The sequence below is a fragment of the Pseudomonas sp. 1912-s genome (assembly GCF_029269205.1).
Lineage (GTDB): Bacteria > Pseudomonadota > Gammaproteobacteria > Pseudomonadales > Pseudomonadaceae > Aquipseudomonas.
Genome location: NZ_JARIXR010000006.1, coordinates 57,672 through 114,960, shown reverse-complemented (window position 1 = coordinate 114,960; position 57,289 = coordinate 57,672). Strand labels below are relative to the sequence as shown.

Below are 57,289 nucleotides of genomic sequence, written 5' to 3'. Positions count from 1 at the left end.
GGGCGTTACATCTGCGGTGAAGAAACCGCACTGATCAACTCCCTCGAAGGCCGCCGCGCCAACCCGCGTTCCAAGCCGCCCTTCCCTGCCGCCGTGGGCGTGTGGGGCAAGCCGACGTGCGTGAACAACGTTGAAACCCTGTGCAACGTGCCGGCGATCATCGGCGACGGCGTGGAGTGGTACAAATCGTTGGCCCGCGAAGGCAGCGAGGATATGGGCACCAAGCTCATGGGCTTCTCCGGCAAGGTCAAGAACCCGGGCCTGTGGGAACTGCCATTCGGCGTGACCGCGCGCGAGCTGTTCGAGGACTACGCCGGCGGCATGCGCGACGGCTACACCCTCAAGGCCTGGCAGCCAGGCGGTGCCGGTACCGGCTTCCTGTTGCCCGAGCATCTGGACGCACAAATGTACGCCGGCGGCATCGGCAAGGTGGGCACCCGTATGGGTACCGGCCTGGCCATGGCCGTGGACAACACCGTGAACATGGTGTCGTTGCTGCGCAACATGGAGCAGTTCTTCTCCCGCGAATCCTGTGGTTTCTGCACCCCGTGCCGCGATGGTTTGCCATGGAGCGTGAAGCTCTTGATGGCCCTCGAGAAAGGCGAAGGTCAGCCAGGCGATATCGAGACCCTGCTGGGTCTGGTGGGTTTCCTCGGCCCTGGCAAGACTTTCTGTGCTCACGCACCGGGCGCCGTGGAGCCATTGGGCAGCGCGATCAAATACTTCCGCTCGGAGTTCGAAGCCGGCATTGCGCCCAAAAGCGCCGCCGTCCCGCCTCTGGCAAGGCCGATTGTAGTCGGCGCGTAACGCTTAAAAAGGCGAAGGGTCCGTGCCCTTCGCTTTCTCATGTGCTGACGCCTTCAAGGCTGTGTTGATGCACATGAATAACAAGATTCCATTAGCCACGCCCGCTGACACCGGGCCAACGAAGAACTTTGAACCATGGCCACTATCCACGTAGACGGCAAAGAGCTCGAAGTCGATGGGGCAGACAACCTGTTACAGGCGTGTCTGTCGCTAGGCCTCGACATTCCATATTTCTGCTGGCACCCCGCCCTTGGCAGCGTTGGCGCTTGCCGCCAGTGCGCGGTCAAGCAGTACACCGACGAGAACGACACCCGTGGTCGTATCGTCATGTCCTGCATGACGCCCGCCACCGACGGCAGCTGGATCTCCATCGAAGACGAAGAAGCGAAAGTGTTTCGCGCCAGCGTCGTCGAATGGCTGATGACCAACCACCCGCACGACTGCCCTGTGTGTGAGGAAGGCGGTCACTGCCACCTGCAAGACATGACCGTGATGACCGGCCACAACGAGCGCCGGTATCGCTTCACCAAGCGTACCCACCAGAACCAGCAACTGGGCCCGTTCATTTCCCACGAGATGAACCGCTGCATCGCCTGCTACCGCTGCGTGCGCTTCTATAAGGACTACGCCGGCGGCACCGACCTCGGTGTGTTCGGCGCCCACGACAACGTGTACTTCGGTCGCGTTGAAGATGGCACCCTCGAAAGCGAATTCTCCGGCAACCTCACCGAGGTCTGCCCGACCGGTGTGTTCACCGACAAGACTCACTCCGAGCGCTACAACCGCAAGTGGGACATGCAGTTCTCGCCGAGCATCTGCCATGGCTGCTCCAGCGGTTGCAACATCTCGCCGGGCGAGCGTTACGGCGAACTGCGTCGGATCGAAAACCGCTTCAACGGTTCGGTCAACCAGTACTTCCTGTGCGACCGTGGCCGTTTCGGCTACGGCTACGTCAACCGCGAAGACCGCCCGCGTCAGCCATTGCTGGCCGACGGCGCCAAGCTGAGCCTGGACGAAGCGCTGGATAAAGCCGCCGACCTGCTGCGCGGTCGCAACATCGTCGGTATCGGTTCGCCCCGCGCCAGCCTCGAAAGCAACTACGCGTTGCGCGAGCTGGTGGGTGCCGAGCACTTCTACTCGGGTATCGAAGCCGGTGAACTGGAGCGTATCCGCCTGGTACTGCAAGTTCTGAACGACAGCCCGCTGCCGGTTCCGAACATGCGCGACATCGAAGACCACGACGCGATCTTCGTCCTCGGTGAAGACCTGACCCAGACCGCCGCCCGTGTCGCCCTGTCCCTGCGCCAGTCGGTGAAAGGCAAGGCCGAAGACATGGCCGACGCCATGCGCGTCCAGCCCTGGCTCGACGCTGCGGTGAAAAACATCGGCCAGCACGCGCTGAACCCGCTGTTCATCGCATCGCTGGCTGAAACCAAGCTCGACGACATCGCTGAAGAATGCGTGCACGCAGCACCGGACGACCTGGCCCGCATCGGTTTCGCCGTGGCCCACGCCCTCGACGCCAGCGCACCTGCCGTTGAAGGCCTGGACGCTGAAGCCGTTGAGCTGGCCAAGCGCATCGCCGACGCACTGCTGGCCGCCAAGCGTCCATTGATCATTGCCGGTACCTCGCTGGGTTCCAAGGCACTGATCGAAGCCGCCGCCAACATCGCCAAAGCCTTGAAGCTGCGCGAGAAGAACGGCTCCATCAGCCTGATCGTGCCGGAAGCCAACAGCCTCGGCCTGGCCATGCTCGGTGGCGAGTCCCTGGACGCGGCCCTGCAGGCCGTGACCGACGGTAGCGCCGATGCGATCGTGGTGCTGGAAAACGACCTGTACACCCGCACGGATTCGGCCAAGGTCGACGCAGCGCTGAACGCGGCCAAAGTGGTGATCGTTGCCGACCACCAGAAAACCGCCACCAGCGACCGCGCCCACCTGGTACTGCCCGCCGCCACCTTTGCTGAAGGCGACGGCACCCTGGTCAGCCAGGAAGGCCGCGCCCAGCGTTTCTTCCAGGTGTTCGATCCGAAGTACATGGACGCCAGCATCCTGGTTCACGAAGGCTGGCGCTGGCTGCATGCCCTGCGCGCCACCCTGCTGAACCAGCCGATCGACTGGACCCAGCTCGACCACGTGACAGCCGCCGCAGCCGCAGCCGCACCGCAACTGGCCCGTATCGTCGACGCCGCGCCGTCCGCCGCGTTCCGCATCAAGGGCATGAAACTCGCCCGCGAACCGCTGCGCTACTCCGGCCGTACCGCCATGCGTGCGGACATCAGCGTGCACGAGCCACGTACGCCGCAAGACAACGACACCGCGTTCGCCTTCTCCATGGAAGGTTACTCGGGTTCGGCCGAGCCACGTCAGCAGGTGCCTTTCGCCTGGTCGCCGGGCTGGAACTCGCCACAGGCCTGGAACAAGTTCCAGGACGAAGTCGGTGGTCACATCCGCGCTGGCGACCCGGGCACCCGCCTGATCGAAAGCACCGGTGACTCGCTGAACTGGTTCGCCAGCGTGCCGCGTCCGTTCAACCCGGCCCAGGGTACCTGGCAGGTTGTGCCGTTCTTCCACCTGTTCGGCAGCGAAGAGACCTCTTCCAAAGCCGCGCCGGTACAAGAGCGCATTCCGGCCGCCTACGTGTCCGTAGCCAAGTCCGAAGCCGACCGCCTGGGCGTCAACGACGGTGCCCTGCTCAGCTTGAACGTTGCCGGCAAGACCCTGCGTCTGCCGCTGCGCATCAACGAAGAGTTGGGTGCTGGCCTGGTTGCATTGCCAAAAGGCCTCGCGGGGATTCCTCCAGCGATCTTCGGCCTTACCGTTGACGGTCTGCAGGAGGCAGCTCAATGACCTGGTTCACCCCTGAAGTGATCGACGTGATCATCGCGGTGGTCAAGGCCATCGTGATCCTGTTGGCCGTGGTCGTGGCGGGCGCCTTGCTCAGCTTCGTCGAACGTCGCCTGCTGGGCTGGTGGCAGGACCGTTATGGTCCGAACCGCGTTGGCCCGTTTGGTATGTTCCAGATCGCCGCCGACATGCTGAAAATGTTCTTCAAGGAAGACTGGACCCCGCCGTTTGCCGACAAGGTGATCTTCACCCTGGCACCGGTCGTGGCCATGAGCGCCTTGCTGATTGCCTTCGCAATCATCCCGATCACCCCGACCTGGGGCGTGGCGGACCTGAACATCGGCTTGCTGTTCTTCTTCGCCATGGCCGGTTTGTCGGTCTACGCGGTGCTGTTCGCCGGTTGGTCGAGCAACAACAAGTTCGCCCTGCTGGGCAGCTTGCGGGCTTCGGCCCAGACCGTCTCCTACGAAGTGTTCATGGGCCTCGCGCTGATGGGCATCGTGGTGCAGGTGGGCTCGTTCAACATGCGCGACATCGTCGAGTACCAGGCGCAGAACCTGTGGTTCATCATTCCGCAGTTCTTCGGCTTCTGTACCTTCTTCATCGCTGGCGTCGCCGTGACTCACCGTCACCCGTTCGACCAGCCGGAAGCGGAACAGGAACTGGCCGACGGTTACCACATTGAATACGCCGGCATGAAGTGGGGCATGTTCTTCGTAGGTGAGTACATCGGCATCATCTTGATCTCGGCCCTGCTGGTCACGCTGTTCTTCGGCGGCTGGCACGGTCCATTCGGCATCCTGCCGCAGCTGGCGTTCTTCTGGTTCTTCCTGAAGACCGCGTTCTTCATCATGCTGTTCATCCTGCTGCGCGCTTCCATCCCGCGTCCACGGTATGACCAGGTGATGGATTTCAGCTGGCGATTCTGCCTGCCGCTGACCCTGATCAATTTGCTGGTGACTGCTGCCGTTGTGTTGTTGAACACGCCAGCGGGCGCGGTTCAGTGAGGATTTGACCCATGTTCAAATATATTGGCGACATCGTTAAGGGTACCGGTACCCAGTTGCGAAGCCTGGTGATGGTGTTCGGTCACGGCTTTCGCAAACGCGACACCCTGCAATACCCGGAAGAAGCGGTGTACCTGCCGCCGCGTTATCGCGGCCGCATTGTCCTGACCCGCGACCCCGACGGCGAAGAGCGCTGCGTGGCCTGTAACCTGTGCGCCGTGGCGTGCCCGGTGGGTTGCATCTCGCTGCAGAAAGCTGAAACCGAAGACGGTCGCTGGTACCCGGACTTCTTCCGCATCAACTTCTCGCGCTGCATTTTCTGCGGCCTCTGCGAGGAAGCTTGCCCGACCACCGCGATCCAGCTGACACCGGATTTCGAAATGGCCGAGTTCAAACGTCAGGACCTGGTGTACGAGAAAGAAGATCTGCTGATCTCTGGTCCCGGTAAAAACCCTGATTACAACTTCTATCGTGTTGCAGGTATGGCCGTTGCCGGTAAGCCGAAAGGCGCCGCACAAAACGAAGCCGAGCCGATCAACGTGAAGAGCTTGCTGCCTTAAGGAAGAAAGATGGAATTCGCTTTCTATTTCGCATCGGGTATTGCAGTGGTGTCCACGCTTCGCGTGATCACCAACACTAACCCCGTGCACGCCCTGCTCTACCTGATCATTTCGCTGATCGCCGTGGCCATGACCTTCTTCAGCCTCGGCGCACCGTTCGCCGGTGTGCTGGAAGTGATCGCCTACGCCGGCGCCATCATGGTGCTGTTCGTGTTTGTGGTGATGATGCTCAACCTGGGACCGGCTTCGGTCGCCCAGGAACGCGTCTGGCTCAAGCCCGGCATCTGGCTCGGCCCGGTGATCCTCGCAGCCCTGCTGCTGGGTGAGCTGCTGTATGTGCTGTTCGCTCACCAGAGCGGCCAGGCCATCGGCCACACCACCGTAGACGCGAAAGCCGTGGGCATCAGCCTGTTCGGCCCGTACCTGCTGGTGGTCGAACTGGCTTCGATGCTGCTGCTCGCTGCAGCCATCACCGCCTTCCACTTGGGCCGCAACGAAGCCAAGGAGCAATGACGATGCCTGCTATCCCTTTGGAGCATGGTCTGGCGGTTGCCGGCATCCTGTTCTGCCTAGGCCTGGTCGGCCTGATGGTTCGCCGCAACATTCTGTTCGTGTTGATGAGCCTGGAAATCATGATGAACGCCGCGGCACTCGCGTTCATCGTGGCCGGTAGCCGTTGGGGCCAGCCGGATGGACAAGTGATGTTCATCCTGGTGATCAGCCTGGCAGCCGCCGAGGCCAGTATTGGCCTGGCGATCCTGCTGCAACTGTATCGTCGCTTCCACACGCTTGATATCGACGCTGCCAGTGAGATGCGCGGATGAACATGATCTTTCTGACTTTCGTATTTCCCCTGATCGGTTTCCTGCTGCTGTCGTTCTCCCGTGGACGCTGGTCGGAAAACCTCTCGGCCCTGGTCGGTGTGGGGTCCATTGGCCTGTCGGCGATTGTCGCCGCCTACGTCATCTGGCAATTCAACGTCGCGCCGCCGGAAGGCGGCCACTACACCCTGGTGTTGTGGCAGTGGATGTCGGTGGAGGGCTTCAAGCCCAACTTCGCCCTCTACGTCGACGGCCTGTCGATCACCATGCTTGGCGTGGTCGTCGGTGTAGGCTTCCTGATCCACCTGTTCGCGTCCTGGTACATGCGCGGTGAAGCGGGTTACTCGCGCTTCTTCGCCTACACCAACCTGTTTATCGCCAGCATGCTGTTCCTGGTGCTGGGCGATAACCTGTTGTTCCTGTACTTCGGCTGGGAAGGCGTGGGCCTGTGCTCGTACCTGTTGATCGGTTTCTACTACAGCAACCGCAACAACGGTAACGCCGCACTCAAGGCCTTTATCGTGACCCGGATCGGCGACGTGTTCATGGCCATCGGCCTGTTCATCCTGTTCCAGCAAGTGGGCACGCTGAACATCCAGGAACTGCTGGTGCTGGCACCGCAGAAATTCCAGGTCGGCGACTTCTGGATCACCCTGGCGACCCTGATGCTGCTGGGTGGTGCTGTGGGTAAATCCGCACAACTGCCGCTGCAAACCTGGCTGGCGGATGCGATGGCCGGCCCTACCCCGGTTTCGGCACTGATCCACGCCGCAACCATGGTGACCGCCGGTGTCTACCTGATTGCCCGTACCCACGGCCTGTTCACCCTGGCGCCAGAGATTCTGCATCTGGTGGGCCTGGTGGGTGGCGTGACCCTGGTACTGGCCGGTTTTGCTGCACTGGTTCAGACCGACATCAAGCGTATCCTCGCCTACTCGACCATGAGCCAGATCGGCTACATGTTCCTGGCCCTGGGCGTGGGTGCCTGGGACGGCGCGATCTTCCACCTGATGACCCACGCCTTCTTCAAGGCCCTGCTGTTCCTTGCTTCCGGTGCGGTGATCGTTGCCTGCCACCACGAGCAGAACATCTTCAAGATGGGCGGCCTGTGGAAGAAACTGCCGTTGGCCTACGCCAGCTTCATCGTCGGCGGCGCGGCCTTGTCGGCCTTGCCACTGGTGACCGCAGGTTTCTACTCGAAAGACGAAATCCTCTGGGAAGCCTTTGCCAGCGGTAACCACGGCCTGCTGTACGCCGGCCTGGTGGGTGCGTTCATGACCTCGCTGTACACCTTCCGCCTGATCTTCATCACGTTCCACGGTGAAGCCAAGACTGAAGCCCACGCAGGCCACGGCATTTCCCACTGGCTGCCACTGTCGGTGCTGATCATCCTGTCGACCTTCGTCGGCGCCATGATCACCCCGCCTCTGGCCGGTGTACTGCCGGAGAGCGCTGGCCATGCCGGCGGCGCCGCCAAGCACAGCCTGGAAATCGCCTCGGGTGCCATCGCCATCGCCGGTATCCTGCTGGCGGCCCTGCTGTTCCTCGGCAAGCGCCGCTTCGTCACCGCCATCGCCAACAGTGGCATTGGCCGCTTCCTTTCGGCCTGGTGGTTCGCTGCCTGGGGCTTCGACTGGATCTACGACAAACTGTTCGTCAAGCCTTACCTTGCGATCAGCCACGTACTGCGCAAAGACCCGCTCGACCAGACCATCGGTTTGATCCCGCGTGCCGCCAAGGCCGGTCACACCGCCCTGAGCCGCAGCGAGACCGGCCAATTGCGTTGGTATGCAGCTTCCATGGCGGCCGGTGCCGTCCTGGTAATCGGCGCCATCATCGTGGTCGCGGTCTGACTATGCACATTGCGAACTTTGCGAACTTGCGAAAGGAAACGAGCCCGTCATGATTCTGCCCTGGCTAATCCTGATCCCCTTTATCGGCGGCCTGCTCTGCTGGATGGGTGAACGCTTCGGCGCCACCCTCCCCCGCTGGATTGCGTTGCTGACCATGTCCCTGGAACTCGCGCTCGGCCTCTGGCTGTGGGCCCATGGCGACTATTCATTTGCTCCGGCACCGGGTGTCGATCCCACCTTCGCGCTTGAATTCAAGCACGTGTGGATCCAGCGCTTCGGCATCAACGTGCACCTGGCCCTCGACGGCCTGTCGCTGTTGATGATCCTGCTGACCGGCCTGCTGGGTATCCTCTCGGTACTCTGCTCCTGGAAAGAAATTCAGCGTCACGTGGGCTTCTTCCACCTGAACCTGATGTGGATCCTGGGCGGCGTTGTCGGCGTGTTCCTCGCCCTCGACCTGTTCATGTTCTTCTTCTTCTGGGAAATGATGCTGGTGCCGATGTACTTCCTCATCGCGCTCTGGGGTCACAGTTCTTCGGACGGCAAGAAAACCCGGATCTACGCCGCGACCAAGTTCTTCATCTTCACCCAGGCTTCCGGCCTGATCATGTTGGTGGCGATCCTGGGCCTGGTACTGGTCAACTTCAACAGCACGGGCGTGATCACGTTCAACTACGCCGACCTGTTGAAAACCAAGATGTCCCTGACCACCGAGTACATCCTGATGCTGGGCTTCTTCATCGCGTTCGCGGTGAAGCTGCCGGTGGTGCCGTTCCACTCCTGGTTGCCTGACGCTCACGCCCAGGCGCCGACCGCAGGTTCCGTAGACCTCGCCGGCATCCTGTTGAAGACGGCGGCCTACGGCCTGCTGCGTTTCGCCCTGCCGCTGTTCCCGAATGCCTCGGCCGAGTTTGCGCCGATCGCCATGACCCTCGGTCTGATCGGGATCTTCTACGGTGCATTCCTGGCCTTCGCCCAAACCGACATCAAGCGTCTGATTGCCTTCTCGTCCGTTTCCCACATGGGTTTCGTACTGATCGGCATCTACTCCGGCAGCCAACTGGCGCTGCAAGGCGCCGTGATCCAGATGCTGGCTCACGGTGTGTCGGCCGCGGCACTGTTTATCCTCAGTGGCCAACTGTACGAGCGCCTGCACACCCGTGACATGCGCGAGATGGGTGGCGTGTGGTCGCGTATCGCCTACCTGCCGGCCATCAGCCTGTTCTTCGCCGCTGCCTCCCTGGGCTTGCCGGGTACCGGTAACTTCATCGGTGAGTTCCTGATCCTGATGGGTGCCTTCGTGCAAACCCCGTGGATCAGTGCAATCGCTACCTCCGGCCTGGTGTTCGGTTCGGTCTACTCGCTGATCATGATCCACCGCGCCTACTTCGGCCCGGCCAAGTCCGACACCGTCCTGCAAGGGATGGATGCTCGCGAACTGATCATGGTGCTCGGCCTTGCGGTACTGCTGGTGTTCATCGGCGTGTACCCGCAACCGTTCCTGGATACTTCTGCCGCAACGATGCATGGCGTGCAGCAGTGGTTCGGCACCGCCTTCTCTCAACTCGCTTCGGCCCGGTAAGAGCGCTATGGAATTCACGATCCAACACTTTATCGCGCTTGCGCCGCTGCTGATCACCAGCCTCACCATCGTGGTGGTGATGCTGGCGATCGCCTGGCGCCGCAATCACTCACAAACGTTCCTGCTGTCCTGTGCTGGTTTGAACCTGGCCCTGCTGTCGATTATCCCGGCACTCAAGGTCGCGCCACTGGCCGTGACCCCGCTGATGATGGTCGATGACTTCGCGCTGCTGTATATCGCGTTGATCCTGGTTGCCACCCTGGCCTGCGTCACCCTCGCCCACGCCTACCTCGGCGAAGGCGGCACCGGCTACCCGGGCAACCGCGAAGAGCTGTACCTGCTGATCCTGCTGGCTGCGGCCGGCGGTATCGTGCTGGTCAGCGCACAGCACCTGGCCGGCTTGTTCATCGGCCTGGAACTGCTGTCGATCCCGGTCTACGGCCTGGTGGCGTATGCCTTCTTCAACAAGCGCTCCCTGGAAGCCGGCATCAAGTACATGGTGCTGTCGGCCGCCGGTTCCGCGTTCCTGTTGTTCGGTATGGCCCTGCTCTACGCAGAAGCCGGCAGCCTGAGCTTCAGCGGTATCGGTCACGCCCTGGCGACCTCCGGCAGCCCTGCGCCCATCGCCCAGCTGGGCCTGGCCATGATGCTGATCGGCCTGGCGTTCAAGCTGTCGCTGGTGCCGTTCCACCTGTGGACCCCGGACGTGTACGAAGGCGCCCCGGCGCCGGTGGCTGCGTTCCTGGCTACCGCGTCGAAAGTCGCCGTGTTTGCGGTGATGGTGCGTCTGTTCCAGATCTCCCCTGCGGCCAACACCGGTGTACTCAGCAACGTGCTGACCATCATCGCGATCGCGTCGATCCTGTTCGGTAACCTGCTGGCGCTGACTCAGAACAACCTCAAGCGTCTGCTGGGTTATTCGTCCATCGCGCACTTCGGTTACCTGCTGATCGCCCTGGTGGCAAGCAAGGGCCTGGCGATGGAAGCCATCGGCGTGTACCTGGTCACCTACGTGATCACCAGCCTCGGTGCATTCGGTGTGATCACCCTGATGTCCTCGCCTTACAAAGGCCGTGACGCGGACGCTCTGTACGAGTATCGCGGCCTGTTCTGGCGCCGTCCGTACCTGACTGCCGTACTGACCGTGATGATGTTGTCCCTGGCCGGCATCCCGCTGACCGCCGGCTTCATCGGCAAGTTCTACATCGTGGCGACGGGTGTTGAAGCCCACGAATGGTGGTTGGTGGCCTCGCTGGTACTGGGCAGCGCCATCGGCGTGTTCTACTACCTGCGCGTGATGGTGACCCTGTATCTGATCGAGCCAAACCTGCGCCGTGTGGACGCCGAGTTGCACTGGGAACAGAAAGCGGGCGGCGTGATGCTGCTGGCAATCGCCCTGCTGGCGTTCTTCCTGGGTGTGTACCCACAACCGTTGCTCACCCTGGTGCAGCATGCGGTGATGGCGGGTTGATCACTTAGTTAAACGCAGCAAGCAAAACGGCGCCTTAGGGCGCCGTTTTGCTTTCCGCTTTAGGAGCAAGCTTGCTCGCGATGAAGGCTTCGACGCGCTGGCAGATGAACGACAAGGCCAGGTAACGCTGCGCAGCCACAAGGTGCAGTTGAGCAAGCTGGCACCGCTCACTGCCGACGAAGTAGTCGCTGTGCGTCAACAACTCAATCTGTCGCGCTCGGTATTTGCGATGTACCTGCGCACCAACACCCGGACCCTGGAAAATTGGGAGCAAGGCCGGGCCACACCCAATGCTCAGGCGGCAACCTTGATTCGGCTGGTGGCGCAGTTTCCGGAGACGGTAGAACGTTTGGCGCTGTTGACCTGATCGATCAATCCAGCCAAGCCCGTCGGCGACAGGACGTTGCCGACGGCTCAAGCCTGCAATCAAATCCTGAACTGCCCCACCAACTGCCCCAACCGCTGCCCCAGGTCCGCCAGGCTGCGGGAGGTCTGGGCGCCCTGTTGGGTTTCATCCGCCACGCTGTCCACCGCCACCGCAATCTGATGCACGCTGCGGTTGATCTCTTCGGCCACGGCGGTTTGTTCTTCGGCGGCGCTGGCGATCTGAGCGTTCATCGAGTTAATGGTGCCGATCAGTTGCGCCATGGTGTCCAGGGACGCACCCGCTTCGTTGGCCTGGGCCGAGGTGCCGTCTCCGGCGTCGCTGGAGCGGCGCATGGATTCCACGGCGGCTTCGGTGCCTTTTTGCAGGCGGTCGATCATGCCCTGGATTTCCTGGGTGCTTTGCTGGGTGCGGCTGGCCAGCGCCCGCACTTCGTCGGCGACCACGGCAAACCCACGACCGGCCTCCCCTGCCCGTGCGGCTTCAATGGCCGCGTTGAGGGCCAGCAAGTTGGTCTGCTCGGCAATCGAGCGGATCACCCCGAGCACGCTGACAATCGACGAAACGTCCTGCTGCAAGCTGTCCAGGGACACGCCGCTGCTGCGGATGTCGTTCACCAGCGCGTGAATCTGCGCGATGCTGCCGTCCACGACTTTTTTCGCAGCCTGGCCTTCGGCGTCGGTCTGTTGCGCCGCCACCGCCGCGCCTTGGGCACTGCGGGCCACTTCATGGGCGGCGGAGGACATTTCGTTGATGGCGGTGGCCACCTGGTCCGTCTCGTGACGCTGGCGCTCCATGGCTTTCTCCGAGCGGCTGGCTTGCTCGGCGACCTGGCTTACCAGGCCCGTAAGCTGGGAGGTCATCTCGGTGATCTGGCGCACCAGGCCGTGGATCTTGTCGACAAAGCGGTTGAACGAGCCGGCCAGTTCCCCCAGTTCGTCCTGACTGGTGATGGCCAGGCGGCGGGTCAGGTCGCCTTCACCGGCGGCGATGTCGTCGAGGTTGATCTTCATCAGGTGCAACGGCCGCAGGATGGTGTTGGCCACCAGCATGCCCACGGCGGCGATCACCAACAGCACTACCACGGCGATCCCGATGATGCTCAGCACCACGCCTTCCATGCGTTTCTCCACCTTGGCCTGAACCTCGGCGACCTGGGCGTCAATGCCGTCCAGGTTCACCGAGGTACCGATCACCATGTCCCACTTGGGCAGGTATTCGGTGTAGCCAAGCTTGGGCACCAACTCGGTCTGGCCAGGCTGCGTCGAGCTGTATTGCAGGTAGTGGGTGCCATCCTTGCCGACTTTCACCAGGTCGCGGTTGACGTAGACGCCATTCGGGTCGCGGTTGTCCTTGAAGCTTTTGCCGACGCCGTCGGGGCTGTTGCCCTTGAACAGGCGAATGGTCTCGGAGTCGTAGCCGAAGAAATAACCGTCCTTGCCATAGCTGGTGTTGGACAGCAGCTTGACCACCTGCGCCCGCGCCGTCGTATCGCCTTGGGCGGCCGCGTCATACAGTGGCTTGATGGTGGTCAGCGCCACCTCGACGTAGCCGCGCAAGGTGGTCTTGGCGTCGTTGAGCAGGTTCTGGCGGGTTTCTTCGACCTCCTTGCGGGCCTGCTCCTGAAGGATCCACACCGTGGTCAGGCTGATGATCACGGCAAACAACAACACGGGCAGGACAGCAAGGGACAGTACTTTGGCCTTTAGACTCAGACGCATGGCTCTTCTCTCTTAAGGGACACCTTAAGAGGTTAACGGCTAGTTACAATAAATCTGTAGGACAATCCCTCAGAGCGTCATCGCGGCAAACCAGCCAAACGCCAGCAGCGGAATGTTGTAGTGCAGGAACGTCGGGACCACGGTGTCCCAGATATGGTGATGCTGGCCGTCGATGTTCAAACCCGAGGTCGGCCCCAGGGTCGAGTCCGACGCGGGCGAGCCGGCATCGCCCAGTGCACCGGCCGTGCCGACGATGCACACGATGGCCAGCGGGCTGAAGCCCAACTGCACGCACAGCGGTACAAAGATCGCCGCCAGGATCGGCACCGTGGAAAACGACGAGCCGATGCCCATGGTCACCAGCAACCCCACCAGCAGCATCAGCAACGCCCCCACACCCCGGCTGTGGCCGATAAACGCCGCCGAGGCTTGCACGAGGGTCTGCACTTCGCCGGTGGCCTTGAGCACTTCGGCAAAGCCCGACGAGGCGATCATGATGAAGCCGATCATCGCCATCATCTTCATGCCTTCGGTGAACAGGTCATCGGTGTCGCGCCAGCGCACAATGCCCGACACCGAAAAGATCAGGAACCCGGCCAGGGCGCCGATGATCATCGAGTCCAGCCACAGCTGGATAATGAACGCCGCCGCAATCGCCAGGCCGGCCACCAGCAGGGTCAGCGGGTTGTATTGCACGGCCACCTGCTCGACCCGCTCAATCTTCTCCAGGTCGTACACGCGCTTCTTGCGGTAGCTGATAAACACCGCCACCAGCAAGCCGACCACCATGCCCAGCGCCGGAAGCCCCATGGCATGGGTGACATTGACCTGACTGATGTCGACGCCGCTCTTGGCCACGTTGGCCAGCAGGATCTGATTCAGGAAGATGTTGCCGAAACCCACCGGCAGAAACATATAGGGCGTGATCAGGCCGAAGGTCATGACGCAGGCGATCAGCCGACGGTCCAGTTGTAGCTTGGTCAGCACGTATAAAAGCGGCGGTACCAGCAGCGGGATAAACGCGATGTGGATTGGCAAGATGTTCTGCGAGGCGATGGCCACCACCCAGAGCAAGCCGATCAACAGCCATTTGACGTGGCTGCCGCCCGTGGCTTCCTGACGGTCGACCAGCAGCAAGGCTTTGTCTGCCAACGCGTGAGCCAGGCCGGACTTGGCAATCGCCACCGCGAAAGCGCCGAGCAGCGCGTAAGACAGCGCCACCGTCGCACCGCCACCCAGGCCACTGTTGAACGCCTTGAGCGTTGCATCGATGCCCAGGCCGCCGGTCAGGCCACCCACCAGTGCACCGACAATAATCGCGATCACCACATGCACGCGGGACAGGCTGAGCACCAGCATGGTGCCGACCGCGGCGATTACTGCATTAATCATCGTTACCTCAAGACAGAAAACATAAAAAAAGCACGCACCTGCCCGGGCTGCTGTCGGGGACAGCTGCCGCACATCAGGTTTTAAAGGAGTTTTATTAGAGGGCGCGCACTTTGCAGCAGGCAGGCAAGCATGTCAAAGCCCTCTCACCCCACAAACAGCTTTAAATTGAACGTTTGAATAAAGAAAAATCCTGACCGGCCGATACAGGCAGATCGTCTCTGTCGTATCAAAAGGTTAAGGAAGGCTCCATGTCGCTCAGACAGCTGTCCATTCAATGGAAAATTACCCTGCTGGCCGGTCTCTGCCTGTTGGGCATCGTGACCTTGCTGGTGGGTCTGTCGCTGTACCGCATGGCGCAGAGTTCCGATCTGGTGAAGGCCTCCAGCATGGAAATGCTCGACGAAGCCGCCCAGGCCCGTATCGAAGCCCAGGGTGAAGTCCAGGCCTTGGGGATTCGCCAGCAGTTCATGGACGCCTATCAATACGGCCACGGCTTTTCCCGGCAGGTGCTGTTCCTGCGCGAACAGGCCGAGAAACGCTTCCTGGATGCCTTCGACCTGCGCGAAGACCTGACTCGCCAGGTCAAAGCCGCGCTGCAAGCCAACCCGGACCTGCTGGGCCTGTCCCTGGTGTTCGAAGCCAACGCACTGGATGGCAAGGACGAGTTGTTCGCCAACCAGCCAGAGCTGGGCAGCAACGACAAGGGCCGCTTTGCGCTGTACTGGTCCCAGCCGACCGCAGGCAAACTGACCTCAATGTCACTGCCCGAAAGCGACATGTCCGACACCAGCATCGGACCCAGCGGCGAAAAAGCCAACGCTTGGTTCACGTGCCCGCGCACCACCCTCAGACCCTGCGTGATCGAGCCGTACTTCTATGTCATCGACGGGCAAAAGGTGCTGATGACCAGCATCGTGTTCCCGCTGATGGTCAACGGCAAAGTCATCGCGTCGCTGTCGGTGGACATCAACCTCAACAGCCTGCAGGCGGTCAGCCAGGGCGCCAGCCAGAAGCTCTACGACGGCCAGACCAGCGTCAGCATCATCAGCCCGGTGGGCCTGCTGGCCGGCTACAGCCCGGATGCCGGCAAACTCAGCCAGCGCCTGGACACCGTCGACACGGCCAACGGCCCACAGTTGATCAGCTCGCTGGCGAGCAGCACCCAGACCCGCAGTGTGCGCACCGACCATCAACTCAAGGTGCTGGCACCGTTCCAGCCAATCCCTGACGGCAAACCGTGGGGCGTTCTGCTGGATGTGCCGGAAAAAGTCCTGGTCGCGCCGGCCGAAGCCCTGAAGGTCAAACTGGACGCCGACAACGCCAAGGGCACCCTGCTGGAACTGAGCCTTGGCCTGTTGGCCGCGATCGTCGGCCTGTTGCTGGTGTGGCTGATGGCTCGCAGCGTGACGCGTCCGATCCTCGGCGTAGCGCGCATGCTGGAAGACATTGCCAGCGGCGAAGGCGACCTGACCCGCCGGCTGGCCTACGACAAGCACGACGAACTCGGTGAGCTGGCGGGCTGGTTCAACCGTTTCCTCGACAAGCTGCAACCGATCATTGCCCAGGTCAAACGCTCGGTGCAGGACGCCCGCGGCACCGCCGACCAGTCGGCCGCCATTGCCACCGAAACCAGCGCCGGCATGGAGCAGCAATACCGCCAGGTCGACCAGGTGGCCACCGCCTCCCACGAAATGAGCGCCACCGCCCAGGACGTCGCCCGCAGTGCAGCCCAAGCGGCCCAAGCCGCCCGCGATGCCGATCAGGCCACCCGCGAAGGCTTGACCGTGATCGACCGCACCACCACCAGCATCGGTCATCTGGCGGCCGATATGAGCACCGCGATGACCCAGGTTGAAGGGTTGGCGGCCAATAGCGAGAAGATCGGATCGGTGCTGGAAGTGATTCGTGCGATTGCCGAGCAGACCAACCTGCTGGCGTTGAACGCCGCCATCGAAGCCGCCCGCGCCGGTGAGGCCGGTCGCGGTTTTGCGGTGGTCGCCGACGAAGTGCGCAACCTGGCACGGCGTACCCAGGAGTCGGTGGAGGAAACCCGCCTGGTGATCGAGCAATTGCAAAGCGGCACCCAGGACGTGGTCGGTTCCATGAGCAACAGCCACCGACAGGCCCAGGGCAGCGTCGAACAGGTGGGCCAGGCGGTGACCGCTCTGCGCCAGATCGGCGATGCAGTGACGGTGATCAGCGACATGAACCTGCAGATCGCCAGCGCCGCCGAAGAGCAAAGCGCGGTGGCCGAGGAGATCAACAACAACGTGGCGACGATCCGGGATGTGACGGAGTCGTTGTCCGAGCAGGCGAATGAGTCGGCGCGGGTCAGTCAGGCGTTGAACAGCCTGGCGAACCAGCAGCAGGGCCTGATGGATCAGTTCAGGGTTTGATGATACGCCGGAGGTGAAGGAACCCGCTCCTTCACCTCCCGTTTAGTGGCGGCGTGGCAGATCGATTACTACCTTCAGCCCGCCCAGCTCGCTTTCCTGCAACAGCAGCACCCCGCCCCACACGTCGACAATGTCCCGCACGATCCCCAGCCCCAGGCCATGGCCGTCAGTCTGCTCATCCAGCCGAGTGCCTCGGCTGAACACCTGGTCACGCTGGCTTTCGGGAATCCCCGGCCCGTCATCCTCCACGGCCAACCGAAAGCCTTCCGGGGTTTCGCTGATGCTCAACACAATCTCGGCATCCGCCCATTTGCAGGCGTTGTCCAGCAGGTTGCCCAACAGTTCCAGCAAGTCCTCGCGGTCCCACGGCAACTGCAAGCCTGGGCGTGCGCGGTAACTCAAATCCAGATGCTCGCCATGGATCATGTTCAAGGTCGCCAGCAACCCCGGCAATTCCCCATCGCAGTCAAACAAGGCACCGGGCAGCGTCTCGCCGGCCAAACGGGCACGATTGAGTTCGCGGTTAAGTCGTTGCTGCACCTGCTCCAACTGTTCGCGCAGCAGCTTGCTGAGCTGTGGATGGTCCTTGAGCTGCTCGCTGGACGCCACGCTCAGCAATACCGCCAATGGGGTTTTCAAGGCATGGCCGAGGTTGCCCAGGGCGTTGCGTGAGCGTTTGAGGCTGTCTTCGGTGTGGGCCAGCAAATGGTTGATCTGCGCCACCAGCGGTTCCAGTTCCACCGGTACCTGGGTGTCCAGTTGCGAGCGCTGGCCTTGTTGCAGTTGGGCGATCTGGTTGCGCGCGGTCTCCAGCGGGCGTAACGCGCGGCGCACGGTGACGCGTTGCAGAATCAGGATCAGCAACAGCGCTGCCAGCCCGAGCACCAGGCCAATCTGGCGCATCAGGCGAAAGCTTTCCCTGACCGGGGTGTAGTCCTGGGCCACGCTGATGGAAATCGATTGGCCGAAGCGCTTGTAGTCCGAACGCAACACCAGCAGTTGCTGGCCTTCCGGGCCCAATTGCAGGTTGCCCTTGAGCCCGGCCTGGGGCAGTTGCGGCAGTTCCTGGTCCCATAACGAGCGCGAACGCCAGTGAGTGCCGCCAAAATCGATCCGGAAATAGTGCCCGGAAAACGGCCGCTGATAGGCCGGTGACAGCCGCTGCTCATCCAGTTGAACACCTGTGGGCCCGCGCACCAGCGCCACCAGCAGGTTCTCGCTGTCGTTGCGCAAGCCGGATTCCAGGTACCGTTGCAGGCCCACTTCAAACAGCCACAGGCTGGTCTGCGCCAACACCAGGCCGACGATCACCATCACGCTGATCAATCCCAGGCTCAGGCGCCGCTGGATCGACCTCATGCCGGGCTGGCGCCAAACCGGTAACCCTGGCCGCGCCGGGTCTCGATCACACTGCGGCCCAACTTGCGACGCAGGTGATTGACGTGGACTTCCAGCACATTGGAATCACGCTCGGTCTCGCCGTCGTACAAGTGTTCGGCCAAGTGGCTTTTTGAAAGGATTTGCTCGGGGTGCAGCATGAAGTAACGCAACAACCGAAACTCGGCGGCGGTCAGCTGGATCTCCTCGCCGTCACGCATCACGCACTGGCGCCCTTCATCCAGGTGCAAGCCGGCGGCCTGCAAGGTGGGCTGATTGGCCTGGCCATGGGAACGGCGCAGCAAGGCCTGGATACGCAGGTGCAGCTCTTCGGGATGAAACGGTTTGCTCAGGTAATCGTCGGCCCCGGCCTTGAGCCCTTCGATGCGCTCGGCCCAGGAGTCGCGGGCCGTGAGGATCAGCACTGGCGTGGCCAGGCCAGCGGCACGCCATTGCGTCAACACCTCAAGCCCGGGCAAACCCGGCAGGCCGAGGTCGAGAATGATCAGGTCGTAGGGTTCGCTGCGCCCCTGATACACCGCATCGCGCCCGTCCGCCAGCCAGTCCACGGCATAGCCCTGGCGATTGAGCCCGGCCATCAGCTCATCGGCCAGGGGTACGTGGTCTTCCACCAGGAGCAGGCGCATCAGTCGTCTTCCTTGTCTTTGAGCAACTGGCCGGTGTTGGCGTCGAGTTCGATCTCGCGCACCACGCCTTCCACCGTCAACAGTTCGATTTCATAGATATAGCGCACAGGACGATCCTTGTGCTCTTCAAGCTCGGCGTCGAGCAACTTGGCGCCCGGGTAACGCTCGAACGCGGGCCCCAGCAGGTGCTCGAGCGGCGCGATCACGCCCTTCTGGCGCAGGCGCAACGCTTCGTCCTGGCCCAGGTCCCGAGCGGCCAGGCTTGAGCAAAATGCCAGGAGCACCAGCGCCACTTGAACGCTGGTGCGTAGATTTACCTTCATTACGTATCCTGATGATCCTTGAGGACGGCCCCGGTGACAGCGTCCAATTCCAGGTCCCACTCAACGCCCTGGGCGTCGCGCAGTTCAACCTGATACAGGTACTTGCCGTATTCCTCTTCAAGCTCGGTTTCATGCACGGTAGCGCCGGGATGTTTGGCCAGTGCAATGGCATTGAGCTTCTCGAAAGACACAATGGTACCAGCGTCGCGCAACTTCAGTGCCTCGTCCGGCCCCAGGTCGCGAGCCTGGGCGACGCCTGCGGTGAGGGCGATGATACTGCTGGCGATCAAGGCTGTGAGGGTTTTCATGGTGAGTCTCCGTTTCAGGATATTTTGCCTACGGGGCTCACCGTACTGGATCCAACTTAACTGAAACTGAATTGCCACCATGGCAATTCTCTGCGAGACCGTTGCCTGCAACCGGGCAGGATTTTCTATACTGCCCTGCTCGCTGTCGATGAGACTGGTATGACTGCTATCCATATGAAGTTCCCCGCCTTGACCCTCAAGGCCGGTAAACGCGCTTTCGCACGCATTCGCGAACAGGGGCTTGCGCCTGCGGACGTGGGCATCCTGCCCGGCGCCGCCGGTGGTCCAAAAGCCCTGGGCATCCAGGGCCTGGACCTGGCGCTGTTCGGTGACTGGCTGCCCCGCGCGCCCCGGGAACGCGCACTGATCGGCGCCTCGATCGGCTCCTGGCGGTTTGCCAGTGCCTGCCTGCCCGACCCGGTGCAAGGCCTGCTCGACCTGGGCCGGCTGTACAACGAACAAACTTTCGCCAAAGGCGTGACCATGGCCGAAGTCAGCCAGAGCTGCGTGCGCATGCTCGATGACCTGCTGGCCGGCCGTGATGCCCGCGTGCTCGACAACCCGAACTATCGGCTGAACATCATGGTGGTCAAAAGCCACGGCCTGCTCGCCGACGATCATCGCGGCCGTCTTGGTTTGGGACTGTCCTCGGTGATCGCCGACAACCTGCGGGGCCGCGCGCGATTGTCCCGGCACTTCGAACGGCTGATCGTCCACGACCCACGCCAGGCGCCACCGCTGCATGCCCTCAAGGATTTCCCCTCGCGCTTCCTCAATCTGGAATTGGGCAACCTGCGCCAGGCGCTGCTGGCGTCCGGCTCGATCCCCATGGTGATGCAAGGCGTGCGTGACCTGCCGGGCGCCGGTGCAGGCACTTACCGCGATGGCGGCCTGCTGGACTACCACCTCGACCTGCCCTATCACGGCGATGACATTGTGCTGTACCCGCACTTCACCGACCGGGTCATCCCCGGCTGGTTCGACAAAGGCTTGCCGTGGCGCCGTGCCAATCAACAGGGCCTGCAGGATGTACTGCTGCTGGCGCCGTCGAAGGAATACCTGGCCCGCCTGCCCCACGGCAAACTGCCAGACCGCAGTGACTTCAAGCGCTTCATGGGCGATGACCCGGGCCGCAACAAGTACTGGCAAACCGCAATGAGCGAAAGCCAGCGGCTGGGGGATGAATTCCTGCAGTTGGCGGATAACGGGCAATTGGGCGAGCGCCTGCTGGCTCTCTGATCAAGCGGTATGCGCGGCAAGGGATCAAGCTGTTAAACTCGCCGCCTGCCAGACACCTGACCGAGCTGAAAAATACTGTGGAAATCTTCAAGGAATTTACATTCGAATCCGCCCACCGCCTGCCCCACGTTCCGGAAGGCCACAAATGCGGGCGCCTGCATGGCCATTCGTTCAAGGTGGCGATCCACCTCAGCGGCGACCTCGACCCGCATACCGGCTGGATCCGTGACTTCTCGGAGATCAAGGCGATTTTCAAGCCGCTCTACGAACGCCTCGACCACAACTACCTCAACGACATCCCGGGCCTTGAGAACCCGACCAGCGAAGTGCTGGCCAAGTGGATCTGGAATGAATTGAAACCGTTGTTGCCGGAACTCAGCGCGATTCGCATCCATGAGACCTGCACCAGTGGCTGCATTTATCGCGGCGAATGAGCCGGTGATGTAGAAAAACCACTGTGGTGAGGGGCTTGTCCCCTCGCCACAAGTGATTTCTGGAGGCCCACAGCGATGCCACCCCTTATCCGCCCCGCCACCGTTGACGATATCACCGCCATCGAGGCCATCGTCCGCGCCGCCTACTCCCCTTATATCGAACGCATCGGGCGCAAGCCTGGGCCGATGCTGGATGATTATCGCCAACAGGTCGCTGCTGCACGGGTGCACGTACTGGAAAATGCGGGCCAGGTGCACGGCTTTGTCGTACTGATCCATAACGACGAGTACCTGCTGCTGGATAACCTCGCCGTCGACCCCGGCGCCCAGGGTCTGGGTTACGGGCGCCTATTGCTGGAGTTCACGGAACGCCAGGCCAGGCAAGGTTCCATCCGCCTCTATACCAACGAAGCGATGACTGAAAACATCGTGCTGTACACCCGCAAAGGGTATGTGGAAACCCACCGCGCCGAGGAAAGCGGCCTGTGTCGGGTTTACATGCAAAAAGACCTCACTGCCTCTCGCTGAAGGAGTTCCCATGGAAAACACCTGGCTGGCCCAGGCCAAGCGCCTGCAAGCATTGGCCTCCACGGGGCTGCACTTCTGCACCGATGACTTCGAGCGCGAGCGCCTTGAGGAAATCGCCCAGATCGCCCACAGCATGCTGGCGCAGTTGGGCGACGTGCCGCTGGAGCGCATCACCGGGCTGGTGCCGGACTTTGCCAAGCGCTATTCGACACCGATGATTGATGTACGGGGTGCGGTGATTGACGGTGACCGGATCCTGTTGGTGCGTGAGTTGACGGATGGTTGCTGGGCGTTGCCCGGGGGCTATGCGGACATTGGTCTGTCGGCGGCTGAAAACATCATCAAGGAAATCCGCGAAGAGGCCGGGCTGACGGTCACTGCGCGGGCGCTGTACAGCGTCACCCACAAGGCCAAGGGCTTGTACCGGCCCGATATCCGGGACTTCTACAAACTCTATTTTCTGTGCGCGCGGGTTGATCAAGTGGCGCCGGCAGCCGGTTTCGAAACCACGGAAGTCGGCTTCTTCAGGCTCGATGACCTGCCGCCGCTCTCCCGTGGCCGCACCATTGAAAGCGACCTTGAGGCCGCCTTTGCGTTTCATCGCGGCGAGACCCCCTACACCCTCTTCGATTGAATAACGGGTGATCCAATTTGTATCACCCCTGCACCGCTTTCGCGCCTGATTGGGCAGAAAGACCAATCCCGCCTGCGCGTTCTCCCTGTTTGGCTATAAATACTGTGCAACCTGCACAGTGCTGACCGTGCGCCCGTCACTGCCTGGCAGTTGGCACGACGGGTGCAGTAGGCCTGCGTCACTCATTCAGGGAGAAAGGCACATGACGCAGAACGAACCGGGCAATGACTACCCTCTCAGCGAGGTGCCCATGCATGCCCGCAAAGGCCTGGCGTCCACCGCCATGGTGCTGCTGGGCTTTACCTTTTTTACCGCAACCATGTTCGCCGGCGGCAAATTGGGAGTGGCCTTCAGCTTCACCCAAATGCTCGGCGTCGTGGCCCTGGGTAACCTGTTGTTGGGTATCTACGCCGCAGGGCTGGGTTACATCGCGTTCAAGAGCGGTTTGAATTCAGTACTCATGGGGCGCTTCTGCTTTGGCGAAGTGGGCAGCAAGCTGAGCGACTTGATCCTCGGCTTCACCCAGATCGGCTGGTACGCCTGGGGCACGGCCACCGCAGCGGTGGTGCTGGGCAAGTACTTCGAATTGAGCCAAGGCAGCGTCCTGGGGTTGATGGTGCTGTTCGGCATGGTGTTCTGCGCGACGGCCTACGTGGGGTATCGCGGGTTGGAGATCCTGTCCTATATCGCCGTGCCGGCCATGGGCATTTTGCTGTTTCTGTCGATGTGGGTGGCCACCGTCAAGGTCGGCGGGCTCGATGGACTGCTGGCGGTGGTGCCGACCGGTGAGCTGGATCTGTCCACCGCCATCACCCTGGTGTTCGGCACCTTCGTCAGCGGCGCGACCCAGGCCACCAACTGGACGCGGTTCTCACGCTCGGCCAAGGTCGCGGTGCTGGCCAGCCTGATCGGCTTCTTTATCGGCAACGGCCTGATGGTACTGATCGGGGCCTACGGCGCCATCGTCTACCAGCAACCGGACGTAGTCGAAGTGTTGCTGCTGCAAGGTTTTGCCATGGCCGCCATGGCCATGCTGCTCCTGAACATCTGGAGCACCCAGGACAATACCATCTATAACTTCGCCGTCGCCGGCTGCAACCTGCTGCGCACCAAACGCCGCAAAACGGTGACCCTGGCCGGCGCGGTGATCGGTACGCTGCTGGCATTGCTGGGCATGTACGACATGCTCGTGCCCTACCTGATCCTGCTGGGCACGGTGATTCCGCCGATTGGCGGGGTGATCATGGCAGACTTCTTCTATCGCTATCGCGGCCACTACCCGCGCCTGGCCGAGACACGCCTGACGGCATTCAACTGGCCTGGGCTGATCGCCTACGCCGTGGGTACGGTTCTGGCCTTTCACTCCCCATGGGTGGCGCCGTTGGTGGGGATTGTGGCTGCGTCGCTGACTTACATCGTATTGACCAGCGTGCTACGGGTACGGGCACCTTTGGCTGACGTGCGGGCATGAGCCTGACCATCGCCGATGTGCTGGCCTTGCCCGGGCTGGAGTCGATGTGCCTGCGGGCCGGGGAAGCCGGCCTCGAAAATGTGGTGCGTTGGCCCTATGTCGCAGAAAACAGCGGCATCGCCGAATGGGTGTTGGGCGGCGAACTGGTGTTCGTCACCGGCATCAATCACCCACGGGATGAGGCCAACCTGCTGGTGTTGCTGGACGAAGCCTGTCAGCGCCAGGTCGCCGGCCTGGTGATCCTCACGGGGCCGGACTATATCCAGGCAATTCCCCAGCGTTTGCTGGAAGCCGCGCAAGAGGCGGGTATGCCGCTGATCGAGCAGCCGTACTCGTTGAAGATGGTGCTGGTGACCCAGGCTATCGGCTCGGCGTTGATCCAGTCGCAACAGCTGGGGCGTTCGCGGCATGATGTATTGGAACGCCTGCTGGCCGGTGATTATCAATCCCTGGATTTGCTGCTGCACCGTGCCGCACAGCTGGGCATGCCGTTGGCCGGGCCGTGGCAGCTTGTCCAACTGCAGTTGGACGGCAGCGATGCATTGTTTGCCCAAGGTGAAGCGCCGGTGGTCGAGGCGCAGCTTGCGCGTCAACACGATGGGATTACCCGTCGTTTGCGCCAGTTTTCTGCACAGCATCCGTCGCGTTTGCCCGTGCTGGGGCGTGCCGGGCAGTGGACAATGCTGATGCCCGCGATGGACGCGAGTGCGGCATTGGCCAACCGCCAGTTGTTGGCGGGCTGGTTGAAAGCGCTGAACCTGCGCCTGGCACCGTTGAAACTGTTTGTCGGCCTGAGTGCCGCCGCGCATCCGCCCGCTCGCCTGGCCCAGGCCGTGGATGAAGCGCGCCAGGCACTGGCGGCTGCGCGACGGTTCAGTGAGCGTGCCGGGCTGTGTGTCTACGATGAGCTGGGCGTGCTCAAGTTGCTCAGCGGCGTACGTGATCGCGCCCTGCTCGACCAGTTTCTCAACGAACGCCTCGGGCCGCTGTTGCGCCACGACCAGCACCATGGCCCAAGCCTGATGCCAACCCTGGAGGCCTGGTTCCACGAGAATGGTAACCTTGTGGCCGCCGCCCAGCGGCTGGCGGTTCACCGCAACACCCTGACGCACCGCGTCCAGCGCATCGAAGCCCTGTGCGGACTGACGCTGGATAATTCTTATGATCGCCTGGACATCGGCATCGCGCTGATGATCTGGCGGCTGTCTGCCTGATTGTTTTTTGCCAACAGGAACTTGCCCATGCACATCATCAACGCCCGCCTGCGCAACCGTGAAGGCCTGCATGATCTGCACCTGGAACACGGCCGGATCGCCAGCATCACCCCACAAGCCACCGCCCCCGTAGCGGGGCCCGACGATCTGGATGCCGCCGGCAACCTGGTGGTGCCGCCCTTCGTTGAACCACACATTCACCTCGACGCCACCCTGACTGCCGGCGAACCGCGCTGGAACATGAGCGGCACTTTGTTTGAAGGCATCGAGTGCTGGGGCGAACGCAAGGCCACCATCACCCTGGAAGACACCAAGACCCGCGCCAGGAAAACCATCCAGACCCTGGCGGCCCATGGCATCCAGCACGTACGCACCCATGTCGACGTCACCGACCCGGACCTCACCGCGCTCAAGGCCATGCTCGAAGTACGCGAGGAAAGCACCCACCTGATCGACCTGCAAATCGTCGCGTTCCCCCAGGAAGGCATCGAGTCCTACCGCAATGGCCGCGAGCTGATGGAAGAAGCCATCCGTTTGGGCGCCGACGTGATCGGCGGTATCCCGCACTTTGAATACACCCGCGACCAAGGGGTGAGTTCGGTGAAATTCCTGATGGACCTGGCCGAGCGCACCGGTTGCCTGGTGGACGTGCACTGCGACGAAACCGACGACCCCCATTCGCGCTTTCTCGAAGTGCTGGCCGAAGAAGCCCGCAGCCGCGACATGGGCACCCGCGTGACCGCCAGCCACACCACGGCCATGGGCTCTTACGACAATGCCTACTGCGCCAAACTCTTCCGCCTGCTGGGGCATTCGGGCATCAGCTTTGTCTCCTGCCCCACCGAAAGCATTCACTTGCAGGGCCGCTTCGACACCTTTCCGAAACGCCGGGGCGTGACCCGGGTGAACGAACTGCTGGAGGCCGGCATGAACGTGTGCTTCGGCCAGGACTCCATCGTCGACCCTTGGTACCCCCTGGGTAACGGCAACATCCTGCGGGTGCTGGAAGCCGGGTTGCATATCTGCCACATGCTTGGCTATCGCAACCTGCAAAGCGCACTGGACCTGGTCACCGACAACAGCGCCAAGGCCATGGCCCTGGGGGATCGTTACGGCCTGGAACCGGGACGTCCGGCGAACCTGTTGATCCTGTCGGCGGACAGTGACTATGAAGTGATTCGCAGCCAGGGATTGCCGTTGTATTCGATTCGGGGAGGCAAGGTACTGATGAAGCGCCGGCCTGCGCAGGTGGAGTTTTTGTAGGCTCATGTGATTGAGTCGATATCAAGGGTCTGCGGCTTTCCCCAGCCGTCATCCGGTGGTGGCGGGATGCTCGCCACCTGGTTGAGTTCGCGGTTTTTCGGGTGGGTGAACCAGCGTTTCAGGCTGGTTTGCAGGGTTGGGGATAAGGCGTGGCTGCCGTAGACGTCGCGGGCCTGGAGGCGGCGCCAGCGGAGGGTTTCCAAACGGTCGCGACTGTCTTTCAGCCGATCGACTTCCTGACTCAAGGGCTCGTGGTGTTCGTAGCCACGCTGGTTGGCTGGACGGTGCAGATCCAGTTTTTTTCGTTGTTCCCGCAACTGATGCTGCATGGTGAACAGGGCTTTGTCGATCAGTTCAAATTCACGGGAAGTCACGAGGGTGCCATGGGTATCGAGGGTTTGCTGCCAACGGCGCAACGTGGCCCAAGCAGCGGGGATGTAGCCGACGACCATGGAGTGATGACCATTCTGAACAAGCTGTTTGATCAGGTTGGCGCGATCCGGCATATCGCCATTGAGCCGCAATGCGCGTTTGCAAGCCGCGTCCTCAATGGATTCACAGCCGGGGGTCCACAAGACGGAGGACTGTGTACCGTCCGGTAGCAGGATCGGCATGAAGTGCTGCTGCGCGCCGTGGTGCTGGTAAGGGTTGCTGGTCAGGCGTACCAGCCCCAGGGCAAACAGCAGGCCCCCGGGTGCAGGGTTGCTGAACAGCACCACGGCGCCAGGTATCCAGATTTTGGCGGTGGTGTTCATCCAGGGTGCAGGGACACTCGGGACAGGGTCGTTGTGGTTGACTATGCGGTGATGCACCAGAGCCGATGCCCCGTCGGTGAATTCGGAGTCGCCCGCTCGGGGGGCGCCGTAGGTGTAGAGAAGGATGTTGTAGTCACGATCGGGAGTTCGCCGCAGTCCTTCAGCCAACAGCAGTGCTATGGCTCCGCCCAGGCTGTGGCCACAGATTAAGACGCGCTGCCCCACATAAAACTGATCGAGGTAAAGCAGAACAAAATCACGCATAGCTCTATAAGCCTTATAGAACCCTTCATGAGCCTTGCCAAAACCATCACCAAAAGCTACCTGGTGCGCGTTTGCATCCCGCAGTGCATCAGCGCCACCAGCCGTGCCCCGCACGGAAATCAGAATCACCTCATCGTGATGGCTGATAAATGCCTGAGTATCAGTGCCGTGCTTCTGATCATCGAAAAAATGCAGACGCGCCGGGTGTTCCTGAGCCTCCCCCTGTGCCGGGCGATTCTGTTCATACAACTCCGGATCAAAGGGCAAAACCTCAAACCGTTTCGAATAGGGCACGTCTTCGTACAGTGGATAAAAGCGTTGCACTTGCTCAGCGTCAACTTTCCAAGCCTCTTGGTAACCCGAAAGTTCTTCGGAAAAGAAGCGCCCCACACTGGGACCCAAGGGGAAGCAGACCTGATCTACTGGCTGTGTGCGTGGCTCCTGTCCAAAGTCGCAGTAACTCAAGGTAGCCATCAAGGCCAACTGATACAGATTCAAGGCACAGAACTGGTCGTCGATAGACAACACCGGCCGCAGCGCTCGCAACGGCCGTATCTCCAGCACGGTATGTTGATTGGGAAACAACACAACTCCTGCCAAGGTCGACTGGGACGGCCCAAATCCAAGATCAGCCATCATTTTTAGCGCATGTCGCTGGGGACGAAATATCCTGGGCGCCAAGGGTGGTAAGTGAGCGGCATGCCTGACCAAATCACGCACTTCGACTTGGTAAAACCTGCCGGCCTTTTGCTGAGCGGGGTTTCGCTCGGTACGCTCACCATCAGCCCGGACAAAGCGCGTTTGTTCCGCTCGAACTTGAAGTTCGGTGATGGGTAATGGATAACGGCTGCGTCTCTGTAACGTAGAGTAATAATCGTCGCGCCTTCCATAGGCTGCTTCGAAGATCAGCACCGTAGGACCGCGGTATTGATTCTCCAGCTTTGCAAATCCGTCGCCGTTCAAACGCCCCTTGTATTGCTGGCCTGCACTGTCAAAAACCTCGTATGCAAGACCTCCATAGGCTTTACCATCGCCTGACTCATCCACGAGACAAAAACTCAACCAACATCCGCGTAATGCACAAACTGGCATTTTTTCGCTAAAAAAAGGTTGCTTCCATTCTTCAAGAGGCATGTCTGAATATCCTTATTCGGCACAAGTGGGATATATGTCGCATTCACGCCCATCAGGCATCTTGATGGATTTGAAATCGGTAGTATTCCCGCGACAGAACGCGTATTGATCCTCCAGGCTCTTGCCCATACAGCGTTTCCAACCTTGAGGGAATCGAACCCAGTTATCTCCCATGTAAGGCCATTCCTCCGTCGTCACTTCCAGGGCCATCCTCAACGTCTTATCTTTCAACTCATCCCGTTGCACCGCTCCACCTGCTCTTGCTTTTCGCAGATTCCCTACTGCGTCCAGCGAGTTACACTTGAGTACCTTGCTAATGGCCCGTTTGGGGCCGACTGTTCGGAATAACCACTGACATCGTCCGGGCAGTTTTTGAACACCCGACTCAGGCATCCCGGCCATACCTTCTTCCAACCGATCCAGCACATTGATGAACGCGAAATCCCCCCCAACATCCGCCGACCGCTCTCCCCACTTCGCGTACAGATCAAACGTAATGCTGCGCAACACTAACGGACACCCATCCACCGTCTCCGTCAGTGGCACTTCAAAGCTCACCCGATTGGCCACCGGCTTGCCCACCGTGTCAAAAACCTTGTCCTCCGGCCGCTTGCCCCGGCGCTTGGGTAAGGTGCAGATCTCACCCGTTGCCGGTCGATAAGCTGCATCACTCTTGAAGCGAAAATTCGCCGGCAGGTCGACTTCCAGGGTGAAACTATCCACTGGTTTCATCGCACAACCGGAACCAGCCAGCACGCTGCAAACGAATACCCCTCGACACACGCTCAACATAAATCCCCTACGCATCCTGCTGCTCCCGCTCCACCCGACGCCATTCTTCAACCACCCGCTGAAAATGGTCCTCCGCCGCTTCCCCCCGTATCGGTTGCCAGCGAATCAGCACGTCCCCAGTGGCTTCCACCAACCGCCGCACCACCAAGAACTCCAGCTGTTCCGGCCTTTCCCATTGCCAGGCCCGCGCCTGCTCCAGCACCTGTTCCAGCCAGATTCTAGGGTCCTGAAATTCAGCCAGTTGACTGAGCGCCTCACTGTACTCAGCCAACAGATAACGCAGGATATTGGCCTGCAGAATCGCTCCCGCCTGTGGATTCGGCACCTCTAGCCACGGTGCAGGATCGGGTACCGGATACACCCCCGGAGCCGGATTATCGACGCAACACCAACGCTCGCCCTGCCAGTAGCACACGCTGATCAGCGGCCCGAGAAAAACAGGCCAGTCCTGAGCAGGCAGGTGAACCAAGGCCCGCGCCAAGGTGCGGTTATCGTGGAAGCGGTACAGCGCCTGGCTGGCCGCCACCCCCACCACCAACCTGTCGCGCCAATGCCGGGTAACACCCGATAAGTCATCATCAGGCAAGCTGCCCAACCAGCCCCAATTACGCTGAGGGTTTTGCAATAAGCTCACCAGCCCGGGTTCGTTGACATGGTCGAGCAACAGGAGCATCGGCCCATCCGCCGCCATTTCCGATGCGACGGTTTCAACGTAGAGGCTGCGATACTCAGCCACCGAGCGTGTCGCCAGCAGTGCCCCGCGTGCGTCGTTTTCATCCTGTAGAACCAGGCACAGGCGACGCCCCGCCTGCTGCTGTTGAGCCATCCACTGGCCAGGCGAGATCTCCATCAGGCCGCCCTCCCCGTGGAATCGCACATGCCTTCGCGGCAGCGCTCGCACACCGGGCAGAAGTCCGCATCCAGTCGTCTGGCCAGCTCCATGATTGCGCCTTGGGTAACCGAAACCTTTGGCCCCTCCGCTACAAATGCGGGCGAGGCAGTCACGTCACCCGGCCCAACAGGACTTGCTGTACGGGTCCCAGCAGGCACACCGCCCAACGTGATCGGCCGACTGCTGAAAATCCCTCCGGCCTGAATCAGCAAATGCTCACCACCCGCCTTGAAGCTCAACTGCGCACCGGCATCGATCACCAGGTTGGCGCCCGCTTTGAGATGGACCTGTTGCCCTGCTTCGATCACCAGGGTCTGGCCGACATGCGTCTGGCTGTTGCCCTGCACGTGCAAGTGATCATCAGCCCCAAGCCGAACCTTGCGGTCGCCGGCGATGCTGCGGTGTTCCTCGTCTCCCAGGGTGGTCGTACTCAAGCCGTGGATGGTTTCCCGACGTTCGCCCACGACCTCCAGCCGGCTGTCGTGGCCGACCTGCTGCTCCAGGTCGCGTTGGGCGCGCAGGTAGATGAGTTCCTGGCCGGCGCGGTCCTCAAGATGCAGCTCGTTAGCCCCCGTGCCACCCGGCGTGCTGCGGCTACGCAAAACACTGCGGGTCTTGTGTTGTGGCAAGGGGTAAGCCGGCGTTTGCACAGCGTTAGGCAGACAACCATTGATCACGGGTCGGTCCGGATCACCTTCCAGGAACGTCACCAATACCTCCATGCCCACACGCGGAATCATCACCGCGCCAAAGCGCTCACCTGCCCAACCGGACGTCACCCGCACCCAGCAGCTGCTCTTGTCGTCGGTCTTGTCGAGCCGGTCCCAGTGAAAGCGGATTTTCACCCGCCCGTGGGCGTCGCAATGCACGTCCTCACCCACCGGGCCGGTGACCGTGGCGGTCTGGCTGCCGCTGATGCGCGGTTTGGGATGCTTGAGCGGCGGGCGGTGAATCGCGCGCCAGGGCGTTGCAGTAAATCGATTGCGATAGCCCTGGAACGCTTCGCCATCCACCACGGCCTCCTCCAGCACCTGCGGCTGATAGCCTTCGTGACGCACACTGGTGATCAACCACAAGTCATTGCAAGACAGGTCGGGGTGGCCCCGCAGCGTCAGGAAATGCCCGCTGCGCAAGGCCGGCTGATCACTGCGGCCCAACGCCCGGTGACGGTTTCGCTGATGACGCTCCAGGCCACGCCGGGCCAACTGCGAGCCGCGCAGATGGCCGGTGAATCCCGCAGGGTATTGATAGTCCTCAAGCGCCGGGCAAGCGCCGGCCTGCTCCTGCAGCCGCAGCGACGGGTGTTCAAAGTCATAGTCCCGCCGCACAACCTGAGCACTGCGTGTGGCCAGGCGCACATCAAAACGCTGGATCACCCGTGCGTCGGCAGCAGGGTCAGCGGCCGCACAATAGTGCTGCGCCGGCAAACGTCGAAACACCGTCTGGTCATCGCCAAACACCAGCACGTGAGCATCCGTACTGTGGCGAAAGTGATAATGGATGCCCTCTTCTTCGCACAAACGCTGGATAAAATGCAGATCGCTTTCTGCATATTGCACACAGAACCTGCGGGGCGGGTACACCACCGGCCCCAGCTCAAAGGCATAAGCATCGGCAAGAATGCCGTGCTGCTCCAGCACCGCCGCGATGATTTGCGGCACGCTGCGCTGCTGGAAAATCCGCTGGTCGCAACGATGGGCCAGATACGCAAGGCGCGGCGCAAGTGTGAGGCGATAGCGGGTCAGTCGCCGGCCAGGGTCTTCCCGGCCAATGGCATGGATTTGCCCGTGAAGGCCTTCCCCCGCCTCACCAAAATCCAGATAGGCCGGTTGGTGAAGCAGCGCCTCAAGATCCAGGCCGGGGTTTTCACTGACCCACTGCACTTCAATGAAAAAAGGTTGATCAATCGTTTCGCTGCCTTTAAAAGCCAGCACCTGAAACGTCTGGTTTATGCCTGCAACAATCAGTTTAAAGCGTGACGAAACAAGCGTATCGAACATCCGTTGTTACCCGCCATTCATTGTCGAACTGAAATAATTCCCCGCGTAAAACGAAGATAAAGCCACTCAATTCGAAGCCGATAAAAAGTGCCTGAACCCCAGGAATACTAGCGATTTCAGGCGACATTCGGCCGCTTCAAAATAAAAAAGAAGATTCGTACATCGATACTGGAAGGGTCTTTTATCAATTACGGAAATGTAGTTAAACAGCCAGTATTCGCTAACAGGAATACTCTTACACGGCTATTCGCCAACGACACTTACTTATAAAGAAACGACTGACAAAAACAAATACGCCAGCCACTCCTTACTTCAAAGCGATTGCAGCCGCGCAGTCCCGAAGAGGCTGACGCTCAGCAACTCGCCCGCCTCCGCTCGCAACCGCACCGGTGCCGTACCGCCCGGCATTACCACCGCCACCTCACCCGCGGTCACCCATCCTACAGACCAGGCGGCGCATGCCACGGCACTGGCGCTGGTCCCGGAAGACGCCGTCGGCCCCTCGCCGCGCTCAAATACGCGTGCGATAACACGGTTGCCTGAATCCCGGGCGACCCATTGCAGGTTGACTCCGGAAATACAGGGCTGACCCGCCCCGGCAGGCGGCGCAAAAGCGACTGCCCTCAGCGGATCGAACAACGCGGGCCGATGCATCTGCGCGTTGTCCGGCAACGCCAACGCGTCCTGCACCAGCGTCACGCAATGAGGGTTGCCCACACGTACAAACCGGCTGTGATTCCACTCGGGGTTGAGTGCAGCCAGTTGCGCGACATGGCTCACCTCGGTCCCCTCAAGCGATACCAGGCCAACGCCAACCGCCCCTACCGCCAAGGGCCCGAATTCGGGCCGCCCCAGCGCCAGCCAAAAGCCCTGGACCTGTTCGTACACCGCAGGCTCAACCCGCGTGATCACCGGAGACAGTGCATCGGGCTTGTCGTGATGCACCCGCAGGTCACAGCCTTGCGCCATCAATCCCTGGTCGGTCAACGACTGGGCAAAAATCGTCAGGCCATTGCCACTGCGCTCGGCCAATGACCCATCCGTGTTAACAATCAACACGTCAAAGGGCGGCTCGGCCTGAAACGGCCCCACCAACAAACCGTCACAGCGATGCTCCTTGGCCTCTGCCGGGCGCGGCAAATCACCCCAGCCACATTCAGAGGCAATGGCCGCCAGCGCCCAACCCTCGCGGGTGGCAGCGGCCAAGTCGGCACGACCAGGCAGCTCAACACCCTGGCTGCGTAACAACTCCGGGCTGACCACCCCGTAGATATTCCCGCGGGCGTCGTAGAACACGGTCATTGCGCAGTCCGCATAAAGATTCGTACCACCTCTTCAAGGTGCTTGCGCATGGCCTGTCGTGCACCTTCCACGTCCCGTTGCTCCAGTGCGTCGAGGATCTTGCGGTGCTCGTCTTCCGAGCGATGCGGCATGTCATCCGAGGTGTAATGCGCCTGCAACCGCTGGAACATGCTGCCGTAACGATGCCCCAGCAAGTGCGCAATCATCAGCGCATACGCCGGGTTGCCCGAGGCCTGGGCGATGCGGATGTGAAACAGGCGATCGCCCGGGTGGGTATGGGAGCCTTCGCGGTTGTCCTGCACGTTACGCTCGAAGGCCTCGCGGATTCCCGCCAGCTCTTCGTCGGTGGCGTGTTTGGCGGCCAGGGCGGCGGCTTCCGGTTCAATCAGGCGACGGGCCTGGAGCAGGGAAAACGGTGGAATCTCGGCGTTGAAGTCGACGTGCAGGTTGAGTTCCGGATCGAATTCTTTCCATTGATCCCGGGTGGCCTGGGCCATCACCGGTTCCTGGCTGACAGTCGGTTGCACCGGTTCGCAGACCAGCACGCCGTTGCCCACACGCACGTCCACCAGGCCGATCACCTCCAGGGCAATCATTGCTTCACGTACGGAGGCGCGACTCACGCCCAGCAGTTTGGCCAGCTCGCGCTCCGCCGGGAGGCGGCTGCCCGGCGGAAATTCTCCACTGTCGATCAACGCCCGCAACTGGTCGGCAATCTGTCGATAAAGACGTTGGTTATCAATCACTTGAAATGGCATCTAGGCTCAGCTCGATTCATGCATGGCACGGTCAAAGGGGTCAACTGGCGAAAAAGCTGCTTGTTGACCGGGAAGACCCATGCTAAAAATTGGATCAATGGCCTGACCATTGGATCGTTTGCAGTGTGCTGATCATAGCAAACCCACCACGGTTCGCTATGCCACAGATGCAGGCGTTTTACGCCCTCAATGGCCTGACCATTGAGCCAATAATAACAATCTAGGGAGTCTGTCATGGACCTCACCGGTAAACGCGTGCTGATCACCGCCGCCGCCCAGGGCATTGGCCGCGCCAGCGTCGAAGCCTACCTGGCGGCTGGCGCCGAAGTGATCGCAGCCGACATCAATCAACAGGCGCTCGCTGACCTGCCAGGCGCGCAAACGGTGTTGCTGGATGTCACCGACGCCAGCGCCATACAACGCCTCGCCGCCGAGATCGGCCCGCTGGATGTGCTGTTCAACTGCGCGGGCGTGGTGCACGCCGGCAATATCCTCGAATGCCCGGAAAGCGACTGGGCATTTGCTCTGGACCTCAACGTCACCGCCATGTACCGCATGATCCGCGCGTTTCTGCCGGGAATGCTGGCGGCCGGCGGCGGCTCGATTATCAACATGTCGTCGGTGGCCTCCAGCCTCAAGGGCGTGCCCAATCGCTTTGCCTACTGCGCCAGCAAGGCTGCGGTCATCGGCCTGACCAAATCCGTGGCCGCCGATTTTGTCACCCAACGCATTCGCTGCAACGCCATCTGCCCAGGCACCGTGGAGTCCCCTTCGCTGCAGCAACGCATCATCGAACAAGCCAGCCGTGAAGGCCGCCAGCAGGATGAGGTGTACGCCGCCTTCACCGCGCGCCAACCGATGGGGCGCCTGGGCACGCCCCAGGAAATCGCCCAACTGGCGTTGTACCTTGGCTCTGACGCCAGCGCATTTACGACCGGCACCACCCAGATCATTGACGGCGGCTGGAGCAACTGACCGCCTACTTCCCAATAAGAGGATTGCTCATGAAATTGCTGCGCTACGGTGAAAAAGGCCAGGAACGCCCGGCCCTTCTGGACGCTGACGGTCGTCTGCGCGACTTGTCCGCTCACATCAGTGATGTCGCAGGCGAAGCCCTGCTCCCGCAAAACCTTGCACGCCTGCAAGACCTCGACCCCGCGAGCCTGCCCTTGGTACCGGGCAATCCGCGCTTGGGCGCCTGTGTCGGCCAAGTGGGAAAATTCATCTGCATCGGCCTGAACTACGCCGATCACGCCGCCGAAACAGGCGCGCCGATACCCGACGAACCGATCATCTTCAACAAATGGACCAGCGCCATCGTCGGCCCCAACGACAACATCGAAATCCCCCGCCACTCCACCAAGACCGACTGGGAAGTGGAGCTCGGTGTGGTGATCGGCCAGGGCGGACGTTACATCGAAGAAAGCCAGGCCATGCAGCACGTGGCCGGCTACTGCGTGATCAACGACGTCTCCGAACGTGAGTTCCAACTGGAACGCGGCGGCACCTGGGACAAGGGCAAAGGCTGCGACACCTTTGGCCCGCTGGGCCCGTGGCTGGTCAGCCGGGATGAAATCGCCGACCCGCATCAACTGTCGATCTGGCTCGAAGTCGATGGCCACCGCTACCAGAACGGCAATACCCGCACGATGATTTTCCAGATTCCCAAACTGATCAGCTACCTCAGCCAGTTCATGAGCCTGCAACCGGGGGATGTGATTTCCACCGGCACTCCGCCCGGTGTCGGCCTGGGGATCAAGCCCGTGCCGGTCTACCTCAAGCCTGGGCAAAAGATCCGCCTGGGCATCGAAGGCCTGGGTCAACAGAACCAGACCACGGTCGACGCCTGACAAGAGCCAAGGAGCCGTTCATGACCACCATTACCGCGATTCGCGTCGAAGATATCCGCTTTCCCACGTCCCAGTCCCTGGACGGTTCCGACGCCATGAACCCGGACCCGGACTACTCGGCCGCCTATGTGATTGTGCAGACCGACAACCCGGCCCTTGAAGGCCACGGCCTGACCTTTACCATCGGCCGTGGCAACGAGATTTGCTGCGCGGCGATCCAGGCCATGCAGCCGTTGCTGGTGGGCTTGACCCTGGAATGGATCGCCGAAGACATGGGCCGCTTCTGGCGCCATGTCACCAGCGACAGCCAGTTGCGCTGGATCGGCCCCGACAAGGGCGCCATTCACCTGGCCACCGGCGCGATCGTCAACGCCGCGTGGGATTTGTGGGCCAAGGCCGAAGGAAAACCCTTGTGGCGCCTGGTGGCCGACATGAGTCCGGAACAACTGGTGCGCTGCATCGACTTCCGCTACATCACCGACTGCATCACCTCCAGCGAAGCCCTGGCCTTGCTTCGCCAACGCGCCGAAGGCAAGGCTGAACGCATGGCCGACCTGCAAGCCAATGGCTATCCCTGCTACACCACCTCGGCCGGCTGGCTCGGTTACGGTGACGAAAAGCTGCGCCGGCTGTGCCAGGAAGCGGTGGATGCCGGGTTCAACCACGTCAAGCTCAAGGTCGGCCACGACTTGCAGGATGACCTGCGCCGCGTGCGCATCGCCCGCGAAGTGCTGGGGCCGGATCGCCAATTGATGATCGATGCCAACCAGGTGTGGGAAGTCGACACCGCCATCGACTGGGTGCGCGAGTTGGCGTTTGCCAAGCCATGGTTTATCGAAGAACCCACCAGCCCCGACGACATCGAAGGCCATCGCAAGATTCGCCTGGGTGTGGCGCCGGTCAAGGTCGCTACCGGGGAGATGTGCCAGAACCGGATTATCTTCAAGCAATTGATCATGCGGGAAGCCATCGATGTGGTGCAGATTGACGCCTGCCGCCTGGGAGGGGTCAACGAAGTACTGGCGGTGATGCTGATGGCGGCCAAATACGGCCTGCCGGTATGCCCCCATGCCGGCGGCGTCGGGCTTTGCGAGTATGTGCAGCACCTGTCGATGATCGACTACCTGTGCATCGCCGGCACCCACGAAGGCCGGGTGATCGAGTATGTCGACCACCTGCACGAGCATTTCGAGGAACCTTGCGTGGTACGCGGCGCTGCCTATCTGCCGCCGACGGCACCGGGGTTTTCGATCCAGATGAAAGCCGCGTCCCGGGAGCAATACCGCCACCGGCCGTGAGCTGAAACACAATTTGAATGGACGGAGCACAATAATAATGTCGTCCCCATCACCCCTGAGGCTCGATGCGCACCAGCATTTCTGGCGCTACCGGGCCGCTGATTATCCGTGGATCGGTGCGGCTGAGGCTGACCTGCGGCGGGACTTTCTCCCACAGGATTTGCGGCCATTGCTCGACGCTGCCGGCCTGGATGGCTGCATTGCCGTGCAGGCCCGCGCCGGCGAGCAGGAAACCGATGCGCTGCTGGAAATGGCGCGCCAGCACCCGTGGATACTCGGTGTCGTCGGCTGGGTCGACCTGTGCGATCCAACGCTTGAACGGCATCTGGACCAGTGGCGCGACGCACCAGGACTCAAGGGCTTTCGGCATCAGATTCAGGACGAACCCACGCCCGCGCGCTTTATGGCAGATCCAGGATTCTCCCGTGGCCTGCGGCACCTGCAACAACAAGGCTACGTCTACGAGGTGCTGATCCGCTGCGCCGACCTCGACGCCGCAACAGCCATGTGCCAGCGCCACGACCAACATCACCTGGTGCTGGACCACCTGGGCAAGCCAGATATCGCCAACGGCCCGGCCGGCTGGGCCGAACACCTGGCACCGCTGGCCGCCCTGCCCCACGTCCGCTGCAAGCTGTCGGGCCTGCTCACCGAAGCCGGGCCCGATCAGCGCAACGCCCGTACCCTGCGCCCCTACATAGAACTGGCGCTGGAGCTGTTTGGCGCCGACCGCCTGATGTTCGGCTCGGACTGGCCAGTATGCCTGCTGGCCGGGGAATACCAGGGCACCTGCCAATTGCTGCAACAGACCCTCGGCCAATTGTCGCCCCATGAACAGCAGGCGATCTGGGGCGGCACTGCCCAGCGGGTCTATCACCTTGAAGGAAACTGCCCATGAATCTGCATTTGCAGGACCGCGTGATTATCGTCACCGGCGGCGGATCCGGGATTGGCGCCGCCATCTCCCTGGGGCTGATCGCCGAAGGCGCGATCCCGGTGATTTTCGGACATCAACCGCTGTCGGCGGCCTTCGCGGCCGAGCTTGAACAACAGGGTCAAAGCCACTTCATCCGTGTCGAGTTGCGCGATGAGGACGCCTGCCGCGCGGCGGTCAACGAAGTGTTACAACGCTTCGGGCGCATCGACGGCCTGGTGAACAACGCCGGGGTCAACGATGGCGTGGGCCTGGAAGCAGGCCGTGCAGCCTTCGTCGAGTCCCTGGAAAAGAACCTGATTCATTACTACCTGATGACCCACCTGTGCCTCGATGCTCTCAAGGCCAGTCGCGGGGCGATCGTGAATATCAGCTCCAAGACGGCCCTTACCGGCCAGGGCGGCACCAGCGGTTATACCGCGGCCAAAGGTGCGCAGTTGTCGCTGACCCGGGAGTGGGCGGCCTCCTTGCTGGAATTCGGCATCCGGGTCAACGCGGTGGTGCCCGCCGAGGTGCTGACGCCGCTGTACCAGCGCTGGATCGATGGCTTCGATAACCCCGAGGCCAAGCTCGCCGCCATCGTCGAGAAAATCCCCTTGGGCAAACGGATGACCACCCCCGAGGAAATTGCCGACAGTGTGCTGTTCCTGCTGTCACCCCGCGCCTCCCACACCACCGGGCAATGGCTGGTGGTGGACGGCGGCTACACCCACCTCGACCGGGCGCTGACATGAGCGGCCAACGGTACTGCCTGGCCCTGGACCTGATCGACGATGAGGCACTGATCGCCGAGTACCAGCAGTTGCATCAACGCATCTGGCCCGCCGTGGCCGCGCATCTGCGCGGCCAGCACATCCTGCAGATGCAGATCTGGCGCCTGGGCACGCGGCTGTTCATGGTCATGGACACCACCGCCGGGTTCAGCTTCGAAGCACTCGACCAGGCCGCCCGTGCCAACCCCGACGTGCAAGCCTGGGAAACCCTGATGTGGCGTTTCCAGGCGCCCACGCCGTGGACCGATCCCGGCGGCAAATGGCAGCCGTTGACACAGATTTTCAGCCTCACCGACCAACCCTGATAACCGCTGCATCGCACGCCTTGATCCCATAAAAACAACAGGAGAAGCGTCATGTTAAGCAAAGACACACCTGTGGCAGCCGGCACACCCGCCGTGCCGACCTACCGCTGGGCACTGATGCTGGTGACCAGTCTGTTCTTCCTCTGGGGCTTGTCCTACGGCTTGCTGGACGTCCTGAACAAGCATTTCCAGGAAGTCCTGCACGTCAGTAAGGCCCAGTCCGGGCTTTTGCAAGGCGCGTATTTCGGCGCGTACTTCCTGATCGCCCTGCCGGCGGGGCTGTTGATGGACCGCCACGGCTACAAGGCGGGGATCCTGCTGGGCTTGTGCCTGTATGCGGTGGGCGCATTGCTGTTCATGCCGGCGGCAGCGGCGGCGAGCTTTGCATTTTTCCTGTTCGCGCTGTTCGTCATCGCCTGCGGGCTGGGTTGCCTGGAGACCGCGGCCAACCCTTATGCCACGGTGCTGGGTGACCCCCAGGGCGCCGAGCGACGGTTGAACCTGGCGCAATCCTTCAACGGCCTGGGTCAGTTCTTCGGCCCGCTGATTGGCGGCGCGATGTTCTTCAGCGCCGGCAGCACACCGGCTTCGGACATGAGTTCGTTGCAGACCACCTATGTCGTCATTGCCGTTCTGGTATTGCTGGTGGCGCTGTTGATCGCCCGTACGCCGCTGCCGGATCTACGCGCCCAGGAGCAGGCACTGCAACCCATGGCCGGCAAGGGGCTGTGGCAGTATCCGGAATTCGTCGGCGGGGTGATCACGCAGTTTTTCTACGTGGCGGCCCAGGTCGGGGTCGGTGCATTTTTCATCAACTACGTCACCGAACACTGGGCGCAGATGGGCAGCCAGCACGCGGCCTACCTGCTGTCGATCGCGATGCTGGCCTTCATGTTCGGGCGTTTTTTCAGTACCTGGTTGATGGGCCGCGTCAGCGCGCAGAAGCTGTTGCTGATTTATGCGCTGATCAACATCGCGTTGTGCGCGCTGGTGGTGATTGGGTTTGAGGGCATCTCGGTGATCGCGCTGATTGCGGTGTTCTTCTTCATGTCGATCATGTTCCCGACGCTGTTCGCCATGGGCGTGAAAAACCTCGGCCCCCATACCAAGCGCGGCAGTTCGTTCATGATCATGGCGATTGTCGGCGGTGCGCTGATGCCTTACCTGATGGGCAAGGTGGCGGACAACAGCACGGTTGCGCTGGCGTACCTGTTGCCGATGGGATGTTTCGTGATTGTGGCGGTGTATGCCCGTAGTCGCCTGCGCCATCAATGAAGACGTTGGAGGGTCGGCCTGGAAGGTGGTAATCCGCCGCAAGAAGCCCGGGGTTCGCCAGTTCTCGCGGGGATTACGCACCTTCCAGGCCACCTCGCACATCAAACGATTACTCGTCCTACACGCTGATAGTGGCTGGAAAGGCCAATCGCGTTCCATGCTTCTGAAAAAATGGTTGGCTCGCTGTTCAGGCACGCCAAGGGAACCCCGGCTCGCTCGATACGGCCTGATGTGCAAGGATGTTGCGCTGCACATCGTTCGTTGAACGCAAAACCAAGGATTTTTCATGACTGCCATCAGCACCCCAGCGCCCGTGGTACCCGGGCGGCTGGAGCAAATGTCGACCCGCATCGCCTTTTTTATCGCAGGTTTCGGCATCGCCGCCTGGGCCCCGCTGGTGCCGTACGCCAAGGCCCGCGCCCAACTCAATGAGGGCACCCTTGGCCTGTTGCTGCTGTGCCTGGGGGTGGGTTCGATGATCGCCATGCCCGTCGCGGGGGCCCTGGCATCGCGCTACGGTATCCGGCGCGTGGCCACCGGCGGGACCATTCTGATCTGCCTCGGCCTGCCGATGCTGGCCACCGTCTCTTCAATTCCGTTGCTGATGGCCGCACTGTTTGTATTTGGTGCCGGGCTGGGCATGGTGGATTCCACCGTCAACCTGCAGGCGGTGATCGTCGAACGGGCCAGCGGCAAGACCATGATGTCGGGCTTCCATGGGTTGTTCAGCCTGGGCGGGATCGTCGGTGCGGCAGGTGTCAGCGGGCTGCTGGGGCTGGGCTGGTCGCCGTTCCAGGCCACCCTCGCCGTCATCGTCGTGATGGCCGTGGCCTTGCTCAAGGCCGGGCCGCACTTGCTGCCCTACGGCAGTGAAAGCTCCGGGCCGGCCTTTGCCGTGCCCCACGGGGTGGTGCTGTTTATTGGTTGCCTGTGTTGCATCGTGTTTCTCGCCGAAGGCGCCGTGCTGGACTGGAGCGCGGTGTTCCTGAGTGCCGAGCGCGGCCTGGATGAAGCCTATGCGGGCCTGGGCTACGCAGCCTTTGCCTTGACCATGACCGTCGGGCGCCTGACCGGCGACAGGATTGTTCGCCGACTGGGCGCCACCCGGGTGATTGTCTTCGGCGGCGCCCTCGCCGCGGCCGGCATGCTGTTGGCCACGCTGTTCCCGGCGTGGGAAACCGCCCTGCTGGGGTATGCGCTGGTAGGAGCCGGGTGTTCGAACATCGTCCCGGTGCTGTACACCGCCGTCGGCAAGCAGACCGTCATGCCGGAACACATTGCGGTGCCCGCCATCACCACCCTGGGTTATGCCGGCATTCTTGCCGGCCCTGCGGTCATCGGCTTTATCGCCCACGGCAGCAGTCTGAGTACGGCCTTTGTGCTGATTGCGGTGTTGCTGATCGGTGTGGCAATCAGCGGAAAGATACTGCGGGTATAACCGGCATTCCCCTACCGCCTCCTACCGTGAGGCGCCACCCGGGGCTTATCGGTTTTTGTGGTGCTCAAGCCAGCGATCAAGGGTTTTGTTGCTGAGCCAGCCCGCCTGATGATGACCGCCAAACATCCGCAGACCGCTGCCATGGGCGCTTTCCAGTGACTGGAGCAACCCGGGGCGGTCGACAATATTCTTCGCCATATACACCTGCTGTTCATCGTATTTCTTCCGCGCCAGCCCTGTGACGGGGTCCAGAACGGGTTCACCGTGACCATCGAGCTCGTCAGGGTCCTTGCTCATGGCAACCAGCAACTCGATGTTGACGTAGACGATGTGTTCAAAGAGCCCCTTGCGGTCCCGGGACCTGTCACGCAACTCGGTAAACATCGCCTTGAACACCCGCACGAGCTCGGCGTTGCTCTTGGCGTGGAAAGGGTCCGGGCTGAAGGCACTCGGATCGCTGTTGCCGAACACCACACTTTCGGCCTGCGCCAGGCTTTGCGTGGTGATGTAGCCGTCCTGATCGGTGATCGCATCGATCAGGCGCGGGCGCTGGACAAGCGCCTTGGCCAATAAAATCGCGCGGTCGAACTTCTGATTGTCGCCGACTCTTTTGGCGGCGATTCGCTGCAACGAAGACAGCCTCAGTCCGTCACGTTTCATGGAGTTCTTTCAGCGTGGCAAAACTGATTTTCAACGCTTTCACCAACTCGCTGTCCGGCAGGTGAAGGTTGGGATTGGGCTGGCCGGCGCGCGGGGCAACACCGTTCTGCAGCGTTCGATGATGCGGCACGACTTCGTAGGGCTTGGCCGACCGCAACGGTGGCCGGTACCCGGAAGAACGAACAGACGTGGCGCCGGGTGAGTGACTGGCTTGTCGGCCAGCATCCGTGGCTTCACTTGCAGCGGCGTGGGCAGTGCGCAGTCCCTCATCCGGTGTTGCGTCAAATCGGCCTGTACCGCCAGGCTGCAGGTAGCCTGACCCGCCATCAATTCTCATGTTTTATCTCCACCAATTTTAGATCCACGCTTGCCGGTTCATCACACCCGGTGACAGCCGTATCGCGCGCGCGACCAACCAGCCAAAGGTGTGTGGTGCGCGGGCGGCAATGGTTCCGCAGTCGCGAAGTGTTCCAATGACAGCATGTAAAAACCGAAAACTCAGTCAGCTTTTCGTACCTGCGGCGGCGCCGGTTTCACCGCCTGCCAAAGGCCTTTGATCGCATCGACCAGAGTCGCCATCACCGAGCACAACGGGCTTGGCACAGACGTTTGGGTGGCCGGCAACTGCCCCTGGGGCAACATGCCTTTGATGAAGTCATCAGCAGCCGGGGCCTGAAACTTGCGCTGCCCCGTGAAGTTCTTCACGCGCCGGGCTTCGGCACCCTCTTCATGTGTGTTGCCCGGCGGCAAGGCCGCTGTGCCCGCCGGCGGATTACAGGCTGGCCGGGAGCCGGGATTGCGCGATCCAAACGACGTTGAATTCATGTCTGAGCCCTGGCGGGGAGTTTAAACACAGTGGAATGATCAACGCGGGAAATCGCGCCACGAAGGGTTCGTGGCGTGATCGGGTTAAAACGGGTTTAGCGCGACAACCAGCGCAGGGCGTCCTTGACGATCTTGCCGTCGTTATCCCGGCTGCCGATATTGTCCATTTGCTTCAACAGGCTGGAGCGTTGGGTAACTTCCCGGGCCAACTGGATGAGCGAGTCCTGCCTTGGGTTCCCGGTCAAAGGCGATGCGGCCATGCGTTGCAGGTCTTTGATACTGATGGAGCTGCTCCAGAAACCGCCCTTCAGGGCATTGAAGTCCTTCAACATCTGCTCGGCGATCTGTTTGTCGCTCTGGTACTTCAACGGGTTGTCAGAGTTGAGCACGGCGTCGAGGTCTTGCCGGGTGATTCGACCATCCGGATTGCCGGTCCCGCCACTTCGATCAAAGGCCTGCATCACCTCGGGACGGCGCAGCAGTTCCCGGGCCAAAAGGATGTTCTGGTCACTGGCCTCGTTACCGGTCAACCGTTTGCCCGCCATGCTCTCCAGGCTTTCCCGAGTGACGTAGGACTTGCCCGGCGCCCTGAACGCGTTGAAGTTGTCCTTGAGCAACTCCCCCAGTTGATCGTTGCTGCGCCTCGAATAGTGGGGGTCCGGGCGACCGAAGCCAGGCTCGGGCTTGCCAGGGGTTGGACGGCAACACGCGGGATCTGGCCGGTGTGGATTGAAAGGGTCAGGGCGGCCATAACCGGGGCCGGGACGGAAGGGGTTGAACATCGACGTCAGGCTATTCAGAAGCCCCTGCAACTGTCCGATCAGCCCGCCCAGGAAGCTGTTGGGATTTGATGCCGGGAATGAGCCGGGGGCGAAGCCCCGGGGATCCACAGTGCTCTGCGCCTGCGGGCCGGCGAACATCGGGCCGGCTTTATTATCCGGGGTGCCGAAACTGACGGCGACCGACTCTTGGCCGGAAGGTAAGCGTGCCAGCGTCAAGGTGACGGTATCGGCCTTGGGCTGCTCGGGTGTATTGGAGGAACTGGTAAGGGATTGATTGAGTGAGGGTACCGACATAAGCATCTCCGGTTCGGCGTATTGACACGATTCACTCTCGGATCAAAGGCACCTCGACGATGCAAGGTATCCCATGGAAAGTGGCACCTCCTTGTGTGGCAGACCTGTCGGATTCAGTTCCTGCGGACGCAGAAAATCGTTCGCAAAAGAGTAGGAAGAAAGGCTGTGGCGAGGAAGCTTGTCCCCTCGCCACAAAGAACTACCGATACCAGGGATCAGAACCCTACGCTGGCCTGCACAAAGAATGTGCGCGGTTCGCCCAGGTAAATCCCCGAGTTGTTGTCGCTGGAGCGGGTGTAGTGCTCCTGGTTGAAGACGTTCTTGACCCCGACGCCCAGCTTCAGGTTCGACAGCTGCGCACCGAAGTCATAACCGCTGCGCACGTTGACCGAAACATAGCCGGGAATATCCCCGTACTGGCCGTCGGCAGTCGGCTGGGTGATATAGGTGGTACCGGTGCCCGGCGCACGCTGGCCGGACTGCGCGTAGACGTCCAGGTTGTGGGTCCAGTGGTTGACGTCGTAGCGCAGCCCAACGGTGGCCACTTCACGGGAGTACAGCGGCAAGTCGCGGCCCTTGAAGGCAACGTCGCCTTCGGAGGTAGCCTTGGTGTAAGTAAAGCCGGCGTTGGCGGTCAGGCCGTCGAGGCGCGGGTCCAGGTTCGACAGGTCGTAGTGGGCCGACGCCTCGATACCTTCGTGCTTGGTGGCGCCGAGGTTGGTCCAGCCCACATCGTTGCTGACGTATTGCAACTCGTCCGAGAAGTCGATGTAGAACAACGTCACTTCGCCGCCCCAGACGTTGTCGTTGTAGCGGGTACCGATTTCGTAGGTCTTGGCTTTTTCCGGGTTCAGGCCGTTCGCGGTCTGGTTGCCGTTACCACCCTGGCCCAGCTGGAAATACTGCAGGCTGCCGAAGGACGTTTCGTAGTTGGCGAACAGTTTCCAGGCATCGGAGACGTGGTACATCACGCTCAGGGCCGGCAGCGGTTCGTTGTTGTGGATCTCGCGGCGCTTCTCCTGAACCATCGCGCCGTTCAGGCCCACCACCGGGCGGTCGTGCCATTCGGTGCGGATCTGCTCAAAGCGAATGCCCGGGGTGACGGTCCATTTGCCGATATCAATCTTGTTATCGATATAGAACGAGTTGGCCTCGGTGCCACCGGTACGGTCCTGGTAAACGTGGCCGTCACTCTGGCCCACGGGCGTCGGCACGTTGTTGACCAGCGCCAGGCTGGTGGCCTGCTCGTGCATGCCTTCCTTGAGGTAACGATACCCGACGCTGACTTCCTGGGTGCTCGGCCCCACGTCAAACACATGGGACACCCGCGGCTCGATGCCGAAGGTGTAGTAGGTGCGCGGGTAGGAACCCAGGGTCTTCAGGTCGCGGTTGGCGATGTTACTGCCGCGGAAACTGTCGGAGTAGTAGGTCAGCACTTCAGCCTGGGTGCGGTCGTCGATCTGCCGGATGTACTTGAACGACATATCCTTGCGCCGGCCATTGAAGTTGTCCCAGTCACGCACCGATTGATACGGGTTGGCGTCGTACTGCTTCTGGGTCAGGCCACCGGGCATGTCAGCGCTGGCGTCGTAATAGTGGAAGTTCAGCGAGAAATCGTCTTGATCGGTCGGCGCCCAGTGGGTCTTGAAGATCACGTCGTCGATGTCGTTGGAGTTGTTGCGGTCGCGGTAGCCGTCACCCTTGGTCCCGGAATACAGCAACGCAGCACCGATACCGTTGTCGGCGGTGCCGCCGATGAAGGCGTTTTCAATGTGTTTCCAGCCGCCGTGCGCTGCGGTTTCCAGCGTGGTGCCGACTTCACCGGAGAATTTTTCCGGGATGGCGCGGGTCACGAAGTTGATCACGCCGCCGACGTTCTGTGGCCCATAACGCACGGAACCCGCGCCGCGAACCACGTCGATGCTGTCGAGGTTGCCCGAGGAGATCGGTGCCATCGACAACTGCGGCTGACCGTACGGGGCAAATGCCGCCGGTACGCCATCGATCAAAACAGTGGAGCGCGGAGACAGGCGCGACGTCAGCCCGCGTACGCCGACGTTAAGGGAAATATCGCTGCCGCCGGTGCCGTTGGCTTCCTGCACCTGCACACCGGGGATACGCCGCAGCACGTCACCGACGTTCATCGCGCCCTGCTCCACCATGGCCTCACGGCGCACGACGGTACGCGCGCCGGGGTGGTTCTGCACCACTTCGGCATTCGCGTCGCCCAGCCAGTCGCCGACCACCTTGATGTCGGTGGCGCCCAGCTCCAGCGGCGAACCCGCCTCACCGGTGCCCTTGGCGAGCGGGCGCAAGGTCACGGAGCCGGCATCGATCTGGTAATCCAGGCCGCTGCCTTGCAGCAATTGGCGCAGGGCTTGCTCCGGCGACAGGTTGCCGTCCACGGCCGGGGCTTGTTTGCCGGCCACCATGTCGGGGCTGAAAAACACTTGCAGGGACGTTTGCTGGCCCAACTGGCTCAAGGCCGAGCCCAGGGACTGGGCCTGGATATGAATCGCGTCGTCAGCATAGGCCGCCGGCAGTGCGGCGCTGACGGCCAGGGCGAGGGCAAGGGGTGCCCAGCGGGATGATTTATTGTTTTTCACGGCGAGTTTTTTCACGTCGAACGGAGTCCTGTGATCGCAAGAGAGTGCGGCTGTTAATGCAAACCAGTTGCAGTTGCACAAGAAGACGAAGAACTCGGAAAAAACCTGAATCTATCGTGAAATTATTTCCTGGCTACCGTCAGGCAAGGTGCGCAGGGCCACCGGAAGAATGTGCGGCAAGGCCTTGAGCAAGGCGTCGGTGTCGGTGGATTTGAACACGCTGGTCAACCGCAGGTTGCTCACCGCAGGCGCACTGACCCGCAACGGTTGCTCGCGGTAACGCGAGACTTCCCGGGCCACTTCACCGAGGGTGGCGTTGTTGAACACCAGTTTGCCAGTGCGCCAGGCCGTCAGTTCTTCGGGGTTGACCGCGTAGGCAGTCGCCACCTGACCCTGGGCATCCACATGGGTGCCCCGACCGGCCGTGAGCATCACGATTTCATCGGGTGAGCGCCCTTGCACCTTGACCGTGCCGGCCTCGACCACCACGCGGGTCTGGTCGTCATCGCGGCGCACGTCGAAACGCGTACCGGTGACCGTCACCTGCCCTGCCCCGGCCGCCACCACAAAGGGCCGGCTGGTGTCGTGCTCGACGCTGAACATCGCCTCGCCCTGCTTGAGTTCGATGCCACGCTGGCCTTTTACATAGTGCACCGCCACCACGCTGCGGCTGTTCAAATCCATCAGCGACCCGTCGGGCAACGCCACCTGCCGGCGCTCCCCCAATGCGGTGCGGAACTCGGCGTTGTACGTCGCCGGATGATCCAGGCCACTGAACAACCCAAGGCCCAGGGCCACCGCCAGCACACTGGCCGCCACTGCATAACGCAGCACGGGCCGGCGCTTTGCACGCGGTTCCGGGGCATCGCACAACGCCTGCAAGCGCGCCTTGGGCAACAGGTCGGTGGCGCTCCACAAGCCTTGCAGCACATCAAATTCATACTGGTGTTCGGCATGCTCCGCACGCCAGGCATCAAAACGCTCGCGTTCTTCGACGCTCAGTTGGCTGTCCTGCACACGCACAAACCACTGCGCCGCCTCGTCGCGGGCCGTCGCACTGCCGCAGGCACACTCACGGGTATCCATCATGGAAGATCCTGTTTCAAAGCGGGCATTGGTCATGGTGCCATCGCATCCAGGCGGTCACGTAGATGCCGCAGGGTGCGGATCATATACTTTTCCACCATGTTTTTAGACAGGCCCAGGCGTTCGGCGATTTCCTGCTGGGTCAGGCCCTCGATTTTCTGCCAGATGAAAATCTTGCGGCAATTGAGCGGCAGCTCGGCCAGCGCCCGCTCGATGGAGTCCGCCAGCTGGATCGCGTGCATGAAATGCTCCGGGTCGCCACTGTGGGGCGAACTCTGATCAAAGGCTTCCAGGGCCATCGCCTCCCGACGGTCCTCGCGGCGATAAGCGTCAACGGCGATATTGCGCGCCGTTTGATGCAGATAGGCGCGAGGTTGCGTAACCTCGGTGGACCTGGACTCAAGCACCCGCACAAAGGTGTCGTGGGCCAGGTCTTCGGCCTGCTGACGGTTTCTCAGGCGGCGCGTCCAGGTCCCGATCAACTCTTCGTAGTGCTCGAAAAAGCCTGGTCTGCGGGGCGGCTGAGGAATCATCAAGGGAGCACTGGGGAGGCGGGACGTGAATAGTAATGCTTCCTATTAAGTGGAGCAATGCTACCCGTCAGCTATCAATCACCCGCTGCAAATGAATCGCCAACTCCGTGGCAAACCGTCGTTCCGGCGTTTCCACATCAATCCCGAACAACTCCTGGATCCGCGCCAGCCGGTAGCGCAGCGTCGTCACATGCACCCCCATCGCGTCCGCGCAGGCCTGGCTGCGGCAGCTTTCCCGCAGGTACGCGGTCAGGGTTTCCAGGTACGGCGTCTGGTGCTTGCGGTCATGGGCGAGCATCGCGCCGACGCTGTCGTTGACGAAGGTGCGAATATCCTCGCCGCCCACGGCCGCGACGAAGATCGGGATCGGCCCGAAATCCTGATCGGAGATCGGCCCGCTGCGGCCGAACGAACGGGCAATCTCGATCAAGCGCCGGCAGCGCTCCCACGCAGCCGGATAATCCGCCAACACCCGGCACACGCCGCTGGCCAGCAGGATCGGCTCGGCACCCAGGTAGTGCGCCAGGTCATCCGCAATCTGGCGTTTGATTTTGCTCAAGCGCTCGCCTTCCGCCGGCACCAGGCACACCAGCCCGTTGTCGACGATGATCACCGTGGCCTGCATCCCCGCCCGTTGCAGGATGCGGGCGACGTTGTGGTGCAGGTTCTTCGCCTCCCGGGCCTTGGCGCCGTAGTCGATGATGATCATCTGCTGTGGCGTGCTGAAGCTGATGCCCAGGCGTCGGGCGCGTTGCTGGATGTCATCGGCATCGCGCCAGCGGCCTTCGAGCACTTCGAACAGCAACTCGGTCTGGGTCCGGGTTTCAAACCGAAAGCGGATAAAGCTGCGCATCATCTGCACGCTCAAGGCGAACTTGGCGCTTTCCAGCATCAGCAAATCCAGCTCGTTGACCGCCACCGCTACCGGGAACAGCACCAGCGCGCCCACCAGTTCGTGGTCGACCATCAACGGTTCGATCTGCGCCCGCAACGTAAACTGGCGCTGGCCATCGTCAAGGAACAGGTTGACCGTGTTGCGCAGGGCGCTGCGCAAGCTTTCCTGGGCCGCCTTGGTGATCTGCACGCTGAGCACCCCGGCGACCGCGGCCTGCCAGGCGTTATCGTCGAACAAGGCGGTATCCGGCGAGCGTCCCGCCACCACCTGGTTGGCGGTGAAGTCCACGGCGATCACCGGGTTGGGCAACTGGTCGCCCACCATCAGCGACAACGACGTCACCGAGCCGCCGCCCAACACGTGCTCCAGCATCGTGGTGTGCACATGCAACGCCTGCTGCAGGCGCTCGGCGGCGCGACGCTCGGCTTCCAGCTGGCGCTGGCGCTCCACGGCAATCGCGCCCAGGTGGATGATCATGCCAAGGAACACCCGGTCTTCTTCCGACACGTCCATCAGCGTGCGGGAAATCACGCTGAGCACCATGGGCCGGCCGTCGAAGTCGGTGCAGTTCATCGGCATCACCATCACCGTGCGGTAATCACGCTCCAGGGATTCACGGCGGTAGCCGGGGTACTCGCATTCGCGCACGTCGCGGATGAATACCGCCTCGTTGCGTTGCAGGGCGGTCATCACCGGGCTGGACGACAGCTCCCAGCAATCCACCAGCGGGCGCTGCACCAGGGTCGGGTCGTGGCGGGCGATGACGTGGCCGAAGCCGGCGTCCATGTCGATGGCCATGATCGAGCTCATGGTCCAGTGGGTGTGGCGGCAACTGGCGTACACCAACTGGTGCAGCATCGACTGCAGATCACCGCCGGAGTTGATCTGACTGGCCACATCGCGCAACGACAGTATCTGCATTTCTCGATTCAAGGCACTCACCCGAACAAGGAGGTCACGGCAGCCACGTTGCCTGCCAGGCCCGCCCGATACTTGCGCCGGTTCAGAGCAATGTCCAGCGTATTTGTACTCGCAAACCATGGAAGACGCTGTTGGCGGATGCTCCTAGCCTAAGGCCACAACCAACAGCCACAAGGGCGACGAGTCATCATGAATCTGGAAAATCTGGGCGTCAGGAAGTACTGCACCTTTATCGAAGAAACCTTTATCGAAGGCGGCAAGGACGCCGGCAAACCCATCACCCTGATCGTGGTCGCCGCCGTGTTGAAAAACCCTTGGGCCGGCCAGGGTTTCGTCGAAAACCTGCGCCCCGAGATCCTGCGCCTGGCTCCGGGGCTGGGCTACGAGATGACCCGCCGCCTGATCGCCCTGATGCCCGGCGGCAAGGTCGAAGCCTTCGGCAAGGCAGCCGCTGTGGGGGTCAACGGTGAAATCGAACATGCCTCGGGCCTGATCCACACCCTGCGCTTCGGCAACCTGTTCCGCGAAGCCGTGGAAGGCACCGCCTACCTGAGCTTCACCAACACCCGCAACGCCCCGGGCGCCCTGCTCTCGCTGCCGATGGTGCACAAGAGCGAAACCGGCAAGCGCTCGCACTTTCTCACCGCCAACTTCCAGGTCGCCGATGCGCCGGGCCCCGACGAAGTGCTGATCGCCATCGGCGCCAGCGACGGCTCCCGTGCCCACCCACGGATTGCCGACCGCTACCAGGACATGGCGGAGATGGAAGCGGAACAGCCGAAGGACTGATACGTCCCTGCCAACCCGAGCAAAACTTTCAATCTTCTTCCTCCTGATCGACGCAAGCCCACGGTTTCCCTTCCTCGTAGGCTTGCTTCACACCACAAGAACAAAGGAGTACCCCGATGCCGAGCACCGTGATCAGCGCCAACGTTGCAGCCGTCGATCCGGGCGCCTTGCGCCAGGCCTTCGGCACCTTCGTCACCGGCGTCACCGTCATCACCACCCATGACGCCGACGGCAACCCTCGTGGCATGACCGCCAATTCGTTCACCTCGGTGTCCCTCGACCCGCCGCTGCTGCTGGTGTGCGTGGGCAAGTCCGCCGCCAGCTACGCCGCGTTTGCCGGTACCGAACAGTTTGCCGTGAACCTGCTGCATGAAGGCCAGGTCGACGTCTCCGGCACCTTTGCCTCCAAGTCGCCGGACAAGTTCCACACCGTCAACCACGACACCGTGCACACCGGCGCGCCGATCCTCACCGACAGCCTGACCTGGTTCGACTGCAGCGTGCACCAGCGCATCGAAGCCGGCGACCACCTGGTGCTGATCGGCCAGGTGCGCGCCTTCGGCACCAGCCCCAAGCTGCCGCTGTGTTTCTGCCGGGGCCGCTACGCCAACATCCAGGACCCGCTGCCCGCCAGCTGGCTGGACTCCCACAAGATGATCATCGGCTACCTGATCGAAGCCGGCGGCGGGATCCTGTTCCGCGCCGATGGCCAAGGCGGCTGGACGCTGCCGGTGGCCGGCAAGCGCAAAGGCTTTATCGACGCAGGTCACAGCTCGCTGCCGGTGGAGCAGGAATCGACCTTCCTGTACTCGGCCTTCGATGTCGACGACACCGACCCCGGCTACCTGATCTACCGCGCCCAGCTCGGCCCGTTCGACGCCGAGCTGCCCGACACCCTGCGTTTCTTCCCGCTGGACGACTTGCCCATCGAACAGATGCCGGTCAATGAACTGCGCTCGGTGGTGCGCCGTTATGCCCGCGAGCGCCAGAACCAGCAGTTCGGCATCTACACCGGCTCCGCCGCCAGCGGCCGCATCGCGATGCTCGAAAACGCGCCCCTTTGACACGCACCTACAGGACTCCTGCATGAAAACCACGGTCAGCGCCCTTGAGGGCAACCGCCTCAACCTGTTTATCGACGGCCGCTTCGTTGCGCCCGCCAGCGAAACCTACGTCGACAGTTTCGACCCTACCACCGGCCAGCCCTGGTACCAGTTCGCCCAGGCCGATTCGGGCGACGTGGCCCGCGCCGTCGATTCCGCCCACAAGACCTTCAACGACCCGCACTGGCGCAACATGACGCCTACCGCACGAGGCAAATTGTTGTACCGCCTGGCCCAACTGGTGGCCGAGCACGCCGAAGAACTGGCCCTGCTGGAAACCCGCGACAACGGCAAGCTGCTGCGGGAAATGCGCGCCCAGATGAGCGCCCTGCCCGATGCCTACATCTACTTCGCCGGCATGGCCGACAAGCTGCAAGGCGAGGTGATTCCGGTCAACAAGCTCAACCAGCTCAACTACAGCAGCCGCGAGCCGTTGGGCGTGGTCGGCATGATTACCCCGTGGAACTCGCCGCTGATGCTGCTCACCGGCACCCTCGCGCCGTGCCTGGCCATCGGCAACACCGTGGTGATCAAACCGTCGGAACACGCCAGCGCCTCCACCCTGGCCCTGGCCGAACTGATCATCGAAGCCGGCTTCCCGGCAGGTGTGGTCAACGTGGTCACCGGCAACGGCGCCGTCACCGGCGATGCATTGACCCGCCACCCGGACATCGCCAAATACGTGTTCACCGGCAGCACCGAGACCGGTCGGCGCATCGCCGGCAACGCCGCCAACAACCTGGTGCCCTGCCAGATGGAATTGGGCGGCAAATCCCCTCACGTGGTGTTTGCCGATGTCGATATCGACACCGCCGTGAACGGCGTGGTCTCCGGGATATTCGCCGCCGCCGGGCAAAGCTGCGTGGCCGGTTCGCGCTGTTTTGTCGAGGCGCCGATCTACGACAGATTCGTCGAAGCCCTGGTCGCCCGCACTCAACAGATCACCGTCGGCCACCCGATGGAGGAACACACCGACATCGGTCCGCTGGCCCTGCAAGCCCAACTGCAAAAGCTCGAAGGCTACATCGCCAGCGGTGCCAACCTGGGCGCGCAGATCGCCGTCGGCGGCAAGCGCCCCAACGCCGCGAACCTGTCCGAAGGCTGGTACTTCGAACCGACGGTGATGGCCAACGCCAGCAACGACATGCCGTTCATGCGCGACGAATTGTTCGGCCCGGTAGTGGGCGTGATGCCCTTCACCACCGAAGAGCAAATGCTCAGCCTGGCCAACGACACCCACTATGGCCTGGCCTCCGGCATCTGGACCCAGAACATCGACCGCGCAATGCGTTTTGCCAACCGCATCGACGCCGGCACGGTGTGGATCAACACCTACCGCAGCTCGGCCTACATGTCCGCCAATGGCGGTTTCAAACACAGCGGTTATGGCCGTCGCGGCGGCTTTGACGTGATGCGCGAGTTTTCCCGGGCCAAGAACGTGGTCATCGATTACTCCGGCGAAATGCAGGACCCCTTCGTCATTCGCCTGCGCTGATTATTCAAGGAGCACCTTATGAAATTCGCCGTATCCCTGAGCATGGAACGCTTCTCGCCGGACGTGCCGATGCAGACCGTCATGGCCAACCTGCTGGAGCTGGCAAAGATCGCCGATGCCGGCGGCTTTGAAACCCTGTGGACCTCCGAGCACCACACCCTGGAATGCACCATCGCGCCCAACCCGTTCCAGACCCTGACCTGGCTCGGCCAGCACACCGAGCACATCCGCCTGGGCACCGCGACCCTCGCCGCGGCCTACTGGCATCCGATCCGCCTGGCGGGCGAAGCCGCGCTGTGTGATCACCTGACCCAAGGCCGGCTGGAGTTCGGGATTGCCCGGGGCTCCTACCAGTACGAATTCGACCGCATGACCCCCGGCCTGCAACAGCAGGAAGGCGTGGGCTACATGAAGGAACTGGTACCGGCGGTGCAAAAGCTCTGGACCGGTGACTACGCCCACGACGGCCACTACTGGAAATTCCCGCAGACCGCCGCCGTGCCCAAGCCCTTGCAAAAAGGCCACCCACCGATCTGGGTTGCCGCACGGGACCCGGGCACCTTTGATTGGGCGGTGAGCATCGGCGCGAACATCCTGTCCACCCCGCTCTCGCTGCCGGCAGCCGAAATCGCTGTGCTCGGCGAGAAGTTCAACAAGGCGGTGGCCGACAACCCCCACGTGCCGCGCCCGCGCTTCATGATGCAGCGCCGCACCTGCGTGTACGCCAATGCCAACGACTGGGAACTGCCGGTCAAGCACAGCATGGACTTTGGCCGCGCCTTCGAAAACCTGATGCAGAACATCGGCACCGTGCACAACGGTTTCCCCGAGCCGGTGCCGTTTGAAAGCGTGCGCGGCAAAGACAACTACAACCCGCAAAACCTGCGCCGCAACCTGATGTTCGGCACCCCCGAGGAGATCATCGAAAAACTGCTCGACTACGAAGCCGCCGGTGTCGACCAGTATTGCCTGGGCCTGACCTTCAACCTGCCGTTCGAACTGCAGAAGCAGACCCTGCGCCTGTTCATCGATGAAGTGATGCCGTTCTTCGCCGAGCGCGAACGCGCCAAACAACGCGACAAGGCCAGCGCGTGATGGGCCAGGCACAACGTTTCAGTGTGGCCAACGTCACGCTCAACTACCGCCTGGACGGGCATGGGCCGCGCCCGCTGGTGTGCATCCATGGCGTGGGCTCCAGCCTTGAGGCGTGGGCCGAGACGGTGGCCGGCTTGCAAGAGCAATTCACCGTGCTGACCTTCGACCTGCGCGGCCACGGCCAGTCGTCCCGTACACCCGGGCGTTACGAGATTGATCACTTGGTAGGTGAGGCGCTGGCCCTGGCGGATCACGTGGGTTTCAAGCAGTTCGACCTGGCAGGGTTCTCGTTGGGCGGGTTGATCGCCCAGCGCATGGCCCTGACGCACCCGGCGCGGGTGCGCCGGTTGGTGCTGCTGTCCACCGTGGCCGGGCGTAACGCCGAGGAGCGCAAGCGGGTGCAGGCGCGGCTCGCCGCCTTGCAGGCCGGGGAGCCCGTGGCCCACTACGAGGCGTCGTTGTCGCGCTGGCTGACCGAGGACTTTCAGGCACGCCATCCCGAGGCCGTCACCCGCCTGCGCCAACTGAATGCCGAGAATGACCCCGGCTGTTATGCCGCGGCGTATCGCATCCTCGCCGAGTCGGATTTCGGCGAGCAACTGTCACGGATCCACTGCCCCACCCTGATTGCCACCGGTGCCGACGATGCCGGCTCCAACCCGCGCATGGCCGCGTTCATGCATGCGCGCATCGAGGGCTCGCAATTGCGGATTCTGCCGGGGCTGCGCCATTGCATTCTGATCGAGGCGCCGCAACGGGTGGCCGCCCTGATACGCGATTTTCTAACCGATTCGGAGACCCATCATGGATAAATCATTGCAGGCCCAAGGCGAAAGCGTTCGCCGCCAGGTCCTCGGCGATCGCTACGTCGACCAGGCCTTGGGCCGCGCCGACGACTTTTCCCGGCCCTTCCAGGCGGTGCTCAACGAGTACTGCTGGGGCATGGTCTGGACCGACGACAGCCTGGACCTCAAGCAACGCAGCCTGCTCAACCTCGGCATGCTCGCGGCACTGGGGCGCATGGACGAATTCGGCACGCATTTTTGCGGCGCCATTCGCAACGGCCTGACGGACGACGAACTGCGCGCCGCCCTGGTGCAGATCGCGGTGTACTGCGGTGTGCCGGCGGGTGTCGAGGCGTTTCGCGTGGCCCGCAAAGCCCGGGAAAGCATGACTCCATCGGATACCACGACCGGTTGACGCCCAACCCTTGCACTCGCCACACCGCTCATGCTGTAAGTGCCTTGGCACCCCAACAAGAAATTTTTGCGACTGCACCTTGCGTCGTCATAGCACGAAGATTTTTAACTGCCAGTAGCCCAAAAATTTCTATTGATGAAGTTTTCCGCAGATTGCAAAACAACAATTGGAGGCAATTGGTGAGCGAACGACTAAAGATTGAGAACCTCTACAAGGTCTTCTCATCAACCCCGGACAGAGCCATGCAGCTCCTGACCGCCGGGGCCAGCAAAGACCGGATCCTGGCCGAGACCGCCACCGTGGTCGGCCTCAACAACGTCTCGCTGTCGATTCCAAGCGGCGCGATCTACATGATCATGGGCCTCTCGGGTTCGGGCAAATCCACCCTGGCGCGTTGCATCAACCGCCTGAACGAACCGACTGCGGGCAAGATCCTGCTGGACGGCGAAGACCTGGTGACCCTCGACGAAAACCAGCTGCGGGAAGTGCGGCGCACGCGTATCTCCATGGTGTTCCAGCACTTCGCCCTACTGCCGAATAAAACCGTGATCGAGAACACCGAGTTCGGCCTCAAGTTGCGGGGCGTCTCGGCGGCCGAGCGGCGCACGCGGGCCCTGGAAGTGCTGGCGATTGTCGGCCTGGCCAAATGGGCCGATCACCATCCCCACGAGCTCTCGGGCGGCATGCGCCAACGGGTCGGCCTGGCCCGCGCGCTGGCCACCGACGCCGATGTGCTGATCATGGACGAAGCCTTCAGCGCCCTCGACCCGTTGATCCGCACCGAGATGCAGGACGAGTTGCTGCGCCTGCAACGCACCCTGAAAAAAACCATCCTGTTCATCACCCACGACTTCCAGGAAGCCCTGAAGCTGGGCACGCGCATCGCGATCATGGCCGACGGCCAAGTGGTGCGCGAGGGCACGCCCCAGGAAATCGTGATGGACCCAGGCAGCGA

The 57,289-nt window shown here is 61.9% G+C and carries 53 protein-coding genes (2 of these 53 only partly in view); 33 read left to right on the top strand and 20 right to left on the bottom strand.

The features are described from left to right. The 10 genes from nuoF to P3C29_RS09690 form a co-directional block, all read left to right on the top strand. Positions 1–807: the 3' portion of an NADH-quinone oxidoreductase subunit NuoF gene (gene nuoF, locus P3C29_RS09735; RefSeq protein ID WP_010172750.1), read on the top strand. Its footprint begins 549 nt before the window's first position; 807 of the gene's 1,356 nt are visible here — the last part of the coding sequence; its start codon lies off the left edge, out of view; its stop codon occupies positions 805–807. 135 nt (positions 808–942) lie between these two features. Next, positions 943–3,657, top strand: coding sequence for an NADH-quinone oxidoreductase subunit NuoG (nuoG, locus tag P3C29_RS09730; RefSeq protein WP_275964412.1), 2,715 nt, complete (start codon positions 943–945; stop codon positions 3,655–3,657). After that, positions 3,654–4,661 carry an NADH-quinone oxidoreductase subunit NuoH gene (gene nuoH / locus P3C29_RS09725; protein ID WP_003219563.1) on the top strand — a complete coding sequence of 336 codons (1,008 nt, stop codon included), beginning with the start codon at positions 3,654–3,656 and terminating at the stop codon, positions 4,659–4,661. The genes nuoG and nuoH overlap by 4 nt, the downstream gene beginning before the upstream one ends. A gap of 11 nt (positions 4,662–4,672) precedes the next feature. Beyond that, positions 4,673–5,221, top strand: coding sequence for an NADH-quinone oxidoreductase subunit NuoI (gene nuoI / locus P3C29_RS09720; protein WP_003174725.1), 549 nt, complete (start codon positions 4,673–4,675; stop codon positions 5,219–5,221). A gap of 9 nt (positions 5,222–5,230) precedes the next feature. Continuing rightward, positions 5,231–5,734: an NADH-quinone oxidoreductase subunit J gene (nuoJ, locus tag P3C29_RS09715; RefSeq protein WP_003219561.1), complete on the top strand. Its 504-nt coding sequence runs from the start codon at positions 5,231–5,233 to the stop codon at positions 5,732–5,734. Positions 5,735–5,736: 2 nt separating this feature from the next. Then, positions 5,737–6,045 (top strand): NADH-quinone oxidoreductase subunit NuoK, encoded by a 309-nt coding sequence (gene nuoK, locus P3C29_RS09710; protein ID WP_003219560.1) that lies wholly within the window; start codon positions 5,737–5,739, stop codon positions 6,043–6,045. Continuing rightward, entirely contained in the window at positions 6,042–7,895 is a 1,854-nt protein-coding gene (gene nuoL / locus P3C29_RS09705) for an NADH-quinone oxidoreductase subunit L (protein ID WP_003219559.1), read from the top strand. The genes nuoK and nuoL overlap by 4 nt, the downstream gene beginning before the upstream one ends. 49 nt (positions 7,896–7,944) lie before the next feature. After that, positions 7,945–9,477, top strand: a complete 1,533-nt coding sequence (gene nuoM, locus P3C29_RS09700) for an NADH-quinone oxidoreductase subunit M (protein WP_010172759.1) — start codon at positions 7,945–7,947, stop codon at positions 9,475–9,477. Between the two features lie 7 nt (positions 9,478–9,484). Further along, a complete protein-coding gene (gene nuoN / locus P3C29_RS09695) occupies positions 9,485–10,948 on the top strand; it encodes an NADH-quinone oxidoreductase subunit NuoN (protein ID WP_010172761.1) in 1,464 nt (487 codons plus the stop codon). Between the two features lie 97 nt (positions 10,949–11,045). Then, a complete protein-coding gene (locus tag P3C29_RS09690; protein WP_201126213.1) occupies positions 11,046–11,315 on the top strand; it encodes a transcriptional regulator in 270 nt (89 codons plus the stop codon). Between the two features lie 59 nt (positions 11,316–11,374). On the opposite strand, the gene P3C29_RS09685 is transcribed toward P3C29_RS09690, so the two are convergent. Then, positions 11,375–13,054 carry a methyl-accepting chemotaxis protein gene (locus tag P3C29_RS09685; protein ID WP_010172765.1) on the bottom strand — a complete coding sequence of 560 codons (1,680 nt, stop codon included), beginning with the start codon at positions 13,052–13,054 and terminating at the stop codon, positions 11,375–11,377. Between the two features lie 69 nt (positions 13,055–13,123). Next, positions 13,124–14,443, bottom strand: coding sequence for a Na+/H+ antiporter NhaC family protein (locus tag P3C29_RS09680; protein WP_169389406.1), 1,320 nt, complete (start codon positions 14,441–14,443; stop codon positions 13,124–13,126). A gap of 251 nt (positions 14,444–14,694) precedes the next feature. On the opposite strand from P3C29_RS09680, the gene P3C29_RS09675 reads away from it, so the two are divergent. Beyond that, complete coding sequence (locus P3C29_RS09675) at positions 14,695–16,842, top strand: methyl-accepting chemotaxis protein (RefSeq protein WP_275964411.1); 2,148 nt, start codon at positions 14,695–14,697, stop codon at positions 16,840–16,842. Positions 16,843–16,884: 42 nt separating this feature from the next. Here the strand turns inward: P3C29_RS09675 and P3C29_RS09670 are convergent, their stop codons facing one another. From P3C29_RS09670 to P3C29_RS09655, 4 genes are read right to left on the bottom strand one after another with little or no spacing between them, the layout of a single operon-like run. Next, positions 16,885–18,201: a sensor histidine kinase gene (locus P3C29_RS09670; protein WP_275964410.1), complete on the bottom strand. Its 1,317-nt coding sequence runs from the start codon at positions 18,199–18,201 to the stop codon at positions 16,885–16,887. Then, positions 18,198–18,866, bottom strand: coding sequence for a response regulator transcription factor (locus P3C29_RS09665; protein WP_017476155.1), 669 nt, complete (start codon positions 18,864–18,866; stop codon positions 18,198–18,200). The genes P3C29_RS09670 and P3C29_RS09665 overlap by 4 nt, the downstream gene beginning before the upstream one ends. Next, entirely contained in the window at positions 18,866–19,189 is a 324-nt protein-coding gene (locus P3C29_RS09660) for a PepSY domain-containing protein (protein ID WP_010172783.1), read from the bottom strand. Before P3C29_RS09660 ends, P3C29_RS09665 begins: the two co-directional genes overlap by 1 nt. Then, positions 19,189–19,497 carry a PepSY domain-containing protein gene (locus P3C29_RS09655; RefSeq protein ID WP_008432789.1) on the bottom strand — a complete coding sequence of 103 codons (309 nt, stop codon included), beginning with the start codon at positions 19,495–19,497 and terminating at the stop codon, positions 19,189–19,191. Before P3C29_RS09655 ends, P3C29_RS09660 begins: the two co-directional genes overlap by 1 nt. 159 nt (positions 19,498–19,656) lie before the next feature. Here P3C29_RS09655 and P3C29_RS09650 point away from each other — a divergent pair, with 159 nt between their 5' ends. The 7 genes from P3C29_RS09650 (at position 19,657) to codA (ending at position 26,280) form a co-directional block, all read left to right on the top strand. Further along, positions 19,657–20,736 carry a hypothetical protein gene (locus tag P3C29_RS09650; protein WP_010172787.1) on the top strand — a complete coding sequence of 360 codons (1,080 nt, stop codon included), beginning with the start codon at positions 19,657–19,659 and terminating at the stop codon, positions 20,734–20,736. A 77-nt stretch (positions 20,737–20,813) separates the two neighbouring features. After that, on the top strand, positions 20,814–21,170 hold the full coding sequence (gene queD / locus P3C29_RS09645; protein ID WP_003190259.1) for a 6-carboxytetrahydropterin synthase QueD: 357 nt from the start codon (positions 20,814–20,816) through the stop codon (positions 21,168–21,170). 75 nt (positions 21,171–21,245) lie between these two features. Next, entirely contained in the window at positions 21,246–21,698 is a 453-nt protein-coding gene (locus P3C29_RS09640) for a GNAT family N-acetyltransferase (RefSeq protein ID WP_275964409.1), read from the top strand. Between the two features lie 10 nt (positions 21,699–21,708). Continuing rightward, positions 21,709–22,332 (top strand): NUDIX hydrolase, encoded by a 624-nt coding sequence (locus tag P3C29_RS09635; RefSeq protein WP_275964408.1) that lies wholly within the window; start codon positions 21,709–21,711, stop codon positions 22,330–22,332. A 202-nt stretch (positions 22,333–22,534) separates the two neighbouring features. After that, the gene (codB, locus tag P3C29_RS09630; protein WP_275964407.1) at positions 22,535–23,803 is read left to right on the top strand and encodes a cytosine permease; all 1,269 of its coding nucleotides are present in this window, start codon (positions 22,535–22,537) and stop codon (positions 23,801–23,803) included. Next, complete coding sequence (locus P3C29_RS09625; RefSeq protein ID WP_275964406.1) at positions 23,800–25,017, top strand: PucR family transcriptional regulator ligand-binding domain-containing protein; 1,218 nt, start codon at positions 23,800–23,802, stop codon at positions 25,015–25,017. Before codB ends, P3C29_RS09625 begins: the two co-directional genes overlap by 4 nt. A gap of 27 nt (positions 25,018–25,044) precedes the next feature. Beyond that, a complete protein-coding gene (gene codA / locus P3C29_RS09620; RefSeq protein ID WP_275964405.1) occupies positions 25,045–26,280 on the top strand; it encodes a cytosine deaminase in 1,236 nt (411 codons plus the stop codon). A gap of 2 nt (positions 26,281–26,282) precedes the next feature. Here the strand turns inward: codA and P3C29_RS09615 are convergent, their stop codons facing one another. The 6 genes from P3C29_RS09615 to P3C29_RS09590 form a co-directional block, all read right to left on the bottom strand. After that, on the bottom strand, positions 26,283–28,433 hold the full coding sequence (locus P3C29_RS09615; RefSeq protein ID WP_275964404.1) for a lipase family protein: 2,151 nt from the start codon (positions 28,431–28,433) through the stop codon (positions 26,283–26,285). 12 nt (positions 28,434–28,445) lie between these two features. Further along, positions 28,446–29,240, bottom strand: coding sequence for a hypothetical protein (locus tag P3C29_RS09610; RefSeq protein WP_275964403.1), 795 nt, complete (start codon positions 29,238–29,240; stop codon positions 28,446–28,448). Continuing rightward, positions 29,233–30,075 (bottom strand): DUF4123 domain-containing protein, encoded by an 843-nt coding sequence (locus P3C29_RS09605; protein WP_275964402.1) that lies wholly within the window; start codon positions 30,073–30,075, stop codon positions 29,233–29,235. Before P3C29_RS09605 ends, P3C29_RS09610 begins: the two co-directional genes overlap by 8 nt. Then, positions 30,075–32,117 carry a type VI secretion system tip protein TssI/VgrG gene (tssI, locus tag P3C29_RS09600; RefSeq protein WP_275964401.1) on the bottom strand — a complete coding sequence of 681 codons (2,043 nt, stop codon included), beginning with the start codon at positions 32,115–32,117 and terminating at the stop codon, positions 30,075–30,077. The genes P3C29_RS09605 and tssI overlap by 1 nt, the downstream gene beginning before the upstream one ends. Before the next feature lie 312 nt (positions 32,118–32,429). After that, on the bottom strand, positions 32,430–33,419 hold the full coding sequence (locus tag P3C29_RS09595) for a diaminopimelate epimerase (RefSeq protein ID WP_275964400.1): 990 nt from the start codon (positions 33,417–33,419) through the stop codon (positions 32,430–32,432). Continuing rightward, complete coding sequence (locus tag P3C29_RS09590; RefSeq protein ID WP_177090069.1) at positions 33,416–34,177, bottom strand: FadR/GntR family transcriptional regulator; 762 nt, start codon at positions 34,175–34,177, stop codon at positions 33,416–33,418. Before P3C29_RS09590 ends, P3C29_RS09595 begins: the two co-directional genes overlap by 4 nt. 234 nt (positions 34,178–34,411) lie before the next feature. Here P3C29_RS09590 and P3C29_RS09585 point away from each other — a divergent pair, with 234 nt between their 5' ends. The 8 genes from P3C29_RS09585 (at position 34,412) to P3C29_RS09550 (ending at position 42,050) form a co-directional block, all read left to right on the top strand. Continuing rightward, entirely contained in the window at positions 34,412–35,152 is a 741-nt protein-coding gene (locus tag P3C29_RS09585; RefSeq protein WP_010172814.1) for an SDR family oxidoreductase, read from the top strand. Between the two features lie 29 nt (positions 35,153–35,181). Beyond that, positions 35,182–36,027: a fumarylacetoacetate hydrolase family protein gene (locus P3C29_RS09580; protein ID WP_275964399.1), complete on the top strand. Its 846-nt coding sequence runs from the start codon at positions 35,182–35,184 to the stop codon at positions 36,025–36,027. Between the two features lie 20 nt (positions 36,028–36,047). Further along, complete coding sequence (locus P3C29_RS09575; RefSeq protein ID WP_275964398.1) at positions 36,048–37,325, top strand: L-fuconate dehydratase; 1,278 nt, start codon at positions 36,048–36,050, stop codon at positions 37,323–37,325. 37 nt (positions 37,326–37,362) lie between these two features. Then, the gene (locus tag P3C29_RS09570; RefSeq protein ID WP_275964397.1) at positions 37,363–38,223 is read left to right on the top strand and encodes an amidohydrolase family protein; all 861 of its coding nucleotides are present in this window, start codon (positions 37,363–37,365) and stop codon (positions 38,221–38,223) included. Then, a complete protein-coding gene (locus P3C29_RS09565) occupies positions 38,220–38,993 on the top strand; it encodes an SDR family oxidoreductase (protein WP_169389049.1) in 774 nt (257 codons plus the stop codon). The genes P3C29_RS09570 and P3C29_RS09565 overlap by 4 nt, the downstream gene beginning before the upstream one ends. Next, a complete protein-coding gene (locus tag P3C29_RS09560; RefSeq protein ID WP_275964396.1) occupies positions 38,990–39,337 on the top strand; it encodes an L-rhamnose mutarotase in 348 nt (115 codons plus the stop codon). Before P3C29_RS09565 ends, P3C29_RS09560 begins: the two co-directional genes overlap by 4 nt. Before the next feature lie 51 nt (positions 39,338–39,388). Then, a complete protein-coding gene (locus P3C29_RS09555) occupies positions 39,389–40,612 on the top strand; it encodes a sugar MFS transporter (protein WP_275964395.1) in 1,224 nt (407 codons plus the stop codon). A gap of 286 nt (positions 40,613–40,898) precedes the next feature. Then, positions 40,899–42,050 carry an MFS transporter gene (locus P3C29_RS09550; protein ID WP_010172837.1) on the top strand — a complete coding sequence of 384 codons (1,152 nt, stop codon included), beginning with the start codon at positions 40,899–40,901 and terminating at the stop codon, positions 42,048–42,050. 45 nt (positions 42,051–42,095) lie between these two features. Here P3C29_RS09550 and P3C29_RS09545 read toward each other — a convergent pair whose 3' ends face one another. From P3C29_RS09545 to P3C29_RS09510, 8 genes are all read right to left on the bottom strand, one after another. Then, positions 42,096–42,710: a type III secretion effector protein gene (locus P3C29_RS09545; protein WP_275964394.1), complete on the bottom strand. Its 615-nt coding sequence runs from the start codon at positions 42,708–42,710 to the stop codon at positions 42,096–42,098. Beyond that, positions 42,700–43,047: a hypothetical protein gene (locus P3C29_RS09540; protein ID WP_201124733.1), complete on the bottom strand. Its 348-nt coding sequence runs from the start codon at positions 43,045–43,047 to the stop codon at positions 42,700–42,702. Before P3C29_RS09540 ends, P3C29_RS09545 begins: the two co-directional genes overlap by 11 nt. A 161-nt stretch (positions 43,048–43,208) precedes the next feature. Continuing rightward, complete coding sequence (locus P3C29_RS09535; protein ID WP_242487103.1) at positions 43,209–43,535, bottom strand: hypothetical protein; 327 nt, start codon at positions 43,533–43,535, stop codon at positions 43,209–43,211. A 95-nt stretch (positions 43,536–43,630) separates the two neighbouring features. Then, complete coding sequence (locus P3C29_RS09530) at positions 43,631–44,611, bottom strand: type III secretion protein (protein WP_242487104.1); 981 nt, start codon at positions 44,609–44,611, stop codon at positions 43,631–43,633. Positions 44,612–44,826: 215 nt separating this feature from the next. Further along, a complete protein-coding gene (locus P3C29_RS09525) occupies positions 44,827–47,232 on the bottom strand; it encodes a TonB-dependent receptor (RefSeq protein ID WP_201124734.1) in 2,406 nt (801 codons plus the stop codon). 96 nt (positions 47,233–47,328) lie between these two features. Beyond that, positions 47,329–48,303 carry a FecR family protein gene (locus tag P3C29_RS09520; protein WP_275964535.1) on the bottom strand — a complete coding sequence of 325 codons (975 nt, stop codon included), beginning with the start codon at positions 48,301–48,303 and terminating at the stop codon, positions 47,329–47,331. A gap of 32 nt (positions 48,304–48,335) precedes the next feature. Beyond that, positions 48,336–48,836: a sigma-70 family RNA polymerase sigma factor gene (locus P3C29_RS09515; RefSeq protein WP_201124735.1), complete on the bottom strand. Its 501-nt coding sequence runs from the start codon at positions 48,834–48,836 to the stop codon at positions 48,336–48,338. 67 nt (positions 48,837–48,903) lie between these two features. Then, the gene (locus tag P3C29_RS09510) at positions 48,904–50,652 is read right to left on the bottom strand and encodes a helix-turn-helix domain-containing protein (protein ID WP_275964393.1); all 1,749 of its coding nucleotides are present in this window, start codon (positions 50,650–50,652) and stop codon (positions 48,904–48,906) included. A 189-nt stretch (positions 50,653–50,841) separates the two neighbouring features. Here P3C29_RS09510 and P3C29_RS09505 point away from each other — a divergent pair, with 189 nt between their 5' ends. From P3C29_RS09505 to P3C29_RS09475, 7 genes are all read left to right on the top strand, one after another. After that, on the top strand, positions 50,842–51,441 hold the full coding sequence (locus tag P3C29_RS09505) for an amino acid synthesis family protein (protein WP_010172856.1): 600 nt from the start codon (positions 50,842–50,844) through the stop codon (positions 51,439–51,441). A gap of 116 nt (positions 51,442–51,557) precedes the next feature. Further along, on the top strand, positions 51,558–52,505 hold the full coding sequence (locus tag P3C29_RS09500) for a flavin reductase family protein (protein ID WP_275964392.1): 948 nt from the start codon (positions 51,558–51,560) through the stop codon (positions 52,503–52,505). Positions 52,506–52,527: 22 nt separating this feature from the next. After that, positions 52,528–54,039, top strand: a complete 1,512-nt coding sequence (locus P3C29_RS09495) for an aldehyde dehydrogenase (protein WP_275964391.1) — start codon at positions 52,528–52,530, stop codon at positions 54,037–54,039. 18 nt (positions 54,040–54,057) lie between these two features. Further along, positions 54,058–55,134 carry an LLM class flavin-dependent oxidoreductase gene (locus P3C29_RS09490; protein WP_275964390.1) on the top strand — a complete coding sequence of 359 codons (1,077 nt, stop codon included), beginning with the start codon at positions 54,058–54,060 and terminating at the stop codon, positions 55,132–55,134. Next, positions 55,134–55,946 (top strand): alpha/beta hydrolase, encoded by an 813-nt coding sequence (locus tag P3C29_RS09485; RefSeq protein ID WP_275964389.1) that lies wholly within the window; start codon positions 55,134–55,136, stop codon positions 55,944–55,946. The genes P3C29_RS09490 and P3C29_RS09485 overlap by 1 nt, the downstream gene beginning before the upstream one ends. Beyond that, complete coding sequence (locus tag P3C29_RS09480) at positions 55,939–56,334, top strand: carboxymuconolactone decarboxylase family protein (protein WP_201124741.1); 396 nt, start codon at positions 55,939–55,941, stop codon at positions 56,332–56,334. The genes P3C29_RS09485 and P3C29_RS09480 overlap by 8 nt, the downstream gene beginning before the upstream one ends. Before the next feature lie 242 nt (positions 56,335–56,576). Then, positions 56,577–57,289: the 5' portion of a glycine betaine/L-proline ABC transporter ATP-binding protein gene (locus P3C29_RS09475; RefSeq protein ID WP_275964388.1), read on the top strand. Its footprint extends 421 nt past the window's final position; 713 of the gene's 1,134 nt are visible here — the first part of the coding sequence; it begins with the start codon at positions 56,577–56,579; its stop codon lies off the right edge, out of view.

Excerpts from the sequence above, each read along its gene's own strand:
- nuoG (WP_275964412.1), top strand. The coding sequence starts at position 943 with ATGGCCACTATCCACGTAGACGGCAAAGAGCTCGAAGTCGATGGGGCA.
- nuoH (WP_003219563.1), top strand. The coding sequence starts at position 3,654 with ATGACCTGGTTCACCCCTGAAGTGATCGACGTGATCATCGCGGTGGTC.
- nuoI (WP_003174725.1), top strand. The coding sequence starts at position 4,673 with ATGTTCAAATATATTGGCGACATCGTTAAGGGTACCGGTACCCAGTTG.
- nuoJ (WP_003219561.1), top strand. The coding sequence starts at position 5,231 with ATGGAATTCGCTTTCTATTTCGCATCGGGTATTGCAGTGGTGTCCACG.
- nuoK (WP_003219560.1), top strand. The coding sequence starts at position 5,737 with ATGCCTGCTATCCCTTTGGAGCATGGTCTGGCGGTTGCCGGCATCCTG.
- nuoL (WP_003219559.1), top strand. The coding sequence starts at position 6,042 with ATGAACATGATCTTTCTGACTTTCGTATTTCCCCTGATCGGTTTCCTG.
- nuoM (WP_010172759.1), top strand. The coding sequence starts at position 7,945 with ATGATTCTGCCCTGGCTAATCCTGATCCCCTTTATCGGCGGCCTGCTC.
- nuoN (WP_010172761.1), top strand. The coding sequence starts at position 9,485 with ATGGAATTCACGATCCAACACTTTATCGCGCTTGCGCCGCTGCTGATC.
- P3C29_RS09685 (WP_010172765.1), bottom strand. The coding sequence starts at position 13,054 with ATGCGTCTGAGTCTAAAGGCCAAAGTACTGTCCCTTGCTGTCCTGCCC.
- P3C29_RS09675 (WP_275964411.1), top strand. The coding sequence starts at position 14,695 with ATGTCGCTCAGACAGCTGTCCATTCAATGGAAAATTACCCTGCTGGCC.
- P3C29_RS09670 (WP_275964410.1), bottom strand. The coding sequence starts at position 18,201 with ATGAGGTCGATCCAGCGGCGCCTGAGCCTGGGATTGATCAGCGTGATG.
- P3C29_RS09665 (WP_017476155.1), bottom strand. The coding sequence starts at position 18,866 with ATGCGCCTGCTCCTGGTGGAAGACCACGTACCCCTGGCCGATGAGCTG.
- P3C29_RS09660 (WP_010172783.1), bottom strand. The coding sequence starts at position 19,189 with ATGAAGGTAAATCTACGCACCAGCGTTCAAGTGGCGCTGGTGCTCCTG.
- P3C29_RS09655 (WP_008432789.1), bottom strand. The coding sequence starts at position 19,497 with ATGAAAACCCTCACAGCCTTGATCGCCAGCAGTATCATCGCCCTCACC.
- P3C29_RS09650 (WP_010172787.1), top strand. The coding sequence starts at position 19,657 with ATGACTGCTATCCATATGAAGTTCCCCGCCTTGACCCTCAAGGCCGGT.
- P3C29_RS09640 (WP_275964409.1), top strand. The coding sequence starts at position 21,246 with ATGCCACCCCTTATCCGCCCCGCCACCGTTGACGATATCACCGCCATC.
- P3C29_RS09635 (WP_275964408.1), top strand. The coding sequence starts at position 21,709 with ATGGAAAACACCTGGCTGGCCCAGGCCAAGCGCCTGCAAGCATTGGCC.
- codB (WP_275964407.1), top strand. The coding sequence starts at position 22,535 with ATGACGCAGAACGAACCGGGCAATGACTACCCTCTCAGCGAGGTGCCC.
- P3C29_RS09625 (WP_275964406.1), top strand. The coding sequence starts at position 23,800 with ATGAGCCTGACCATCGCCGATGTGCTGGCCTTGCCCGGGCTGGAGTCG.
- codA (WP_275964405.1), top strand. The coding sequence starts at position 25,045 with ATGCACATCATCAACGCCCGCCTGCGCAACCGTGAAGGCCTGCATGAT.
- P3C29_RS09615 (WP_275964404.1), bottom strand. The coding sequence starts at position 28,433 with ATGCCTCTTGAAGAATGGAAGCAACCTTTTTTTAGCGAAAAAATGCCA.
- P3C29_RS09610 (WP_275964403.1), bottom strand. The coding sequence starts at position 29,240 with ATGCGTAGGGGATTTATGTTGAGCGTGTGTCGAGGGGTATTCGTTTGC.
- P3C29_RS09605 (WP_275964402.1), bottom strand. The coding sequence starts at position 30,075 with ATGGAGATCTCGCCTGGCCAGTGGATGGCTCAACAGCAGCAGGCGGGG.
- tssI (WP_275964401.1), bottom strand. The coding sequence starts at position 32,117 with ATGTTCGATACGCTTGTTTCGTCACGCTTTAAACTGATTGTTGCAGGC.
- P3C29_RS09595 (WP_275964400.1), bottom strand. The coding sequence starts at position 33,419 with ATGACCGTGTTCTACGACGCCCGCGGGAATATCTACGGGGTGGTCAGC.
- P3C29_RS09590 (WP_177090069.1), bottom strand. The coding sequence starts at position 34,177 with ATGCCATTTCAAGTGATTGATAACCAACGTCTTTATCGACAGATTGCC.
- P3C29_RS09585 (WP_010172814.1), top strand. The coding sequence starts at position 34,412 with ATGGACCTCACCGGTAAACGCGTGCTGATCACCGCCGCCGCCCAGGGC.
- P3C29_RS09580 (WP_275964399.1), top strand. The coding sequence starts at position 35,182 with ATGAAATTGCTGCGCTACGGTGAAAAAGGCCAGGAACGCCCGGCCCTT.
- P3C29_RS09575 (WP_275964398.1), top strand. The coding sequence starts at position 36,048 with ATGACCACCATTACCGCGATTCGCGTCGAAGATATCCGCTTTCCCACG.
- P3C29_RS09570 (WP_275964397.1), top strand. The coding sequence starts at position 37,363 with ATGTCGTCCCCATCACCCCTGAGGCTCGATGCGCACCAGCATTTCTGG.
- P3C29_RS09565 (WP_169389049.1), top strand. The coding sequence starts at position 38,220 with ATGAATCTGCATTTGCAGGACCGCGTGATTATCGTCACCGGCGGCGGA.
- P3C29_RS09560 (WP_275964396.1), top strand. The coding sequence starts at position 38,990 with ATGAGCGGCCAACGGTACTGCCTGGCCCTGGACCTGATCGACGATGAG.
- P3C29_RS09555 (WP_275964395.1), top strand. The coding sequence starts at position 39,389 with ATGTTAAGCAAAGACACACCTGTGGCAGCCGGCACACCCGCCGTGCCG.
- P3C29_RS09550 (WP_010172837.1), top strand. The coding sequence starts at position 40,899 with ATGACTGCCATCAGCACCCCAGCGCCCGTGGTACCCGGGCGGCTGGAG.
- P3C29_RS09545 (WP_275964394.1), bottom strand. The coding sequence starts at position 42,710 with ATGAAACGTGACGGACTGAGGCTGTCTTCGTTGCAGCGAATCGCCGCC.
- P3C29_RS09540 (WP_201124733.1), bottom strand. The coding sequence starts at position 43,047 with ATGAGAATTGATGGCGGGTCAGGCTACCTGCAGCCTGGCGGTACAGGC.
- P3C29_RS09535 (WP_242487103.1), bottom strand. The coding sequence starts at position 43,535 with ATGAATTCAACGTCGTTTGGATCGCGCAATCCCGGCTCCCGGCCAGCC.
- P3C29_RS09530 (WP_242487104.1), bottom strand. The coding sequence starts at position 44,611 with ATGTCGGTACCCTCACTCAATCAATCCCTTACCAGTTCCTCCAATACA.
- P3C29_RS09520 (WP_275964535.1), bottom strand. The coding sequence starts at position 48,303 with ATGGATACCCGTGAGTGTGCCTGCGGCAGTGCGACGGCCCGCGACGAG.
- P3C29_RS09515 (WP_201124735.1), bottom strand. The coding sequence starts at position 48,836 with ATGATTCCTCAGCCGCCCCGCAGACCAGGCTTTTTCGAGCACTACGAA.
- P3C29_RS09510 (WP_275964393.1), bottom strand. The coding sequence starts at position 50,652 with ATGCAGATACTGTCGTTGCGCGATGTGGCCAGTCAGATCAACTCCGGC.
- P3C29_RS09505 (WP_010172856.1), top strand. The coding sequence starts at position 50,842 with ATGAATCTGGAAAATCTGGGCGTCAGGAAGTACTGCACCTTTATCGAA.
- P3C29_RS09500 (WP_275964392.1), top strand. The coding sequence starts at position 51,558 with ATGCCGAGCACCGTGATCAGCGCCAACGTTGCAGCCGTCGATCCGGGC.
- P3C29_RS09495 (WP_275964391.1), top strand. The coding sequence starts at position 52,528 with ATGAAAACCACGGTCAGCGCCCTTGAGGGCAACCGCCTCAACCTGTTT.
- P3C29_RS09490 (WP_275964390.1), top strand. The coding sequence starts at position 54,058 with ATGAAATTCGCCGTATCCCTGAGCATGGAACGCTTCTCGCCGGACGTG.
- P3C29_RS09485 (WP_275964389.1), top strand. The coding sequence starts at position 55,134 with ATGGGCCAGGCACAACGTTTCAGTGTGGCCAACGTCACGCTCAACTAC.
- P3C29_RS09480 (WP_201124741.1), top strand. The coding sequence starts at position 55,939 with ATGGATAAATCATTGCAGGCCCAAGGCGAAAGCGTTCGCCGCCAGGTC.